Raw genomic sequence first — 54774 nt, 5'->3', positions numbered from 1 at the left:
AAATGTCCCTATCTGGAATTTTGGACGAAAACGTCATTATTTTTTTAAAGACAGAGAAGTAGAAGAAGGAATCGAATGCCTACAATTAACCAGCTCATCCGTATTGGAAGAGAAGACCAAAAGAAAAGAACTAAATCTCCTGCCCTAAAAGCATGCCCGCAAAGACGTGGAGTTTGCACAAGGGTAATGACTTTCACTCCGAAAAAACCGAACTCTGCTCTTCGTAAAGTAGCAAGGGTTCGCCTTACTACGGGAATTGAAGTCACAGCTTACATTCCTGGTGAAGGCCATAACCTCCAAGAACACAACGTGGTTCTGATCCGTGGGGGAAGGGTAAAAGACTTACCAGGGGTTCGTTATCATATCATTCGTGGAACACTGGATACACTCGGTGTGGACAAACGTCGTAAAGGACGTTCTAAATACGGCGCTAAGCGTCCTAAAGCGTAATCGGAGAAAGGTATATGTCTAGAAGAAGAGGAAAAGTTGAACCACGCCATATCGAAGGCGATCCTAAATACAATGACAAGGTGATTTCTAAGTTTATCAACTGCCTAATGGTAGATGGTAAAAAAAGTGTTGCTGAAACTGTGTTCTACGATGCATTAGAAGTCATTGCGAAAAAAACAGGACAAGATCCTTTTGCCGTTTTCCAAGAAGCTTTGGAAAATGCAAAACCACAAGTGGAAGTAAAATCCCGCCGAGTGGGTGGTGTCACTTACCAAGTACCAATCGAAGTTCGTCCAGAAAGACGACTTGCGCTTGGAATCAGATGGCTTATCAAATATAGCCGTGGCAGAAACGAAAAATCTATGAAAAACAAATTGGCCGCAGAATTCATGGAAGCCCAAAAAGGCACAGGATCTGCGATCAAGAAAAAAGAAGACATCAGAAAGATGGCAGACGCCAACAAGGCTTTCTCCCACTACCGCTGGTAATCCCTTTTATTCGATTCCAAACATTAACGAGCCAGGTTTATGCCTGGCTTTTTTATTTTCACGCATTTCCATAAACCATGATTTACCGCACAGTTGGCATTTTTGCACATATTGATTCAGGGAAAACAACCCTCACCGAACGGATCTTATTTGAAGCAGGGAAAATTTCTGCTGTAGGATCTATCGAAGATGGAAATACCGAATCCGATTCTTTACAGGAAGAAATTGATCGCGGGATCTCCATTCGAACTACCTTTCACTCCCTTCCATGGACAACTAAATTCGGTGAATTCCAAATTCAACTCGTAGACACACCGGGTCATATCGACTTTCGTAACCAAGTCACTGATCTTTTGCCTGCCATGGAAACTGCCATTGTTGTTTTAGAAGCAGGGACAGTGGTGCAATCACAAGCCCGCCTTGTCATCGAAGAACTAACAAAGGCCTCGGTTCCTATGATATTTTTTATCAACAAACTGGATAGGTTTGGAGATGAGTATTTGGACACTCTTGTTTCTTTAGAGGAAATTTTAGGTGGAGCTCCTGTGGCTCTCTTTCAAAAAAATGAATCTGACAAATTGGAATTCTATTTCCATCACCCCTCTGTTTTTCCAAAAACAATAAAAGAGGAATTAATTTCATGGAGTGATGATCTGATGATTTCCTCTTGGAATGATCCTTCTGGCCAAACTGATTTTTCGATGATTGGGTTACACACAGGCCCGAAGGCCGGAAAACTTTATCCCGTGTATGGGGGTTCTGCGAAAACAGGGGAAGGTGTTCGGGAACTTTTGGATTTGGTGCTTTGGACGGAACCAAAGGAAACAGAGAACCCATCATCGCAAACACTTCCGCTCCTAGTTCTTTCTAGAAGGACAAACCCAGAGTTCGGTCGTTATGCCGTCATTTATCCTTCCCGTGAGATTCGTTTAGAAGAGATCCATTCCCTTTGGACTGGGCTTGTCACCGAGAGAGGCAAAGATCTAGCTCTTCCTTCTGCGGACCAATCTCCAATGGAAAACCTCTTTCAATTCCTAGATCCAGAATCGGAAGAAACCATAACGAGATTAGAAAAGGGTAAATTGGTATTCTTAAAAAATCACACAAATCTAGTTCTTATGCCGGGTTATCCGGTGAGTCGAACAACGGGCTTTTCCTCTGAAGCAGAGAGTTCCTCGTCGGAACGATCCCTTAGTCCCTTTTCTCTGGTGATCGAACCGGACTTGTCCGAGGAAAAAGAATTTTGGTTATGTCGCTTGGAGGAACTGGTTTGGGAAGATCCAGGATACGTCCTCCAAAACAAGGAAGATACCGGACAAATGGTACTTCTTGGGCGAGGGGAACTCCATTTAGAAATCGGAGTCCGCCGGGTCATGGAAAGGACAGAAAAAAAACTCAGTTTCAGTTCGATAAACATTGCCAAATTAGAGCATCTTAAAAAAATGTCTCATAAGGTTGCCCTAGAGCATCGTGCCTTTGAAGACCAAAAATCAAGCGGCGCGCTCATTGCAGTCCTGGAAGATACTGCCGACTTTTCGAAGCAAATTGCCTTCGAGGTAAGTCTTCCGGAAGAAGTAAAAAATTCGATAGAAACGTCCTTTTTGGAAGCCTGCTTACACGGGTTCTACGGTGAGGAAGTTGTAGGCCTCAGGTTTCGTGTCCTCTCGTATGAGATGCCGAAAGGAGATTTGCAAACCACTTTAACGCTTTTGAAAGTAGCAATACTTGCGGGCGTAAAGGAATTGTTTCCTTCAAACACATACTTGGTCGGACCCCTCACGGAAATAGAAGTGATGGTGGACGCAGACCACTTAGGTGTAGTTCTTTCTGATCTAAGTCGCAGAAATGCTAAGGTGGTCTCCATCTTGGAAGCTGTGGCAGGGAAGAGTCACTTAAAAGCCAATGCACCGGCCCAAAACCTGCTTGGCTTTTCAGGGGCTCTTAGAAACATGACCAAAGGGATTGGCATTTCTTGGGAAAGGACTGCTTTTACCTATGAATTTCATGCAGTTTTAAAGGAGTAAAGAACCGAGGATCGGGTCTTGCACCACGATTGAGGAGTAGATTCTAACAATGGCTAAAGAAAAATTTGACCGTTCAAAACCACACTTAAACATCGGAACTATTGGTCACGTTGACCACGGTAAGACAACCCTAACAGCAGCTATCACAACAACGCTTGCGAAGTTAGTTGGTGGAAAAAATAAAGCGATTGCTTATGACCAAATCGACAACGCGCCCGAAGAAAAGGCTCGTGGGATTACTATTGCAACGTCCCACCAGGAGTATGAAACTCCAAACCGTCACTACGCACACGTAGATTGCCCGGGACACGCGGACTATGTTAAAAACATGATTACTGGTGCTGCTCAGATGGACGCTGCGATTCTCGTAGTATCTGCAACTGACGGTGCTATGCCACAAACTAAAGAACACATCCTTCTGGCTCGCCAAGTAGGGGTTCCTTACATCGTGGTTTATCTAAACAAAGCTGACATGCTTGCTGCTGACGAAAGAGACGATATGGTTGAGATGGTTAAAGAGGAAATCAAAGACCTCCTTAACAAATACAACTTTCCTGGTGATAAAACACCTTTCATCTCTGGTTCTGCATTGAAAGCTCTTGAAGGTGAAGATTCCGACCTAGGAATGAAATCCATTCTTAAACTTATGGAAGCGGTTGATACTTACGTTCCAAACCCTACACGTATTGTTGATAAACCTTTCCTTATGCCAGTTGAGGACGTATTCTCAATCACTGGTCGTGGAACTGTTGCAACTGGTCGTGTGGAGCAAGGGGTTCTTAAGATCAACGACGAGATCGAAATCGTTGGTATCCGTGATACATCTAAATCAGTTGTTACTGGTATTGAGATGTTCCGTAAACTACTCGATCAAGCTGAAGCTGGAGACAACATTGGTGCTCTTCTTCGCGGAACTAAAAAAGAAGACATCGAAAGAGGTCAAGTTCTTGCGAAACCGGGTACTATCACTCCACACAGAAAATTTAAAGCGGAAGTTTACGTTCTTACAAAAGACGAAGGTGGACGTCATACTCCATTCTTTAACAACTACCGTCCTCAATTCTATTTCAGAACTACAGACATCACTGGTGTTTGTAACCTTCCTGGTGGAATGGAGATGGTTATGCCGGGAGATAACGTTACGATGTCAATCGAACTTATCCACCCAATTGCTATGGACCAAGGTTTGAAGTTCGCTATCCGTGAGGGTGGAAGAACAATTGGTTCTGGTGTTGTTGCGGAGATCGTTGAGTAATCGCAATGGCTGGACAAAGAATTCGCGTTAAGTTAAAAGCTTTCGATCATCGGTTGATTGACCAATCAACCTTTGAAATCGTTGCGACTGCGAAGAGGACCGGAGCTACTGTCTCCGGTCCAATCCCGCTTCCAACGAAAAAAGAAATCTACACGGTATTACGTTCTCCGCACGTGAATAAAAAAGCTAGAGAACAATTTGAAATGAGAACTCACAAGAGACTCATCGATATTTTAAATACGAATGAAGATACGGTAGAAGCCCTGATGAAGCTTCAACTCCCTGCTGGAGTTTCCGTAGATATTAAATCCTAAGGATAGGATCCATGGCTAAAGGTTTAATCGGCGAAAAATTGGGCATGGCCCACATATTCAATAACGAAGGTAAGATGGTTACTGTAACTGTTTTACGCGTGGGTCCTTGTTTTGTGTCCCAGGTAAAAACATCTGCGAATGATGGCTACGAAGCCGTTCAATTAGCATTTGGTGATGCCAAAGAAAAACACATGACGAAGGCTGAAGTTGGACACATTAAAAAAGCTAACATTGCCGCTCCTAAAAAAACTCTGATTGAATTCAAAGGTTTTGAAGATGTAGCAGTTGGTGCTGAGGTAAAACTCGCTGATGTGTTTGCTTTGAACGACACGGTGAAAGTAACCGGAACTTCTAAGGGAAAGGGAACACAAGGTGTTGTGAAACGCCACGGTTTTGCCGGTGGTCCTGCTGGACACGGTTCCAGATTCCAAAGACACCCTGGTTCGATTGGTTCTAATACAACTCCTGGACGTGTGTTCAAGGGTTTGAAGATGGGTGGAAGAATGGGTTCTGAACAGAGCACTGTTCGAAACCTGAAAGTAGTAAAAATTGATGCAGACGCCAATTTGGTATTTGTATCCGGTCCGGTTCCAGGAAGGGAACGCGGTATCGTTACGATAGAAAAAATCGGATAAATAGATAGGTAGAACATGAAAGCGCGTAAATACAATAAAGAAGGCGTATTCGTAAGCGAAGTTGAACTTCCGGCAGAATTATTTGCTACCGGCATTTCGCTTGGAGCCATCTATGATGCGGTTAAGGCTGAAAATGCGAACAATAGACAGGGAACACATTCTACTAAGGATCGTTCCGAAGTTCGCGGTGGGGGAATCAAACCATGGGCTCAAAAAGGAACTGGTCGTGCAAGACAAGGATCCATAAGAGCTCCACATTTCGTTGGTGGTGGTATCATTCATGGACCAAAACCAAGAGATTATTCCTCTAACTTGTCACGCAGCGTTAAGAAGAAAGCTGTTCTCTCCATCCTTAACAAAAAGGCAGAAGAAAACAGAATCGCGATCATAGAAGACGTAGAACCTTCTTCTTACTCCACAAAGTCCATCTACAACATTTTGAAGAACATGGACATTGCAGAGAAGGGTAACGTGGGTTTGGTGGTAGCTGGTGAAAACCAATTCCTCAAAAGATCCACTCGCAATATAGAGAACCTCAAATATGTGAACAGCAAACGAGTCGTTTGCCGAGACATCCTCTATAATAACAATTTAGTAATCTCTGAAAGCGCTTTAAAAGAGCTTCAGGCTCAGTATTCTAAGAAAGGATAAGACAGTGAACCTAGAGAATGTAATCTTATCACCAGTTGTTACAGAAAAGTCGCAAGACCTGCAAACAATTGGAGAACGTATGGGAAAAAGAACTGTCAAGTATACGTTCAAAGTCCACCCGGATGCGAACAAAACTTTGATCAAACAAGCCCTGAAACAAATGTACAACGTAGTTCCAACTGCTGTAAACGTAGCCGTTTACCGTGGGAAAATGAAACGTTTTAGAAACATGCCGTCCCCAAGACCTCATTACAAAAAAGCTGTAGTGACGTTTGCTGACGGAGCAAATTTGGATTTTGCTAAGGTTTAATTATGGGAATTAGAAAACTTAAACCCACAACGCAATCTAGCCGGTATTACTCGGTTCTAGATTTCAAAGAAATCACAGAAGTGGTTCCTTACAAACCGCTCACGGCTAACATTTCTTATAAGGCTGGTCGTGACAATAAGGGACGTATCGCTGTTAGACGGAAAGGTGGACGTAACAAAAGAAAGTTCCGGATCATCGATTTCAAACGTAATAAATTTGGAATCCCTGCGACTGTAAAAACAATCGAATACGATCCAAACCGTTCTGCTTTTATTGCGCTTATCTGTTATGCAGATGGTGAATACCGATACATTTTGGCTCCTAACGGCTTAAAAGTTGGGGACAAAATTGAATCTGGTGCAAATGCCGAGATCAAACTAGGGAACACACTTCCTTTAGATAAAATCCCTGCAGGAACTAACGTTCACAACATTGAACTACATATCGGAAAAGGCGGTCAAATCGCTCGCACGGCAGGATCTTTTGCTGTGATCTCCGCTAAAGATGGTGACTATGTATCTCTTAAACTTCCTTCTTCGGAAATCCGAAAGGTTCGTAAAGAGTGCTTAGCAACGATCGGAGAACTTTCCAATAAAGACCATAACTTGGTCATCATTGGAAAAGCGGGACGTAACCGCTGGTTAGGAAAAAGACCGAAAGTAAGAGGGGTCGTTATGAACCCTGTGGACCACCCACTCGGTGGTGGTGAAGGTAGAACTTCCGGAGGTCGTCACCCTGTGACTCCTTGGGGTAAACCTACGAAAGGATTTAAAACACGTAAGACTAGACCGTCTGACCGTTTTATTGTCCAAAGACGTAAGAAAAACAGGAATAGGTAGGATCTAGATACTCATGGCTAGAAGCTTAAAAAAAGGTCCGTTCATTGACGACCACCTCATGAAAAAAATTACGAGCCTAAACTCTGAAGGGAAAAAAACTCCCTTCAAGTCTTGGTCAAGAAGAAGTACCATTTATCCAGATATGATTGGTCATACAGTCATGATTCATAATGGCAAAGCGTTTGTTCCTGTTTATGTAAACGAAAACATGATCGGTCACAAACTCGGTGAATTTGCTCCCACTAGAACCTTTAAAGGCCATGGTGGAGACAAAAAAGTAGCGAAGAAATAGGTAGAGTGATGGAAGCAAAAGCAGTAGGAAAACACCTCAGAATTTCTGCCAGAAAAGCTCGCCTGGTTGCTGATGAAGTTCGTGGATACGATTACAAAGAAGCCATTGATATCTTGCGTTTTACAAACAAAGCAGCAAGTTCAATGATCATCAACCTCTTGAACTCGGCAGTTGCGAACGCAGTGCAAATGAATGAAAGTTTGGATCCAAGTTCACTTTATGTTAAAAAAATCTATGTGGATGACGGCCCAATCATGAAACGTTTCCGCCCAAGAGCACGTGGCCGTGCTTCTCGGATCCGTAAACGCCTTAGCCACATCACAGTTGTCGTATCTGAAATCGAAAAGAAGGTTAGCTAATTTATGGGTCAGAAAGTAAATCCAATCGGACTACGAATCGGAATCACACGTAATTGGGATTCTATTTGGTTTTCCAAACAAGATTACATTAAAAATCTTCACGAAGATATCAAGATCCGTAGATTCCTTCTGAAGAAATTCAAAAACGCCTCCGTTGTGAAAATCGTAATCGAAAGATTCCCTGAAAAAATCAACGTAAACCTCCATACTTCTAAGCCAGGTATGGTGATTGGTCAAAAAGGCCAAAACATTGAAGCGGTAAAACAAGAACTTAAAAAATACGCAGATAAGCCGATTGGGATGAACATCATCGAAGTGAAAAAACCAGAAGTGATTGCACAAGCAATTGCTGAAACGGTTGCCCTTCAAATCGAACAAAGGATGCCATTTCGTCGAGTGATGAAAGCGGAACTTCGTCGTGCGATGCGCGGTGGAGTGGAAGGCGTAAAAATCCAAATCTCCGGACGTTTGAATGGAGCTGATATGGCAAGAACAGAAAAGTATATGGAAGGACGAGTTCCTCTTCATACTCTTCGTGCCAAAATCGACTTTGGATTCAAAGAAGCCCTTACCACTTTCGGACAAATCGGTGTGAAAGTATGGACTTATACAGGTGACTACTTCCCAACTAAGGAAGAGTCCGATGAAGATAAATACGCTGTAAAACGTAGAACGAGTTAAGAAGTACTAAAGAGAAACGATCATGTTAGCACCTAAACGAGTAAAATTTAGAAAACGCCAAAGAGGGCGCTTAAAAGGTAAGGACGAAAGAGGTTCTTACGTTGCGTTCGGTGAGTATGGTCTAAAAGCCATCTCTTCCGGTCGTATCACTGCGCGCCAAATCGAAGCTGCACGGATTACTATCAACCGCCAAGTAAAACGAGGTGGGAAATTGTGGATCAGGATCTTCCCTCATTTACCAATCACTAAGAAACCTGCCGAAACTCGTATGGGTAAAGGTAAAGGTAACCCTGAGTTCTGGATTGCTGAAATCCGACCAGGACGAGTTCTTTTTGAAATGGCTGGTGTTGATGAAGATACAGCAAGAAAAGCTCTTCACCTAGCAGCATTTAAACTGCCAGTAGAAACTTCATTTGTTAAGAGGAACGTTCTATGAAAGACGATTTCAAATCACTTTCTCCAGAAGATTTAAAGAAAGAAATTCTTTCCTCTTCCGAAGAAGTAAGAAAAGCCAGATTTCAGTTTGGAGTCACAAGATCTCTTGAGAACCCAAAACTAATCCGCAATCATAAGAAGAGAATTGCCCAAGCATTGACTGTCCTTCGTGAGAAGGAACTAACAGCAAAAGGCAAACTCAAACAAATCGCACCGAAAGCTGGTTCAGCGCCAAAAGCTGCTAAAACAGGCAAAGGTAAGAAGAAGTAGGTTATGGAAGATAAAAACTCTAAAAAGTCTTTAACCATTCAGGGTGTAGTTGTGAGCGATGCTATGGATAAAACTGTAGTGATCGAAATCATCACAAGAAAAGTGCACCCACGGTTTAAGAAGATTATGACCAGAACTTCACGCGTGAAAATTCACGATGAGAAGAACGAGTGTCAAGTTGGTGATCGAGTCATCGCTGTGGAAACAAGACCACTTTCTAAGCAGAAACACCATAAACTTGTAAAGGTAATTGAGAAGGCGAAATTAGTATGATTCAACAAGAAACTATTTTACAAGTAGCCGATAACTCGGGTGTGAAAAAAGTCATGTGCGTTAAAGTGCTTGGCGGTTCCAAAAAACGCTACGCAACGCTTGGTGACGAAATTATCGTCGCTGTTAAGGAAGCACAACCTGCATACGGTCTTCGTGACGGGCAAGGTAAAAAAGTGCATAACAAAGCGGTTCAAAGAGCAGTTGTTGTTAGAACGAAAAAAGAAGTTCGTCGTCCAGATGGAACTTACATTCGTTTCGATGACAATGCCGTTGCCATCATTGATGACAAAGGGAATCCAAAAGGAACCAGGATCTTCGGACCTGTTGCCCGTGAACTTCGCGATAAAAAATACATGAAAATTATATCTCTCGCTCCGGAGGTTCTCTAGAATGGCAGCTAAATTAGCATATAGAGGCTCCGAGCCCACTAAATTCAAAAAAACGAAAATCAAAAAGGACGACGAAGTTCTTGTGATTTCCGGTAAAGAAAAAGGAAAAAAAGGGAAAGTTCTAGCAATCGACAAACGCAAAGACCGCGTTTATATCGAAGGTGTGAACAAAAGAAAACGATTCGTACGCCCAACTCAAGAGAACCCTCAAGGTGGCGCGATTGAGATCGAATTCCCAATCCATATTTCCAATGTGATGTTTCACGACGCAAAAGCAGAAAACAAAGCGAAGCCAAAGAAGAAAATTAAGGCTGTACGCTTGGGCTTTACCAAGAAGGATGGTAAATCCGTACGAGTGACTCGACCAGAAGGGAAAGAAGTATAGTTATGGTACCTAGGCTTAAATCAAAATATGAAGCGGAAATCCGCCCTACACTCCAAAAGTCACTCGGCTTCCAAAGTGTCATGCGAGTTCCCAAACTAGAAAAAATCGTAATCAACGTTGGTATGGGCGAAGCTCACACGAACCCAAAAGCGATGGAAGCTTGTCTTGTAGAAATTGGTCAAATCACAGGCCAAAGACCGGTGAAAACTTTTGCTAAGAAATCCATTGCGGGTTTCAAAGTGAGAGAGGGAATGGTGCTTGGTTGCAAAGTAACCCTTCGTGGTCATCATATGTATGAGTTCCTTGACAGATTCATTAACGTGGCTCTTCCACGGGTTCGTGACTTTCGCGGTGTAAACCCAAAAGGTTTCGACGGTCGAGGAAATTATAACCTGTCCGTAAAAGAACAGATCATCTTCCCTGAGATTCATTTTGATAAAATCAATACGATCTACGGGATCAATATCACTTTCGTAACGAACACGGAAGTGGACAAAGAAGCGTTCGAATTATTCCAAGCCTTCGGTATGCCTTACCGAACGGCAGGTAAGTAGGAGATTACTCATGGCGAAAAAATCAATGATGGAACGCCACGCCAAAGAGCAAAAATTCAAAGTGAGAGAGTACAATCGTTGCCCTCTTTGTGGTAGATCACGCGCTTATTTGCGCCGCTTTGATATGTGTCGTCTTTGCTTCCGGGACCTTGCTAGCAAGGCTCAGATCCCCGGTGTGAAAAAGTCCTCCTGGTAATTAGGTTAAGGTAAGTATGAGTCTTTCAGATCCAATCGCAGATATGCTAACAAGAATCAGAAACGCACAACAAGCTAAACATGAGCTTTGTGTGATTCCTGGTAGCAAAATCAAAAAGTCCATCCTAGATCTTCTTAAAGAAGAAGGTTTTGTAGATGATGTTCAAACTGTAAAAAATGGAAGTTTTGATGACTTCCAAGTGAAATTAAAATACGACACGGAAAAAAAACCAGTAATTCGTATGATCGAGAGAGTATCCACTCCTGGTCGTCGAGTATACATCCAATCTGGTGAAATCCGCCCGTTCCGAAATAACATCGGAACGCTCATCCTTTCGACTTCGAAAGGTGTGATGACGGGAAAACGCGCTCGTAAACTCAGAGTAGGAGGGGAAGTTCTCTGTAAGGTATTCTAGAGAACGATAACACCATGTCTCGAGTTGGAAAAAGTATTATCAAATTGCCTGCAAAGGTAGAAGTGAAAGCAGATGCAGAAGCCCTTACTATCAAAGGGCCATTAGGGGAATTAAAAACTCCGCTGTATGACGGTGTCAGTGCCAATGTGGAAAACGGCGAACTTGTTTTTACTCGTAAAAGTGAAGACCAAAAGACTGTGGCTTTACATGGTCTTGTTCGTTCCTTGGCAATGAACTGCGTTAAAGGTGTCACCACTGGTTGGGAAAAAAACTTGGAAATTACTGGGGTCGGTTACCGTGCACAAAAGCGTGGTAAAGATCTAGTGATGGCTCTTGGTTATTCTCATGAAGTGGTTTTCCCTGAGCCAAACGGTATCAAAATCGATGTTGCAGATCAGCTAAAAATCAAAGTATCGGGAATTGACCGACAACTGGTTGGACAAGTTGCGGCTGACATTCGTTCAAAAAGACCTCCTGAACCCTATAAAGGCAAAGGAATCAAATATCAGAACGAATACATCCGTAGAAAGGCCGGAAAAACCGGTAAGAAGTAGAACGTCATGATCAACAAGACAGCTAAAAATACGAAAAGATTGAGACGAGCGGAACGAGTTAGATACAAACTCCGCTCTACATCGGAAAGACCTCGGTTGGTTTTCAACAAAACAAACCGTTACCTCACTGCACAAATCATTGATGATGCAAAAGGTGTAACGCTTGTTTATGCAACCACTCTAGAGAAAGATTTTCCGAAACATGAAAATTCTAAGAAGAGTAAATCGGCTGCGACCGAACTCGGTAAAGTAGTCGCTGAGAAAGCGAAAAAAGCAGGAGTTTCCCAAGTGGTTCTCGACAGATCTGGAATGGTTTACCATGGAAAGATCGCTGCTTTTGCTGATTCTGCCCGCGAAGGTGGATTGGAGTTCTAAATGATGTTAGAAGAAGAAACAAAAGAATTTACTGAGAAGGTCGTAAAAATCGACCGAGTTGCCAAAGTAGTGAAGGGGGGACGTCGTTTCTCCTTCAACGCTCTATCCGTTGTTGGTGACTCTAAAGGAAAAGTAGGAATTGGATTTGGAAAAGCAAATGAAGTTCCAGACGCCATCCGAAAGTCCATTGAATCGGCAAAAAAGAATTTAAAATCCATTCACTATATCGGTCATACCGTTCCTCACGATGTTGTGGGACAGTTCAAATCCGCTCGAGTGATTTTGAAGCCAGCTTCTCCGGGAACGGGGATCATTGCAGGAGCTTCTGTTCGTTCCGTATTGGAAAGAGCAGGAATTCAAGATGTTCTTACAAAGTCATGGGGATCTTCAAACCCGATGAACATTGTGAAGGCGACTATGGATGCATTACAACAGTTGGAAACTCCGTCAATGGCGGTAAAACGACGTGGTGTTAGCCTCAAACACTTGTTTGGGCAAGATCTATAAAAGGTAACTGACTATGGAAGAAGTGATCGTAACGCAAGAAAGAAGTTCTATTGGTATCATCCCGATACACAAAAAAACTCTAATTGCACTCGGCCTTAAAAAGAAAGGTCAATCCAAAAAACACAAAATGACTCCCCAATTGAAAGGGATGTTACGACAAGTAGGTTACTTGTTGAAAGTGGAAAAGGTATAATTGTATGGCACAAGATAGAATCGAACAAGGCCGTGGATTTGGTGCAAAACGCCCCAAAAAATCTACATCCCTCGGAAACAAAAACTTGGTTCCCGTTCCGGAAGGTGCAAAAACTTCCCCGAAACGAGTGGGCCAAGGTCCAGGATCAGGGATGGGAAAAACTTCCACTCGTGGTTCCAAAGGACAAAGAGCTCGTGCAGCTTCGATGAGACGTGGATTCGAAGGGGGACAGCTTCCTCTTCACAGACGTTTGCCAAAACGTGGTTTTACCAATATTTTCTCTGTGGAATTCCAACCAGTCAATTTGATCTCTTTAACTAAAGCAGGTCTTTCTGGGGAAGTAACTCCTGCCATTCTCAAAGCCAAATCTTTGATTAAGTCTGAAGTAGGACCAATCAAATTACTCGGAACTGGAGAAGTGACTGTTGCCATCACCATTACGGTAGATGCTTTTTCTGCCTCAGCAAAAGAGAAAATTGAAAAAGCCGGTGGAAAAGTCATCATTAGAGAAAAGAAAAAAGAAGAGAAAAAAAACTAGATAACCTATGTTTCAAACCATCGCTAACATCTTTCGAATCCCGGAATTAAGATCTAAAATCCTATTTACGATAGGTATGTTGTTACTTTTCAGAATGGGAACTCACGTGACCATTCCTGGTATTAACAGTTTGATTGTGACGGGCATTACTGCCGATCCGAGTGAAGGTTTCCTCGGAATGGTAGATTTGTTTGCGGGTGGTGCTCTTTTAAAATTTTCTATTTTTGCACTAGGGATTATGCCTTATATCTCTTCTTCGATCATTATGCAACTTGTGATGGTTCTCATCCCTAGTTTGCAAAAAATGCAAAAAGAAGGGGAAGAAGGTAGAAAGAAGATCCAGCAGTACACTAAGTACGGAACTCTTATCCTTTGTGCAATCCAATCTCTTGCTGTGATCCAACTTGCAAATTCTTGGTCTACTGGATCGGGAACTGCGCAAGCAAAATACCCAGGGCTTATCAACCCATCTGTAGAAGGATATTTTTTACCGATTGCGATGTTATCCATCACTACGGGAACTGTCCTTCTGATTTGGCTTGGGGAACAGATCACAGAACGTGGGATTGGTAATGGAATTTCACTCATTATCTTTGCTGGTATCATTGGTCGTATGCCAGAAGCACTCATCGCAATGTTTACTTCTGATACTTCAGATGCTCTTAGCATCCTTATCCTTATTATCATTTTTATTGTTCTCATTGCCTTAACGGTGATTTTAACCCAAGGCGTACGCCGGGTTCCTTTAAATTACGGAAAACAAATGGTGGGAAGAAAGATGGTTCAGGCACGTAGCCAATCCATTCCTTTCAAAGTGAACAGTGCCAACGTAATGCCAATTATCTTCGCATCTTCTCTCATCCTTTTTCCACAAACGATTGTTCAGTGGTTGTCCTCTAAGGGTGGCCAGTGGGCGGGTTGGGCGGTGATTATGGATTATTTTAATCCATTTTCACAGATTTGGTATCACGCCCTTTTTTACTATGTGATTTATACATCTCTAATCATCTTCTTCGCATATTTTTATACGGCAATTCAGTTCAACCCACAAGAGTTAGCTGATAATCTTAGAAAATATGGTGGGTTTATTCCGGGAGTACGCCCTGGTAACCAAACCAAAGATATGATCGAGAAAATCTTGAATCGAATCACCCTTCCAGGTGCTCTTTTCCTTGCTGGTCTTGCTCTTGCTCCGTATCTTATCATCAAGTTTCTAAACCTCGGTTCTAATACCGGTGGGGGAACTTTGGTGTATACATTCGGAGGAACTTCACTTCTCATTATGGTGGGTGTAGCTCTCGAAACATTGAAACAAATCGAAGCACAACTTCTTATGAGAAATTACGAAGGATTCATGAAGAAGACGAAAATCAAGGGAAGAGTGTAACGAATGAAGAGACTCATATTTATGGGGCCCCCAGGTGCTGGAAAAGGGACCCAAGCTGACATCATCAAAGAGAAATACCAAATTCCACAGATCTCTACTGGAGATATCCTCCGTGCTGCCGTAAAAAACGGAACCCCAATGGGGATAGAAGCAAAAAAATATATGGACGCTGGAGACCTTGTTCCAGATGCTGTCGTTATAGGCATAATTCGCGACCGATTGGTCGAATCTGATTGTGCAAATGGATTCATACTGGATGGATTTCCTAGGACGGTGGAGCAAGCAAAGGCTCTCTCGGAAATCCTCAAAGAGCTTCACATGGAGCTCGACTCCGTTGTCAACCTAGACGTTCCTGACGAAGAACTCGTCAAACGGTTGCTAGGTAGAGCGATCAAAGAAGGACGCTCGGATGACAACGAAGAGACCATCAAAAACCGTCTGCATACTTACAACACCAAGACGTTGCCCCTGATAGACTTTTATAAAGACTCTGGGATCCTTCGGCAAATCAATGGTTTGGGAAGTATGGAAGAAATCACTAACACTATTTTAAAATCGATCTAGTAGGAGATAGACCCTGGCTAAGGAAGAAGCAATCACGATTGACGGAACTGTTCTCGAACCGTTACCGAACGCTATGTTCCGTGTGGAACTAGAAAATGGTCACAAGGTTTTAGCACACATCTCAGGAAAGATGCGTATGCATTACATTCGTATTTTACCTGGAGACAAAGTCACTGTGGAACTTTCACCTTATGACTTAACCAAGGGCCGCATTACTTACAGAAAGAAATAGGGAACTATAATGAAAGTTAGAGCATCAGTTAAAAAAATCTGTCCTGAATGCAAAGTCATTCGCAGAAAAGGTGTAATCCGAGTGATTTGCACGAACCCAAAACACAAACAAAGGCAAAGATAGAAAGATATGGCACGTATCGCGGGTGTTGATTTACCATCAAACAAAAGAATAGTGATCGGTCTTACATACGTATTTGGTATTGGTAAGACTTCCTCTCAAAATATCCTGAAAAAAGCAGGGATTGACGAATCTATCAGGGTGAAGGACCTTTCGGACGAACAAGAAGCCGCGATCCGAAGAGTCATTGAAGAATCATACCAGGTAGAAGGTGATCTTCGTTCCGAAGTCAACCTAAACATCAAACGATTGATGGATGTGGGTTGTTATAGAGGTTTCCGTCATAGACGTGGTCTTCCAGTCAACGGACAAAGAACAAGAACCAATGCAAGAACCCGTAAGGGAGTCAAGAAGACTGTAGCCAATAAGAAAAAGGCTACTAAGTAGAGGACTAATCCATGGCTGAAAAAGACGCAAAGAATAAAAAAGATACCAAAAAGGTTAAGAAAAAAGAAAAGAAAAACGTTCCACGAGGAAAGGTTTATATCCAAGCTTCGTTTAACAATACAATTGTATCGATTACCGATATGGCCGGAAACGTTCTTTCTTGGTCTTCTTCCGGAATGATGGGATTTCGTGGATCCAAAAAATCCACTCCGTATGCAGCACAAGTTGCCGCTACAAATGCAGCTGAAAAAGCAATCGAAGCTGCTGGTCTTTCTGAAGTTGATGTAATGGTTTCAGGTCCAGGAATTGGACGTGAGTCTGCCATTCGTTCTTTAACTACGAAAGGAATTTCAATCAAACTCATTAAAGACGTAACTCCGCTCCCTCACAATGGGTGCCGACCACGCAAAAGAAGAAGGGTGTAGGAATTAGATATGGCACGTTACCGAGGTCCAGTTGTTAAATTGATGAGAAGAGAGGGACTTAACCTCTTTCTCAAAAATAGTCATACTTTACATAAAGAAAAATCTTCCCTAGAAAAGAGAAAGTACCCACCAGGTCTTCCTCCTAAGAAAAAAGGAAAGATTACTGAATACGGAGCTCAGCTTCGTGAAAAACAAAAAGTAAAACGCGCATACGGAGTTTTAGAAAAACAATTCCGTAGATACTTCGAAGAAGCATCTCACACTCCAGGGATTCCTGGTGAGAACTTACTCCAATTCCTCGAAAGAAGATTGGATAACGTTCTTTATCGTATGGGTTTTGCTGTGACTCGAAGACAAGCTCGTAACTTCGTTGCACATAGACACATTCTTGTGAATGGCCACCGAGTGGACATTTGTTCTTATCGTGTGAATGTTGGTGATAAAATCGAAATTCGTGAGAAGTTCCAAAAATCCGCGTTTATCGAAGAAAATATCAAACTAGCTCAAGCAATCAATCGTACTGCTTCTTGGGTCAGTGTGGATTATACCAAGTTCTCAGGAGAAGTGACTTCACTTCCAACAAGAGAACATATTGATATCCCTGTGAAAGAACAGGTAATCGTAGAGTTGTACTCGAAGTAAGAATTTAGAGAAGAAGGATACGACATTGTCTCCAAAGAATTTATTAAAAGGTTTTAAAAGACCCAAAAAAATCGAATTCACTACTGATGTGAATACACCAAATTACGGTAAGTTTGTTGCAGAACCTTTCGAAAGAGGAATAGGTACTACGATCGGTAACTCCCTTCGTCGTACGCTCATGTCATCTATTGAAGGTGCAGCAATTTCCGCGATTCGTATCGAAGGTGTCTCTCACGAGTTTTCCTATATTGAAGGTGTAGCCGAAGACGTAACTCGTATCATTCTTAACTTAAAACAAGTTCGAATCAAATACGAGCCTGAAGACAAAGAAGCAAGTAAAGTAATCCACTTAGAGCTAAAAGGTGCTGGTTACTTCCGTGCTGCTGACTTGGCTGTTGATTCTTCGATTGAAATCATGAATCCAGACCTTCATATTGCTACTCTTAATGAGGATGCAAATTTGATTATGGATTTGGAAATCCAACGGGGACGTGGTTACGTTCCTGCTGAAGATAAAAAGAAAGACATTGAAGTTTTGGGAACAATCCCAATCGATTCTATTTTTTCACCAATCCAAAAGGTATTGTTTGAAGTTTCAGAAACTCGTGTTGCACAAAGATCTGATTACGAAAAACTCACTATGGAAGTTTGGACTGATGGATCTGTTTCTCCAGAAGACGCAGTGGCACAAGCAGCAAAAATCCTAAAAGATCACCTAACTGTTTTCATTAATTTTGAAGAAGAAATTGAAGAAGAAGAAGAAGAGTTGGATGAAGCTGATGAAAAACTAAAAGCTGCTTTATCAAAACACGTAGAAGAATTAGAACTATCGGTTCGTTCTACAAATGTTCTTCGCAGTTTGGAAATCGACTTCATTGGTGAACTCGTTAAGAGATCAGAAGACGAAATGACTAAATCAAAACATTTCAGCGAACAAAGTTTACAAGAGTTAAAAGCAAAACTTTCCTCTATGGGACTTTCGTTCGGTATGAGAGATTTTTAAGATGAATAAACGTAATAAAGTTAAACAACTCAATAGATCCGCAGATCATAGAAAAGCTATGATTCAAAATATGGTAATCTCTTTACTTCGCCACGAAAGAATTGAATCTTCTGTTGCGAAGTTAAAAGTGGCTCGTTCTTATGCAGAACGAATCATTACTAGAGCAAAACGCAATTTAGATGCTAATTTAGCAAATCTTGATGAACAAAAGAAAAATGCTGCGATTTTACATAACACAAGGTATCTTTATAGCCACCTTGGTGACCAAGAAATCGTAACAAAACTTTTGAAAGATCTTGCTAACCGTTATGCGGAAAGAGTGGGTGGATACACACGAATCATTCGTTTGGTAAACCGGCCTTCTGACAACACGGCAATGGGAATTTTGGAACTTGTTGACCGCAAAACTCAAGATGAGTTAAAAGCGGAAACAAAAGCAAAACGCGAAGAAAAGAAACCTGTTAAAAAAGAAGAAAAACCGAAAAAGGCAAAAAAGGAAAAAGTCGCAGCTAAATAGGCGAAGTTTATTTCCTATTTTGGAGAAAGAAGCCTACTCAAGTATGAGTGGGCTTTTTTTTTATTGCATTCGTTTAGTTTTCCTATTAAATTCGACATTCCCAACATGCTTCCTAGTTTATCGACATCTGATTCCATTTGGCACACTGCCTTCAGTGCAAGTCCCATAGGGATGGCACTGACAGATATGCAGACAGGCCTCTATGTTGATGCCAATGAAGTATATTGTACTTGGCTTGGTCGCACTCGGGAAGAGGTGATCGGCAAATCCACTTTGGATTTGGGGATCTATTCCAATGTCAATGACAGAGAATATATTTTAGCCGGATTAAAAAGAGATGGGTATGTATTGAATTTGGAGGTTCCTCTTGTTGCAAAAACAGGGGCAACGGTCACCATTCTTTTTAGCGGTCGTATTGTTGAGAACGGGAAGTATCTTCTTTCCGCAGGTCAGAATATCACAGCGCTCAAGGAAAAGGAATACCTCGCGGCAGTTTTACAAAGTGAGTTGGTCATTACAAAAGAACTATTCGAAAGTGTATTTCGATTAAATCCAGCGGCTGTTAGTTTATCTAATGCGGAAACGGGTAAGTATGATGATGTCAACGAAGCATATTGTAGGCTCATCGGGTTCTCCAGAGAAGAAATCATCGGAAAAACTTCTCACGAATTAAATATATGGATCACAAAACTTGACAGGGCCAGGCTTTTGGAAGAGGTCCAAAAAAAAGGTTGGAGTACTGGGATGGAAGCCAGTGTTCGAACTAGATCAGGCGAAATTCGTCATGTTGTTTCTGGAAACACAATTCTTAATAATCATGGAAGGCCTACTTTACTAGCAATCCTCATTGATATCACAGAGTCCAAACAAAACAAAGAAGCATTGGAATTTGCTGTCAAAGAACGAACAAAAGAATTAAATCGGATTCTGGAAGATTTACAGAAAACACAAGATCAATTGATTTTATCAGAAAAAATGGCTACATTGGGTCAGTTAGTTGCTGGTGTTGCACACGAAATCAATAACCCTCTGGCGGCCATTTCGGCTTTTAGTGAACAAATTTACAATCGGATGGGTAATTTTGGGAATCGACTGTTTCAAATCAAAGAGTGTTTTTCAAAATATTCTGAAAAGGAAATTAATGAAATTATTTCTTGGGTAATTGAGTTATTCACAATCAAACCGAGAACTTACGTATTTGCAGAATCGAGAAAAGCCAAAAAATCTTTAGAAGCAATTTTTATTGAGTTAAAAATTGAACCCGCTTATGACTTAGCAGATAGAATTGTGGATTTAGGTGTATCCGATTTTATATTAGAAAACAAAAACTTATTATCTCATTTCAAATTTTCTCCCTTACTCGAGTTAGTATTATCTGAGTTGAACACACTTAGAAGTGTGGAATCAATTCGACTTGCAGTCGAACGAACTTCCAAAATTGTATATAGCTTAAAGAATTACGGCCGATTTGACCGACATGAAGCCAAGTCAGATATTAACTTAGTCGATACCATTGAAACAGTCCTCACCTTATACCAAAACAAAATGAAAACTGGGGTGGAGTGCATTCGTTTGTACAATGCAAATCCTGTTTTAGCTGGATATCCTGATGAACTCATCCAAATTTGGACCAATTTAATTTACAATGCATTGCAAGCTATGGCTTTTAAAGGAACTCTCACCATCCAAGTAGATGAATTAGAAACAGAAGTGGTTGTTCGAGTTCGGGACAATGGTCCGGGAATTCCCGTTGCTATACAAAAAAGAGTTTTTGAACCATTTTATACGACTAAAGAGAAGGGAGAAGGTACGGGGTTAGGTCTTGGGATTGTGAAACAATCAGTGGAAGAAAGACACCGCGGCCGGATCCAGTTTCAATCCGAACCCGGTCACACAGAGTTTCAAGTGTATCTTCCTAAATCTTAACGAGCCAGTTGCATCTGTAATTTTTCAGCAATCAAATCAAAATCCTCATTTTGGATGACGGTTCGGTAAGCTGCTGCGACAATCGGATGTCTTTTTTCATCTAGTTGTATTAAATTGGGTAATACCTTTAAACCATAAAAACCATTAGTGATTTTTTCTGGCCTAGTTCCATAAGCTAAATCATATCCGTACTTTCTATCTCTTGTGTCAGAACCGAAACATGCCAACATAAAGTCTGTCATCCCAGAAAGACCGTTAAATGTAGTCGGATCCCCACCAAGTAACACACCAATGGATACCATTTCATTAAAGAATCGATTGCTTAAATGAAAGAGGGTATTATCCACGTTCCCACCTAATTCTCGTTTGAAATAACCTTCCACAAGGCCCATCGCTAGTGCATACACAGTTTTTAATGCTCCACCTAATTGAACACCTTTAGTGTCCCGAGAATTGATGGCAGTTCTAGTGAAAACATAGTTGTTTGTAAGAAGTTCCTTTAGTTTGGGAATAAGAGAGTCTTCAAAAGCTGAAATTTCAAATCCTGAAATTTTTCTTTCCATGATTTGGTCGGGGTAACAAGCGCCAGAAACGACTGCTAGGCGGTCTCTTTCGATGAGCAGTAATTCATGTAAATCTTCGAGAATGAGTCCTTTTTTGGAGCCAGTAAATCCTTTGATGACGTTAACCATCGGAGATTTGTTTTTCTGTAAATGGGTTCTGATTTTTGAATAAATTCCATCAAATTCCCATGGGTTGGTTCCTTGGATAAAAAGTGTAGCCGAATCTAATACTTCTGGTTTGTCAGAGAATTCAATATTTGGTGGAAGTTTGTAGATTGGGTAATGGACTACATCACGTTTCTCTTCATTACTTTGTTTTACCATTTCTGAATCAGGACTGTAGATTGTGACTTTTACATTTTTATTTGCCATCACACAAGCAAAAGCCACTGACATATTGGAAGAACCAATGATGACCACATGTTCTTCTGGTTTTTTAGGGATTGAGATGAGTTGGTTGGTTTCCCTGACATCACCCTTGTAAAGGTTACGATAGGTTCCGTGTTTGTGTTTGTTTAGATTGCTCCCAACGAGTAGTGCGAGGTTATCGATGATAAACTGTTTTTTATCTCCTGTTCCCGGAAAAGATATTTGTTCTATATGAGATGGAAAAGATTCCATTTCTCTTTTGGTAAGCTCACCAACAAGCACTGGTTTGCCGATGACAAGTTTTCCAACGGCTTGGTTAAACAGGAGCCCTTCAATTGGTAGAATTTTTTCTGTTCCTTCTAACGAGATAGGAAGAATCACTTTGTTTGCTACATAATGGTACACTGTGTCCACAAATGGCATAAGCCTTCCATCGCGTGAACGTGTGCCCTCAGGAAATATGGATATGACCTTTCCATCAGATTGGAGTTTCTGCGAATTACGAAAGGCTCGCATATTGATTTTGGTCATCACATCAGAAAGAGAAGGGTTATCTGCCATATCCTTTTTGGAACAAACTAGAAGTGTTCCAAACATATAGAGACCAAGGCGAGTGAAGTCGGGTTCGAAAGCGAGGCGCCCGGCAATAAAGACGAGTGACTCTGCAATTTTTCTTCCTTCGGGCCCTGAATTGTAAAGCAAAGTAAAGATCGCAGGTGCATCCAAATGGCTTAAGTGATTTGAAATTAAAGTGACTGGATATTTACCGATCACCCCATCAAGGAGTTTTAGGTTTTCTGTTCCTTCCACCTTGAATTTATTCATGATGGGATCGAGAAATTTCAACATAAAGTCGCGAGGTTCTGGACGAATGTCTGTATACACTCCAATTTCTTCCAAACGTTCAGGTTCCTGGAAGATATCCATAACCTTTGGTTTCGGAGTGCTTTGTGAAAGAACTAAAAACTCTTCTAAAATGGACTTTGCTTCGGACTCGTTAAGTCCCGATTTTACAAATAAGTGGATGTTCTCAAAAAATTCTTTATGCCAGCGTCCCAAAGTGGCTTCTTTTTCTGTCATGTATGCCTCTAAACCGACATTAAATTACTGAAAACTTTCGATTTGTCTATTCGATTTTTACAATTGATTGCGTAAATCCAGGATTTCTCTAAACTGACTTCTTGGGTGATCGAGATCCCGGTATGAATCAAAAAAACAAATCAATTTCCTCGGAACAAAAATGGATTCCGGATGGATTTCATTTTTTAGGCCCCGAAGAAAGCAAAAACCGGCGGATTTTACTACAAACATTTTCAGAGATCTTTGAAAGAGAGGGTTATTCTGAAATTACCCTTCCTTCCTTTGATTATTCGAATTCATTTCGTTCCCACTTAGATCATGGTGTTGAGAGTTTGCTTGTATCAAAGGATTGGGATGGGAATGAAATCTCGCCTGGTGTAGACCTCACTCTACAAGTGGTGAAAGGTATGGCGGCTCGTTCCCATTGGGAAGAGAACCAAAATGTATTTTATATTGCACGTAAGATTCGTGATCACAAAAAACGCAATGCGTCAAGACGTGAGATTTTGCAAGTGGGCGTAGAGTCACTTGGAAAGAGCAATACAAACCATATCATTTCACAGATCCAAATTTTAAATCGACTTTGGAAAGTTTCGGTTCCTAACGAGCCATTTACCATTGTATTTGGTAACTCTTCTTTTTATCGTTCTGTTTTAGAGATTCTTGGTTGGAATGAGGAACAAACTAATGTTCTTCGACAACTATTATATACCAAAAACTTGCCTGAGTTATTTTCTCTTGCTGCAAGAGAAAATACATCTGAGTCTCATATGCAAATGATCCAGTTACTTCTTAGGCCCATTCCTGTTAGCGAAATGCAAATATTTCACAATGCATTACAAAAGATTTTAACACAAAAAGAATGGGAAGTTTTGAAAGGGGATTTGGAATCCATTACTTCTTTTTTTGGCGAGTGGTCAAAGGTCCTTAGCGAAATTCCATGCATTTGGGATCCTTCCCTTGTCAGAGATTTATCGTATTATACTGGGTTTATGTTCCAAGGTTATGTGGAAGGGGATCCAGAACCGGTATTTGCTGGTGGTATTTATAACGAATTGTATGAAAGTTTTACTGGGATTAAGAAAGATGCCTGTGGTTTTGCCCTGCATCTTGATTCCATAGAAGAAATTGTAAATAAGGTGAAATGAGGGAATTATGCCTGCAAATTTAGTTGTCGGAGCACAATGGGGTGATGAAGGAAAGGCAAAGGTAATTGATTACCTTTCTAAAGATACAGATATCATTGTAAGATACCAAGGCGGAGCAAACGCCGGTCATACGGTCGTAGTAGGTGGAAAAAAATATATTTTCCATTTGGTTCCTTCCGGAATTATTTATGACAATACGACCTGTGTGATTGGAAACGGTGTGGTTTTAGATCCGGAGTATTTTTTAAAAGAATGTGCTGATTTAGAATCTCATGGATTCAAAGTAAAAGAAAAAGTTCTTATCAGTGATTCTTGTCATATTCTACTTCCTTACCATCGTTTGATCGATGAAGCAAGGGAAGCAGGTTCTTCTCCAGAAAGAAAAATTGGTACTACTAAGAAAGGGATAGGGATGTGTTACGCAGACAAAATGCTTCGTAACGGAGTCCGTGCGGGTGATCTTTTAGACAAAGAAAATTTAAAAAGGAAACTCACGCATATCTTGGAAGTCAAAAACCAAGAACTAGTAAAATACTATGATTTGGAACCTGTAAATATCAATGAAATGTATGACCATCTATTGGATTTCGCTGATAAAATTGGTAAAAACATTGTCAACACAGTGTACTACCTCAATTCGGAACTAGAAAAAGGAAAACGTGTATTACTCGAAGGTGCACAAGGGACAGGGCTTGATATCGATTTTGGAACTTATCCATATGTGACTAGTTCCAATCCAACCACAGGAGGGGCCTTGGCTGGTTCCGGAGTGAGTTTCCGGTATTTGCAAGACGTAATTGGAATTACAAAAGCATATGCGACTAGGGTAGGAGAAGGTCCATTTCCATCTGAGATTTTAGGGGAAGCAGGTGACGTACTCCGAAAGTTAGGTGGAGAGTATGGTTCCACTACAGGAAGACCAAGACGTTGTGGTTGGTTTGATGTTCAAATGATCAAACATGCTGTGACTGTCAACGGGATCAACTCGCTCGTTCTCACAAAAATAGATGTACTCAGTCATTATGATTCCATTCCTGTTGTTGTTGGATACGAATACAAAGGTAAAAAGTTAGAATTTTTTCCATCGCAAGGATTAGAAGACGTTAAACCGTTGTTTGCTGAGTTCAAAGGTTGGAAAGATGATATCACTGGAGTGAGTTCATTCTCTAAGTTACCAACACTTTGCCAGTCGTACATTAAGTCCTTACAAGACCTAGTGAATACAAAAATTGGAATTGTTTCTACCGGACCTGATCGTGAACACACGATCATTATGGACTAAAAAAATCAGGGCATGTAGATCTTTTTTTTAAGTAGTTGTTGACCGAGAAAGGTGGTTCGATATTCTTGGCTACAGAACGAGTCGTTAGCTCAGCTGGTAGAGCAATTCCCTTTTAAGGAATGGGTCCGGGGTTCGAATCCCCGACGACTCAAAGCAGAGTTCCTTTAACTCTTAAACACGTTCTTGAAACGGTGCCATCGTCTAATGGTTAGGACACAAGGTTTTCATCCTTGCAATCGGGGTTCAATTCCCCGTGGCACTACCAAATACCAAACAAACCTCCTTCAAATAACAAGTTTCGCAAACTTCCGTTTTATAAATAGAAGTGCACTTCTCAATGATTCCTACTCTTGTTAGGTAAAAGTCGTATAACAAAGGATCGGTGGGGTTGAGTTGTTTAAAAAACTCCCGGGTTAGATATGATTCCTTTACTCCAAAACTTTTCCTTGTTGTGATTCCCAAAACTTGGATTAATTTTTGGATATGAACATCCAAAGGAAAAGGGATTTGGTTTGGATGTATTTTTTTGTAGAGACCAAAATCGGGGTATGAGTCTCTTACCATCCATCGTAGGAAAAGGGATAATCTTTTTTTCGGAGACTTGGATGTCGACTTACCGATGAGAAATTGAAGTCCATAGGAGAGAGTTTTTTTACCGCTTGTTTTTTTTAATTCCTCTTCCCAATAGCTTTGGAACCGAGATAAGGAATTGTTTTCCTTAAATTTTCCCTCTAAATCCAAAAACAGAGATTCAAAAAGCGGAGACTTTTTTTTTGCCTCTGAAACCACTCGGGAAAGAGTTTGAAAGAATATTTGGTTGTCCTTTTTGGTTTGAAACCGGTAGACATTCAGACTTTCCAACATAACATGAAACTGAGAGTTTTTGGTTCGTAAGGTTTCGTAGGGAGATGGGCCAAGACTAACCATGATTGGTCGTAAAAAACCTTGTATACTTTTGACATTCCCGTAGGCGAAGAGGCAGGCAATCAAAGACACCACTTCGATATCAAGAGGATCCTTATATTCTTTTGGAAAACAAATGGGGTCAGTTTCTAAATACTTGAGACTTCGGTATTTATTTCTTAAATCTTCTAACTTAGAGTGGAGAAGTTTTAAATCAATCGACATTCTTCATTGCAATATAGGTTCTGGAAGTGAGTTTCCTTCCGATTTTTTCTTCCATAAACCGACTGGCAGAAATGAGTGAATCCAATTGGATTCCGGTTTGGTAACCTTCTCTATGGAGAAAATACACTAAGTCCTCAGTGGCTACATTTCCTGCGGCCCCCTTCGCATAAGGACATCCGCCGAGTCCACCCGCAGAACTATCAAAACTACGAATGCCCATGTTGAGTGCTTGTTTTGTGTTCGCTATGGCCATTCCATAAGTATCATGGAAGTGTCCTGCAAAATAAGTTTTTGGAATCTTTTTCAAAAGGACTTCTAATAGAGTTTCAACTTCCGATGGAACGGCTACACCAATTGTTTCTCCTAAAGAAATTTCGTAAGCGCCTGAATCTAGCAGTCGTTCTGCGATTTCAAGTGTTTTTTCTGGTTTTAATTTTCCTTCATAAGGGCAGGCGATCACTGTAGAGATGTATCCTCTTACTTTGATTCCATCTGATTTTGCTTGGGTGAAGATGGGTTTAAAAAAATTTAAGCTCTCTTCAATGGACATATTGATATTTCTTTTAGTAAACGTTTCTGAGGTTGCTGTAAACACTGCGACTTCAGAAAAACCGGCTTCCTTGGCACCTTCATATCCCTTGGCATTGGGTGTGAGAGAAGAAAATTGCACTTGGTTGTGATATTTGGGAAGGACAAGTTTAGAGAGGTCTATGGCATCTCCCATTTGCGGGATTCGATCTTTACGCACAAAGGACGTGAGTTCCATTTGTTTTACACCGCTTTCTACTAGACGAGATACGAATTCGAATTTATCCTGAGTGGAGAGAATGGTTTTTTCGTTTTGTAATCCGTCTCTTGGTCCCACTTCTGTGATTTTTATATGTTCCAATTCCCAATTCTCCTACTCATTTAACTTCCGAGTAAAAATGAGAAACGCAATGATTTTATGGAGTGAATCTGATGTTTGCTCTTAAAAATATATCTGTAAAAGTGGGTGGCCGTCCTCTTTTAAAGAATATCCATTTAGAAGCAAAACCGAATGAAATCACGGGTTTAATTGGAAAATCAGGATCTGGAAAATCGACCTTGTTTCGATTGGCCTTGGGACTACTTGGTGAAACTGATGGATACCAGTGGAGTGGCAATCTCTTTTGGAAAGAAAAGGAATTACCCAACCGGAAGAATCCAAAACTCCAACCAGTTTTTCAAGACCCACACGGAAGTTTTTCCCATCTAGGTACGATGAAAGAATTACTTCTTGAACCGATACGAATTAAAAACCACTTTTTTTTAAAGGAAGAAACCAAAAGGCAAGAGTGGGATCGGATAAAAACATTTTGTAATCGATTTGAATTGCCAGAAGAATTGTTAGTAAAAACAAAACAAGAGTTAAGTGGTGGTCAACTACAGAGATTTGCAATTTTAAGAGCCTTACTTATGGATCCCGAATATTTGCTTTTGGATGAACCAGTCACTGCTCTCGATGTCCTAGTCCAAAAGAAAATAGCAGAAGAACTCAAACAAATGAACCAAACAGAAAAGTTGGGTATGTTCATTGTCTCTCATGATTTGGGATTTTTATCTTATATGTGTGATCGGATTTTTGTACTTGATGGCGGCGAAATTGTTGAATTTGGTAGAACTAAGGAAATTCTAACAAACCCAAAATCTGAATTATTACAAAGCTTAATGGAAGCAAGAAATCATTCGTTTGGCGGTGTTGTTTCTTCCTCCGAATCATCCAATTGAGTTCGTTTTGCTTCTGCAAATTTTTTCGCAATGTCACGCCTTCTTGCGATTACTTTTGAAGATACAGTGGCAAAAAATGGATCATTGGTAAAACTAAGCATCTTTGTATATTCTTCTTCAGCAGTTTCATAATCTGTAACTTTGGAAGCAGTTTCAGCAAAATAATAATGGAATTTTTTATCGTAAGGTTTTGGTTTTCCTTCTGCTGTTGTAAGAGTAGTGCGATTAAAAATTTTATAAGCAATATGAAAGTTTCCCTTTTCCATTTCAAGTCTAGCAAATCCTAATTTTACATTTGGACTTTCTTCTTCAATCTTCAGGGCTTTGTTTAGATAGAGGAGTGCTCTGTTTTTTAATCCTGTTGCCAAATAATGATCAGCCAAACGAATCAGTGCTTCCGTATCATATGGATTTTTTTCTACTGCTAATTTGTAATTCATGATTGCATAATATACTTGGCGAGTGATTTCGGAAAGAATTGCAATGTGGAGGTAAGTTTTAAAGTAATCGGGCATTTCTGCTTTGGCATATTCAAATTCCACGAGGGCTTTTTCATATTTCATTTCAAGTGAATACAATCTTCCTAAATTGTAACGAAAAGGAAAAAACTGAGGATCAAACCGAATCCCAGCTTCCAAACGTTTGATGGCTTGGAGGCGGGCGTTAGGTTTTCCTGAAAGCAAAAGTTCTATGGTATCGTTATTCCATTTTCCGGAATTAGTTATGGTTTCTGATTCAAAAGTAAAACTTCCATTTGATTTGGGAGGTTCTCCTTGGAATAGTTTTCCCCTGGCAAGAATGAAGTCATCTTTTTGGTGAACAAAAGATCCATTCGGAAAATCAGAGGTATCAAATTCTTGGTCTTTGCCCCAAAGGATTTCTGGATATTCCTGGTTTCCAATCAGTTTTTGTCCCCAAACTAGACTGGGAAATAAAAACAGAAGTGCGAGACTGAAGCTACGGAAGAACATGGTGTAGAATGAACCAAACCCTTTTGGAAACAAAAGCGCTTACTATTACTGTCGGCGAAAAGGTCTTACTGAAAGAGATTTATCTTTCTTTTTTTGAGACAGGACTTGTGGCTGTACTCGGTGAAAATGGGGCCGGTAAATCCACACTCCTAAAAGAAATCTACCACCATTCTCTCTCTTCTCCCAAATGGACTTGGACCCAAGGCAAAAAAAAACTAAGTTATCTTGGTCATGAATTGGGTTTTTATTCTTCCTTAAGTTTAGAGGAAAATTTAGAATATTTTGCTAAGTTAGATGGGCGTCCTTTAGATCTCTCCAAAAAAAAACATCTATTAGAATCCTTCCGTTTACAAAAGCGGATTTGGGATCCCATTCATACATTTTCGCGTGGAATGAAACAAAAAGCAGCCATCCTTCGTGTTTTGCTTTCTTCTGCTGATGTAATTTTGTTTGACGAACCCTATACCGGGTTAGACGCTGATTCTTCGAAAATTCTCAGTGCTCTTTTGAATGAAGAATCAAAATCAAGATTGATATTGGCGGTTCTCCATTCCATTCCCAACGAATTAGAATGTACATCTCAATTACAAATTGAGAAGGGAGGTGTGTTTGTTACTCACCTTACTTAAAAAAGAATTTTACCTGATTGGCCGCTCTCTTGGTGGGGTCGTTTCCCTTTTTACTTTAAGTGTTTCTGTGGTTTTTATATTCTACACTTCCATCGAAGTGAACGAAATGTTATCAGAACGAAGTGTCCGGGGAATCAAATGGGCTATTATCTTTATCCTTAACTTTGTCATTGTAAGTCAAAGCCTTTGGGAAGAGAGAGAATCGATGGGTTGGGAAGCAAGTCTCTCTTTTGTCAGTCCTATCTCCCTATATTTAGCCAAATCCTTTGCTATTTGGTTTTGCACCATCCTTGTGAATGGAGCACTAGTCCTTGTCCTTTCCGTTTTCTTTCAAAACATGAGTATCGACCGGTATTGGGGAGAATGGCTTTTTGCAAACCTAGGCAGTGGCTGTTTGGTCTTTCTTGGAGTGTCACTTGGACTCATTGCTTTTGAGAGTCGTTTGAAGGAAATCATCATTCCCTTATTGCAACTTCCGTTTTCTATTCCGCTCTTTCTTTTTGGGTTGGAGGCGGAACACCGGTACTGGCTGGAACCAGGGTTTTACCTACCTTCAGTGGGCCTTCTTTTGTTTTTTATGATTTTTTATGCAACTCTTGGTTCGGTGATGATTGAGATTCTAAAGAATGAGCACTGAGGATTTGTTTTCTCCTAGAATTTCTTTCCATCTTTGAAAATCTGGAATAAAATGGAACGTAAGATTCGGATATTCCACCCTGTTTTTGACATCGGTTTTTATCTCGTTGTTTCTGCCACGCTTGTCTTTGCCGTTTTCTTTTCGTTAGTGTATCCTAACGTCATTTTGGAGCAAGGTTTAAGCCACAGAATTTTTTATTTACATGTACCTGTCGCCTGGGTTGCGTTATATGGCCCAATTCTTTCTTTTGTTTTTTCCTTAATTTTTCTTTTTACCAGGAACCTAATTTGGGATCGCTTTGCTTTTACAGCAAACCAACTTTCTTTTTTGTTTGCCGTTGGAGTTTTGTTTTCTGGTCCCATTTGGGCCTATAGTGCCTGGGGGGTTCCTTGGGACAAAACGGATGCTAGGTTGCAGTCTTTTTTTATCCTTTGTATTTCCTTGGTTAGTTATTTTATCTTTCGTTATTTAGTTCCTAACAAAACCAAAAAAGCCATACTTTCAGCCTATTTATCTGTCCTTTGTGCGGTCAGTGCGATCCTGACTTGGGGAGCCATTCGTTGGATCGAAAACCCTGGAAACCATCCTGGTAGTGTTCTTGGAAAGGGAGGGATGGATTCTGATATGAAACTCAGTATGTGGCTTGGGGTGATTGCCTTCCACTTTCTATTTCTTTTCCTTTTTCTTGTTTCCAACCGTAGTGAAAAAATCCAAGATATTAGATCCAAACTGAAATCGGAACTGGATTAAACCATGCCAAAAGTAGATTCTACTCATACCATTCTCATCGTAGATGATGTTCCCGAAAATGTGGAACTTTTGAAATACCTTTTACAACAAGAGGGTTTTAAAACTTACACTGCCTATTCTGCAGAAGAGGCACGTTTGGTATTACTAAACACAGCTATCGATACACTTCTGTTAGATGTAAATATGCCCGTTCAGGACGGATTTTCTTTTTGTCGTGAACTACGGACTATGGACCAATTCAAACTTCTTCCAATTCTTTTTATTACTTCTATCGAACGGGATGTGGGATTTCAAGAAGCCATGAAAAATGGTGGAGACGATTTTATCAACAAACCCTTTAATAAAAGGGAACTTGTGGCAAAAATCCATTCTGTCATCAGATTGAAAGATTTACAGGACGAGTTGTACAGACAAAAGAGTAAATACGAAAAAGAATTACAGACCGCAAGGCGAGTCCAAGACCAACTCATTCCTGAAAAAAGTTTTATTTGGAACGGGATCAAAGCCCAAACATTATTTCACCCATATTTACAAATTGGGGGAGACTTTGTCGATTCTTGGATTGAAGAAAAAAAACTTCATATTGTCATTGCTGATTGTTCTGGGCACGGTCCGAGTGCTGCGTTAATCGGAGCAATGTTCAAAATGCAATTATTCAACTTAGTTTCAACTATGGATTTAAGGGAACGAGTGGCTCATCTAAGAAAAAATATGGAGTTAGTTTTACCAGAGGACTACGCCATTACTTTTTGTTATGCGATCATAAATCAGGATTTAAATCTATCATATATCAATGGTGGCCATCCTGCACCCATTGTTTATATGGATGGAGAAACAAAATTTTTAAAAGGGATGAGTCCCATGATTATGGGAATTAATTTTGCAGCTACTGACGAAGTACAATCGGTGCAATTAAAGCCAGGATCTTTGTTCTTTATGTATACCGATGGCGCAAGTGAAGCTATGAATCCGAAGTCCGAATACATTACAGAAGATGGGATGAAGGAAATTTTTCATAAATCAGTTTTGTCGGGAACCGATATTTTACAGACCGTACAAAGTAAAATATTGGATTTTTGTGGTGCCTCCACTCCGAGTGATGATATGGCAATGGTGTGTATTCAATTATGATTCCAGTTCCTAGTTATAAAGGGAAAGTAAGAGACGTATATGATTTGGGAGATTCCCTTCTCCTTGTAGCAACAGATCGAATTTCAGCATTTGATGTAGTTTTCGAAGAACCTGTTCCTGACAAAGGTAAAATACTCACACGAATTTCTACTGCCTGGTTTCGACAGTTCCCAGAAATACCAAATCATTTGATCACTGATGATGTTTCTAAATTTCCAACTCCCTTTCAAAATGAGGAATCTCTAAGGGATCGTTCGGTTCTTGTTAAAAAAGCCAAAAGAATAGATTTTGAATGTGTGGTTCGTGGTTATTTAACAGGTTCTGCATGGAAGGAATACAAAACAGATGGAACCATTGCCCATGTTCCTTATCCCAAAGGCCTTCTCGAATCGCATCAATTTGAAACACCTATCTTTACACCAGCTAGGAAAAATGATTCCGGGCACGATGAAAATGTAAGTGAATCCACCATGGAAAGAGAAGTGGGAGAAGAGCTTTTTTTAAAATTAAAAAACCTTTCTCTTCATTTGTACAAGACAGCCCACAAACAAATGGCAAACAAAGGAATTCTACTTTGTGATACCAAATTTGAATTTGGTTTAATTGATGGAAATCCAATCTTAATCGATGAAATTCTCACCCCGGATTCATCACGGTATTGGGACGGCTCCACTTATGAACTAGGCAAAACTCCTGCCAGTTTTGATAAACAAATTCTCAGGAATTGGCTCGAATCAACAGATTGGGACAAAAATCCTCCACCTCCTGCATTGCCCGAATCCTTGATCCTAGAACTACGTAAAAAATACTTGGAATTGGAAGATAAAATCACGCTATGTTTGTCGCAAAAATAAACGTTACTCTCAAAGAATCGGTTCTTGATCCCCAAGGCCAAACCGTTCTCCGTACCCTTCATGACCAAGGGAAAAACTCTGTTTCCGACCTCCGAGTGGGAAAATACATTGAAATGAAAATAAATGCCGGATCACAGGCCGAGGCAGAAACACTTGCAAAAGAAATTTGTGAATCTGTTCTTGTGAACCAAGTCATTGAAACGTACCGGTTGGTTGTGGAGAAAGTATGAAGGTCCGAGTGGTTACCTTTCCTGGATCCAATTGTGATAAAGATGTGGGAACAGTTCTCGAATCTGAATTTGGAGCCAAGGTAGATTATACTTGGTACAAAGATTCCTTTACCGACCTTCCTGATTTGGTTGTTCTTCCCGGTGGATTCTCTTTTGGTGATTATTTACGTTGCGGGGCTATGGCAAAGTTTTCAAATGCTATGGAATCCGTTGTGAGTTATGCCAACAAAGGGGGAAAGGTTTTAGGAGTTTGTAATGGATTTCAAATCCTTACCGAATCTGGACTCCTTCCTGGGGCACTCCTACATAACAGAACATTAAAATACATTTGTAAAGATGTAGATTTGGTTCCTGTTTGTGAAAACCAAATTGCAAAAGATATCCAAGGTACACTTTCGATTCCTATTGCACATGGGGAAGGAGCTTACTTTGCAGATACCGACACTTTAGAACGATTAGAAAAAAATGGCCAAGTGGTTTTCCGTTACAAACAAAATCCCAATGGTTCCCTACATGATATTGCTGGAATTTGTAATGAAAATGGAAACGTTCTAGGAATGATGCCCCATCCCGAAAGAGCCGTAAATCCATACACGGGAAAGATGGATGGAAAACAAATCTTAGAGGCACTTTTAAAAAAATAGAAATCTTTTTAACCTTTTCTTGCTTTTTCGTCCAATGGAATTACAAGGGAAGGTATGCGATTTCAAGAAGACTCTATTGATTGTGTGGACTTCATTCTCAAAAAAGATGAAGTATTGACCATCATCTTAGGTGGGGGAAAAGGAACTCGTTTATTACCTCTAACAGAAAAAAGATCCAAACCTGCCGTTAGTTTTGGCGGCAAATATAGACTCATTGACATTCCCATTTCTAATTCACTTAACAGTGGTTTTGAAAAGATATTCATCCTTACCCAGTTTAATTCCTATTCACTCAACCGGCATATCAATCGAACTTATGCTACCAATAATATCCACCAAAAGAGTTTTGTCGAAATCATAGCTGCCGAACAAACTGTATCCAGTGCCAATTGGTTTGAAGGAACGGCCGATGCCGTAAGAAAAGTTCTGCCTTATATCAGAGAACAGAAACCGAAATACGTTCTCATTCTCTCAGGTGACCAACTTTACAATATGGATCTTGCTGATTTTATGCAGAGCCATCTGATGGATCCGGAAACAGAAATTTCTGTGGCCACGAACGCCATACCTGAAGACCAAATTTATGGATTAGGGATTGTTAAATCAGGAGTGGGTGGGTTTATCCAAGAATTCATTGAAAAACCACAAGAAATATCCCAAGTAGAAACTTGTCGTACAAAGAATGGTAACTTCCTTGCGAATATGGGGATTTATATTTTTAACACATCCACTCTCATTGATGTATTAGAAGATCGCAATATGGCTGACTTCGGCAAAGAAATTTTACCGAAAGCCATCAGAGAAAGAAAGGTCAAAGCATATACTTACGACGGTTATTGGGAAGACATTGGAACCATCAAAGCCTTTTACGAAGCCAATTTGATGTTAACCGATCATATCCCAAAGTTCAATTTATACTTGGAAAAAACTCCCATTTATACGAGGGCAAGAGCTCTACCTCCTTCCAAAATCATCCAAGCAGTGGTGAACCAGGCCCTTATTTCCGAAGGAACCATCTTAAATCAATGCGAAGTACATAGGTCTATCATCGGAGTCCGTCAGCTCATTGCTTCAGGAACCAAGATCTACGATTCCATCATTATGGGTCTGGACCACTATGGGTATTTTGACCGTAAGTCAGGGAAGATCCCCATTGGAATCGGGCCTAACTGCGAAATACGACGGACAATTGTCGATAAAGATTGCGCTATAGGAGCCAACGTGCGTCTGTTAAATGAGCAAAATCTCCAGGAATACGAAGATGAATACATACGGATTCGAGAGGGGATCATCGTGGTGCCGAGACATACGGCTGTCCCCGATGGCTATTCAATCTAAGTCAATTTGACATATTTTGGTCATTTTAGGGTCAAATTTCCTTAAACTTGTCTTAAATTTGGGGATTTTGACTTGTCAGTTTTGAACTTAGTTCTAATCTGGACGAAAGGGAACCATGTTCACAACGGAATCAACGGAAGGAAACCAGTTTTGGAACGAGACATACTTTGTCCCTCATTTCCAACCCATCGTCAATGCGATCAATCGCTCCATTTCAGCATACGAGGTGCTTGGCCGCCAATTCAATCCTGAGGAAAACACCTACCATTCTTTAGGTGGACTTTTCCACAACCGGGACCAAGACCCAGTACCAGTTTACAATATTGACCGAATTCTTAGGGAAAAGGCAGTTCAGACTTTAAAAGAGAGCAACCTTCGCACTAAACTCTTTTTCAATATGATGCCGAACTTTCTTTCTCGTGTCCATCATACAGACCTCTTTGCTGAAAACTTTCATATCATCCAACTCATTGAAAAATATGGAATTGATCGCAACCAAGTGGTAATTGAAATCACTGAAGATGAGTTTGATGGATCGATTGACCGCCTCATCCAGATTGTACAAATCTTTCGGGACTACGGTCTGAAAATCGCTATTGATGATTTAGGTACTGGCTTTTCCAATTTAGAGCGAATTGGGTATTTACATCCCGACATTATGAAAGTCGACATTCGTATTATGCGAGAGAGTTTGAATAAAAATTCATTCAAACAAGTCCTTGGTGCCATTTCGGAAATGTCACAAAAACTCGGAAGCCAACTTCTATTTGAAGGAATTGAAACTGAGGAAGAGGTGAATCTTGCCCTTTCCATGGGTGCCAATCTTTTGCAAGGTTTCTACTTCTCAACTCCCAACCCTCATTTTCTAAACCGCAATACTTTCTCAGATAAAATGAAAACCGTACTCGAAAACTTTTCTAGCGTTCGTTCTAAGGAACTTCGGGAAAAGGGAGTCCGGGAACAACGGATCATCGACCAACTCCAAGATTTGTTCTATGAACTTTCTGATGTCAAAGAGGATGACTTTTCTTATCGATTTGGACAAATTCTCAGTTCTTTGCCAAGAGAGATTTTGAAAGTTTTTGTTTGTGACGGTGAAGGTTACCAAATCACTCCCACTTACGATTTGGATCGATTGAATGGTGGGTATTTGGAAAGATCGCGCCAGATTGGGAACAATTATGCTTGGAAACCCTACTTTTTAAAGCACAAGGAAGAGTCGGAACGGTTTCGCAAAAAATGGGGGGTCACTTACCCTTTGTATGATATCTCAAACCAAAACCAATATGTGATTTTTACCTTCTCCCTAATGGATGGGAAGATCCTGATTGCGCAGGTGGGTTGGTCGGAATAGAATCTTGTTTTTTTTGAGTGGTGCTTTTTCCTGGTAGAAGGGATTCGTCTAAATTATAGAATCATTCTAAATATATACAAAACAGGATACCACCTTGTCCGCTATTCTCGAAATTAAATCTCTACACGCTAATGTAGGGGACAAAACGATCCTCCGGGGAGTCAATCTCACCATCGGACCCGGAGAGGTTCATGCCATTATGGGGCCCAATGGGTCAGGAAAGAGCACACTTTCCAATGTCATTCTAGGACATCCGAAATATACAATCACTTCCGGAGATATCCTCTTTAAGGGAGAGTCCATTTTAAATAAAACAACCGATGAAAGGGCAAGGCTTGGATTATTTTTGTCCTTCCAATACCCAACTTCTCTTCCTGGTGTTACCATTGGAAATTTTCTAAAATCAATTCTCAAAGCACATAGGGGAAAAGAAGTTCCTGTCAAAGAATTCAAACAAGAATTAAAACAATCCATGGATCTTTTGGAAGTGCCTCAATCATTTATCGGGCGTTATGTGAATGATGGGTTTTCTGGTGGTGAAAAAAAACGGGCCGAAATTTTACAGATGAGTTTGTTAAAACCAATTTTGTCCATTTTGGATGAAACGGATTCTGGTTTGGATATTGATGCATTACGAATTGTTTCAGAAGGAATCAATTCTAATAGAAATCCGGAACGTTCCATTCTCCTCATCACTCACTACCAAAGGATGTTGAATTATATAGTTCCTGATTTTGTACATGTGTTTGCAGATGGACGAATTTTAGAAACAGGTGGCAAAGACCTTTCTTTAAAATTAGAGGAAGTCGGATATGATTGGATTTTGGAGAGAGAAGGGGTCAAATGAATTCCTCACTCACAAAAAATCGATTGGTTCTTACAAAAGAAAGATACACTCAATTTAATACTTCTCTTTTAGAAATTTGGAATCAGTTAGAAATTCCCAAAGATTCGGAAGAGTCTTGGAGAAAGTTTCCGATTGGTTCTGTGGATTGGAAAGAGTTACAATTTGATCCAAAAGAAGTAAATCCTGGATCTATTGTATCGGAAGAAAATACTGTAGAACAGTCGTTATCTGAAGAAACGGTGCAATCTTTACTTGCGGATATTTTGAAATACACTCCTAAAGATTATTTTGCTTACCTTAATTTGGTAGTAGCTCCTTATTATGAAATTATTTTGTTAGAGGAAGGAGAATCAGAATTTGATTTTGAAGAAGAAGGTGATAAACCAAAACATTCTGTAAGAATATTTTATCTCACTAAAGGAAAAACTTCCAAAACTCAAATTAGATTCCAAAATCATCATTTATCCGAAGACTTACATTTATCATCCTCATTAGATTTCTACATTGCCGGCGATTCTTCCTATTTGGAAATTTTAGACCGTGAGTCAAGTGACCTAGACCTCTACCGGTTTCGGAATGTTTGTATTCTCGGCCATAATGATTCACAAGTGAAATACCACCATTACCCAATGGGTGGATTTCGTTCTAAATTATTTTTACATGCTCATTTACTTGGGAAAGGTACAGAAGTAACTGTGGACGGAGTGTCAGCGCTTGGGGGTAGAAATTTAAAAGATTTAGATATGGAAATGTTTCACCATGCCGATTTTACTACGAGTAAAATCAGTTATAAAGCCATTGTGACTGACAAGGCCCATCATATTTTTACAGGAAATTTGATCATCCCACCTAATTTGAAAAAGGTGACTGCTCACCAAGAATCGTTTAACTTATCTTTGAATAAAAAGGCAAGGGCAGAAGCCAATCCGAAACTAGAGGTTTTGGCAGAAGATGTATCTTGTACACATGGTGCCACAGTTGGCGATATAGACGAAGAACAGTATTTTTATCTTTTGTCACGTGGTCTCACACCAGAAGAATCTAAGTCCTTACTCGTGACTGCCTTTTACGGAGAAACCATTCAGTCCATTGGATTTTCTGATGAAGTAAAGTTATCTTTGGAATCTGAGATCAAAGAGATTCTCGTGGGAGGCAAATGATGGCCTTTAAAAAAATAATCTCTGTTTCAGAAGTCACTGAGGGCAGTTTGGTAGTTGTAAAAACTCGCCATTTTAATGTGGTTCTGACAAAAGTGGAAGGGGAATACTTTGCTTTTGAAGATTCTTGCACTCATGACGGGGAAGAAATTTCCTGTGGGAAATTAGAAGGATGTGTCATTACCTGTCCTAGACATTTTGCAAAATTTGATGTTCGAACCGGTAATGTTTTGGCCTTACCTGCGACAGAACCACTTGTGATTTTTCCTGTTCGTGTGAATGGGACAGATTTGGAAGTTGATTTGGAGGCGGTATGAGTTTAGATCCTTACCAAGTCCGAAAGGATTTTCCTATTTTGTCTCGCACTTTACCAAATGGCAAACCTCTTGTTTACTTAGACAATGGTGCCTCTTCACAAAAACCACAGTCGGTGATTGATGCAACGAATCACTATTATACAAACGACAATGCCAACATCCATCGGGGTGTGTATTATTTATCCCAACATGCAACCGAACTCTTTGAACGCACCCGGATCAAAACTTCCCATTTTTTCCAGGCTCAATGTGCTAAGGCAATTATTTTCACTCGTGGGACAACGGATGCCATCAACTTAGTGGCACAGACCTGGGGTCGAACCAATATCACTGAGGGAGATGAGATTGTTTTGTCCGTCCAGGAACACCATTCGAATTTGGTTCCTTGGCAGATGTTGGCCTTAGAAAAAAAAGCCTTTTTAAAATTCATTCCCATTAACGAAGATACGACTTACAATTTATCTAATTTAAACGAAATCATTAACAAACGCACAAAGTTAGTCGCCATAAGCCAGATGTCCAATGTAACTGGAACGATTCATGACCTAACGAGGATTATTGATCGGGTTCGCCAAGTCGGTGCAAAAGTTCTAGTCGATGGAGCACAAGCAGCATGTCATATGCCCATCCATTTGGTGGATATGGATGTAGACTTTTATGCATTTTCGGCCCATAAGATGCTTGGACCCACTGGTGTGGGAGTTCTTTTCGGAAAAGAAGAAATTCTAGAAGCTATGCCCCCTTGGCTTGGTGGCGGGGATATGATAGAATCGGTAGAGCTAGAAAGTTCTACTTATGCGGCCCTCCCTGCAAAATTAGAAGCAGGAACTCCGAATATTGCCGGAGTCATTGGTTTTAGCCATGCATTAGATTACCTTCAAAAAGTAGGAATGAAAAACATCAAAGAACACGAACGGATGTTAACTGAATATGCATTGGAAAAACTCAACCGAATTGGTGGCCTTCATATTTATGGAACAGAAGATTTAGACAAAAGAGGCGGGGTTGTATCCTTTACAATGGAAGGAATCCACCCTCATGATGTTGGATCCATATTAGATGAAGAGGGTGTTGCCATTCGTGTGGGCCACCACTGTTGCCAACCACTCATGAAACAATTATCAATTCCAGGAACTTGTCGTGCATCGTTCTATTTATACAATACAAAGGAAGATATCGATGCTCTCTTACATTCCATTGACAAAGTGAAATCGATATTTGGTCGTGTCGCAAGAAAGTAAGTTCAAAGATTTCCTAAGATGGAAATCTTACGGGTTATGGGAAAAACCATCTGTCCCTTACCAAACTTTGAAAGGACTAAATCCCCTTTGTGGCGATGAAATTTATATTTATTACAATATAGAAAAAAATCATTCCATTCAAATTCTCGGACTTGGTGGTGAATCTTGTTCCATTTGTTCTGCTGCGGCCGGATTTCTTTTTAAAAATAAATCCAAACTAGATCCGAACCAATTCCAGTCTTACTTACAGAACCGGAAAAAATTTTTGGATGGTGAGGATTCTTGTTTGATTGAAGACAAGGAAGAGTTATCCTTTTTTTCAGTCCTTCGTAATCATCCTGGTCGTTATCGTTGTGGCCTGCTTCCTTGGCAGACCTTATTAAAATTCAAAGAGGGTATTTATGATTCGTGATCCAGAAACAGAAAAAGAATGGGAAGTATTCCACAGTGTTCGTATGGTAGAAGACCCAGAAATAGGCATTTCTCTGATTGAACTTGGTTTGATTTATGATATCAAAGTGGAAGGGGAAAAGGCGGACATTACCATGACCTATACCTCTCTTGCCTGTCCGGCCGGACCACAAATGAAACAAGATATCGAAAACCACGCACTCCGTGTGGATGGAATTAGTGAAGCTGTTGTCCATGTGGTATGGAATCCGAAATGGGAACCTCGTGCCATGGCCAGTGAAGAAGCCAAAATGCAAATGGGGATTTTCGATTGAATTTTCGATTTCCCTTTCTTATCCTCTTTTTAGTTGTCTTTTTATTTAACAGTTGTGAGACGATACCTTTCTTAAAGGAATCTTTTTCTGAAAAGGAAGAGGTTTCTCTTCACATCCCTCAAATTGAAGGATCGGCAGAAAAACGGTCTCGTTATGAATTTTCTGGAAAAGAAATCATCATATCTTCCGACCATCCTTTGGCCTCACAAGCGGGAATGGAGGTTTGGAAACAAGGGGGAAATGTGGTGGATGTATTTGCTGCCGCAAGTTTTGCCATCTCTGTCCTTCGTCCTCATTCCACGGGTTTATTTGGTGGTGGTTTTGCCGTCATTCATTTACCACAAAAAGGGAAATGGGCTTACGACTTTAGAGAACGTTCACCAAAAAAAGGAACTTCTTCCTTTTACTTAAATCCTGATGGTTCTGTGATTGCAGGTAAAACCTTAAAAGGTGCCTATAGTGCTGGAGTGCCTGGAACGGTGCAAGGGATTTTAGCAATCCAAAAACAACATGGAAAGTTACCACTGAATGTCGTGATTGCACCTGCTATTCGTTATGCGAAAAATGGGTTTTCTGTCTATGGAGATTTGGCAAATGCCATTTCTAAAACTTGGCCGGATATGAATTTAGCCATGAAAAAAGTTTTTGGGATTGATAACAGAGCCATTCGGGAAGGAGAACTCCTCCAGCAGGAGGACCTTGCCAAAACATTGGAACGGATTGTTGAAAATTCTGAAAAGGAATTTCTGGATGGAGAGACCATCCAACTTGTATCTCAGTATTATTCAGAATATGAAAATTTTATTACTAGTGATGATTTTAAAAACTACCAAGTAAAGGTAAGTGATCCTTTAGTTTCTTCTACTTGGGGACATACGATTCTTACCATGCCTCCTCCCAGTTCGGGGGTTCATCTTGTGACTATGATGAACCTGTATTCGGAAATGCAAAAACGAAATACTTTTCCTAAGGGAAATGTTGGTGAGATAATTCGTATTACGGAAGCTATGCGAGTGGCCTACCGTGACCGGGCGGAACTAGGCGGAGATCCGGGTTTTACAACGGTTCCGGTGTCTAAACTAGTATCTGCAAGTTATGCCAAAGAAGAAACAAATGAGATCGAAAAAAAAGTGGTTTCAGGGAGTTGGCCCGAATCCAAAGAGGAAAAACAAAAACAAGAATCTTATAATACCACTCATATCTCCATTATGGATAAAGATGGGAATGCGGTATCCACAACCCAATCAGTAAATGGAATTTTTGGAGCAGTCCAGATGGTTCCAGGAACTGGCCTTGTTCTAAACAATACCATGGATGATTTTGCAGTGGCTCCAGGTGTTCCTAATCTGTATGGACTTGTGGGTTCCAAGGCCAATGCCATTGAGCCAGGAAAAACTCCTCTATCCAGTATGAGCCCAACCATCCTTCTCGACGGGACAGGCAAAACCAAAATGGTGATCGGAGCCCCGGGTGGTTCGCAAATCCCAACCTCAATTTTTAATACGCTATATCGATATTTGGTCCAAAAGGAAAGTTTGTATGAAAGTGTATCCTATCCTAGGATCCACCACCAATTCCAACCGGATCGGATTTTTTTAGATCCTGAAATAAAAGACAGTTTTCCGCAAACGGAATTACCATTTTATCAAGTCCAATATATTAGGCATCGTGCGAAAGTATTTGCCATCACTAGGGAGGGAGACCGTCTCATTGGCGTCTCAGATCCCAAAGGGGAAGGAGTCCCTTTAGGTTTTTAAACCATGAAATCAAAGTTATTAACATCGACTAAAAAAAATTCAACACGTAATTTATTATCAGAAGAATACCGAACTTGTTTACTTAGCGCCAAACACGGGTTAGAGAGGGAAAGTGTCAGGGTGGATGGAAAATCTCAGCTGGCATCCACTCCTCATCCCAAATCACTCGGATCAAGTCTCACCCATCCATTGATCAAAACAGATTTTGCCGAAGCACAAATTGAATATGCAACGAATGTGCACAAATCCATTCCTGATGCTCTACGAGAACTCACAGAGTTACATGCCTTTACTGTCAGTCGATTGGGTTCCGAATACTTATGGCCTTTTAGTATCCCTCCTGTTTTACCAACAGAAAACAAAATTGAAGTAGGGAACTATGGGACTTCCATAGAAGGTAGAAAAAAAACCATCTATCGGAATGGACTAGGCCATCGTTATGGAAAGAAGATGCAAACCATTTCGGGAGTGCATTACAATATTTCCTTCGATACTTGTATGTTGTCGGTAGTCTCAGAAAAACGTTTTAAAAAACCTTTAACACCAACAACTAAATCGCAGATTTATTTTGATACGATACGTAACTTTTATAGAATTTCGCCAGCCTTATTGTATTTATTTGGGTCATCTAGCTTAACGGACGTTACGTTTACGGAAGAATCCAAACAAATCAAAAAACGAGATTCTAAAACTTTAAAATCAGATTTTGCTACAACCCTTCGCCTTTCTAGTATTGGTTATACAAGTAAAGTACAAGGAAAATATCCTATCTCCGTAAATTCGCTGGAAGAGTATGCTTCAGATATGTGTCAGGTAGTTTCTAAATCCTACACTCCATACAAACAGTTCAATGGAAAACCTACCAACCAGTTGAATGACCATATTTTACAATTGGAAAATGAATACTATTCTCTTGTCCGTCCAAAACAAGTTCCGAAAGGTGATGAACGTGTAGTGGATGCCCTTTTGGAACGTGGTGTGGAGTATTTGGAAATTAGACTTCTTGATTTGGATCCATTTTCTGCGATCGGTGTCGAAGAAAACAGACTCTATTTTTTGCATATGGTTCTTCTCTATTGTATGTTGAATGAATCACCTAAATCTGATTTGGTGGAGATGGCGGATTGGAGAAAAAACCAAGAACTGACTACTTGGTTTGGTCGAAAGGAAGAAACTAAAATTAAATTTCTTGGGGAAGAGATGAGTCTTCGGGATTTGACTTACCAACTCTTTGTAGAAATCCAACCTATCGCTGATCTTTTAGATGAAAATGATGCAAATGGCGCCTATAGTAAAGCTTGGGAAAGTCTTTGGGAAAAATGGAATGATCCTAGCCAACTTGGTTCTACTATGTCTGAACTTGATTTAGAAATTCATAAATCTAGTTTTCGAGAGTTTGGGTTGACTCTTGCTAAATTGCATAAAGAGGAACTTCTGAATTACCCACTTCCACCGAATCTTGTGAAGTATTATGAAGATTTAAGTGTTCAGTCCATTTATGAACAACAAAAGATAGAAAACTTAGAAGGCAGCCATTTAAAGAAAAATCAAAAACCCATTCAAATCAAACCCTTAAAACTTTGTAGTGGGGTTTGAAGTGACGGATACAAAACCATTACCTTCTGGCTTTGAAGATTTAGAAATTTCGACACAAATCATCATTCGAGATGCCTTAACTCGTGGAATCCAAATCGAGATGGTGGATCGTAAGGAAAATTTCCTTCGTCTCGTACAAGGAAATCATTCCGAGTTTGTCAAAGAGGCAAGTAAAACAAGGCTCGATAGTTTGATGACCTACCTTGTGATGGAGAACAAAATTGCCTCCAAACTTGTGTTAGAGGAAAATGGGATTCGTGTTCCTGTTGGCAGAAATTATTCAAATTTGGAAACAGCCCTTGCCGACTATACTTTCTTTTTTGATAAGAAAAAAGTGATCAAACCCGTAACCACCAACTTTGGACTGGGGATTGGAATCTCCGAACCGGGAGATAGTATAGATAAGTTTACATCATTTGTCAACATTGCCCTTGGACTTTCAAATTCTATCATCATTGAAGAATTTATCGAAGGGCCTGAGTATCGATTTTTAGTTCTTGGGGATAAAGTGATCGCCGTTTGTAACCGAGTGCCAGCAAACGTTATAGGGGATGGGAAAAGTTCCATTCGGGATTTGATTTTAAAAAAGAACGAAGACCCAAGACGGGGGGAAGGTCATAAAACTGCTTTAGAAAAAATTCAGATGTCCGAAGTCGAATTACAAATTCTAAAAGACCAAGGTCTTGGTTTTGATTCTGTTCCTGATTTCGGAAAAAAGGTTTTCCTAAGAAAGAACTCCAATATATCTACCGGCGGGGATTCATTAGATGTGACAGACAATGTACACCCGGATTTTAAGGCCATTGCAGTCTCTGCGGCCAAAGCGGCTGGGGCTATGATTTGTGGGATCGATATCATCTCTTCTCGGATTGAATTGAAACCTGATCCCAAGACTTATGCCATCTTAGAAATCAATTTCAATCCGGTGCTTTATATCCATGAATTTCCCTATTCTGGCAAACCGAGGTTTGTTGGGGATAAAATTTTGGATTTACTGGGTTTCCATTGATCGATTGATTCGTTTATCAATGGTTTTATTCTAAAAATATGATACTAGATTTGTTGTGAGATGTGCGTATCGAAGGCTTCGTTCGAAACGTAAGTAATTTACTTCGAACTGATACGCAAAGAAAAGATTTTTTAAGAATATTTGGATCTTAAATAAGCAATGATGTCAGCAGATTCATACATCTGGATATTGCCATCCACAAGGAACGGAACTTGGGATTGTCCTCCAAGCCTTACTACTTCTGCTCGGCCAGGAGTTCCTTGAAAAGCCTCTACGTATTCTATGTCTTTTCCCACCACAAGTCCAAGTGATTCCGCAGTGCGAATCACTCTTTGGCAGTAGGGACAAGTATCATATTGGTAGAGGCGAATCATTCGAGTTTATCCCGCTTTTTTTGTCAGTTCACCGGACTGAGCCATTTGGATGGTGATGTCATGACCGCCCACAAATTCACCCTTGATATAGAGTTGCGGAATGGTTGGCCAGTTTGTGAATTCTTTGATTCCTTCTCTGATTTTCATATCAGAAAGAACATTAAATGATCCAAAAGGGATTCCGAGTTGTTTGAGTGTGGTGACTACTCCAGCAGAAAATCCACATTGTGGCATTTCCGGTGTTCCTTTCATAAATAGAAACACGTTTTCTGATTTGATTAAGGATTCAATTTTATCCTTTAACTCTTGTTCCATGGTTATTCGCTCCTAGTTTCCAATGCCAATGCATGGATTTCTTCTTTTAATTCATCTTTCAAAGTAGCATACACCATACGGTGTTGTTCAATGAGACCTTTGCCGGAAAAACCGGAAAAGGTTACCACTGCCTTGATATGGACTCCGTCCCGATAGGGATCAAGAATTTCCACTTTAGAGCCGGGTAGCCCATCTTCAATTTTCTTTTGGATTTCTGGGATTGTCATCCTATAGTATTCCTCCCATCCACGAATGGTGGGCTTTGATAAATTCAAGATATTCTTTAGGCACTTCTGGTAAAACAGAATTCTTTACCGATGGCAATGAAAGTAGAGTTTCACTCCATTTCGTAATTTTAGGAAAATCTTTTAGTAAGTAAAGTTCTGGTTTGTGATCTGCCAAAAATTGTAACCTCATAAAAAATGGGGCAAAAGCAGTGTCCACCAAATGCATTTTGGAACCAGCAAAATAAAGTGTGTCCCCAGTTGGAGAAGGCAGTCCAGCTTCTAAAATTTTGAATTTGGAAAGTAGGTCTTCTTTCTTTTTATCGGAATCGGTTTTTTCCTTTGCCATCGTCCATCCGTATTGGTCGACAAGGAGGGCACTTGCAAACTCGATCCAGGATCTATGTTTTGCTTTTTGGATGGGGTCTTTGGGATGAAGGGCCGGTGTGCTTGTTTCATCCAGATACTCATTGATGACAGCGGATTCGAAAATCACATCGTCTCCTACTTGTAAGACGGGAACTTTTCCAAAAGGAGATATCTTTAAAAACCAATCGGGTTTGTTTGCGAGGTCAATGTATTTGATATCGTAATCAACTTTTTTTTCGAGTAGGTTGATGACAGATCGTTGTACATAGGGACAAAGTTTAAAGCTGATAAGAACTGGTTTGGTCATATCTATTAGACTGGGTTATGGGGCAGAAAGGTCCATTTCCAAAGCATGGAGTCCTTTCTTAAATTCTTCTCCGAGTTCCGCGTAGACCAATCGGTGGTTTTCGACAGTGGATTTTCCGGAAAATAACGAGGAAACCATTTGCAAACGGAAATGAGTTTCTTTCGAATCCTTGGTCATTCCGGGGTGACCCGCATGTTCCAGAGAAACGTCTCGAAGGGAAAGGGAGCTTGGTTGGAATTTTTGCGAAAGGATTTTTTCCATCCGACTGAGTCTTGATTCTTTAGTTTCTGATGCCATAACCAATTTTCATTAACCTCACATTGATGATAAAAAGAATTCCAGAGAGTAAAGTGATAAAACCAAAGGAAAAATATAAATTCACATCGGTTACTCCGATAAATCCATACCGAAATAAGTTCACCATATAAAGGATGGGATTACAATAAGAAACCGTTTGCCAAAAACCAGGAAGGTTTTTCACCGAATAAAAAACTCCACCAAGGTATGTGAGAGGAGTTAAAATAAAAGTGGGAATGATTGTTACATCATCAAATTTTTTTGCAAACAGTGCATTGAAAAATCCACCTAGAGAAAATAAAATTGATGTCATAAGAACTGTAAATAGAATCACAAATGGATTATGGAAACGGAGGTTTGTAAAAAATAAAGAAGTGAGAGTCACAAGAATCCCTACAAAAATACCTCTTACAATTCCACCAAATGTATATCCAATGACAATTGTATAAGGTGAAGTTGGTGAAACGAGTAACTCTTCTATATTTTTTTGAAACTTACTAGAGAAAAAAGAAGAAACCACATTGTTATAAGAATTTGTGATGACACTCATCATAATGAGACCAGGAACTATAAATTCAATATAAGTAAAATCTCCAATTTTTCCAATTTGGCGGCCAACGAGTTCACCAAAAATTAGAAAATATAGGGCCATCGTAATGACCGGTGGGATGAGTGTTTGTATCCAAATACGAATGATTCTTATCCATTCTCGTCTGACAATGGTTTGTAATGCGGTAAAATTCTGTTTCCACATAGTTAGTTTTTTCCTGTTAATGATAAAAAAAGTTCTTCTAAACGATTTGATTTGTTTCTAAGACTTAATACTTCTAATTTTAGTTTTGTGAGTTCGGTAAACAATTGGTTTACAGATTCATTTTTATCCAATTGTACTTCTAAACTATGATCATCTAACCATTCCCAGGTGAATTTTTTGGACATTGGTTTTGATTTGATGGATTTTTTTAAGTCGATAATAAAAGTTTCTTTGTCCAAACGGTGCAGGAGTTTTTTCATCGAGGTGTTCTCTACAATTTCACCCTTGTCGATGATTGCGATGTTTTTACAAAGAGATTCTGCTTCTTCTAAATAATGAGTGGTGAGAATGATAGTTTTTCCTGCTTGGTTTAGTTCTTTTAAAAATTCCCACATAGAACGGCGAATTTCAATATCCACACCTGCTGTTGGTTCATCTAAAATCAGAAGTTTTGGATCGTGAACTAGCGCCCTTGCGATCATAAGCCTACGTTTCATCCCTCCACTGAGTTGGCCGGCGGCTGACTTTCGTTTGTCGATGAGAGACAACTTTTCTAAATAATATTCTACTTTTCCTTTGGCTTCCTTGTAAGGGATCCCATAAAAACCGGCCTGGTTGATTAGGATTTGTTCTACAGCTTCAAAAATTCCAAAATTAAACTCTTGGGGAACAATTCCGAGATAGGTTTTGGCAAGGTCGGGATTTGTGTCGATATCGGTTCCGAAGATTTTGACTTTCCCTCCTGTTTTACCTATGAGAGAACTTAAAATTCCAATGGTTGTGGATTTCCCTGCACCGTTTGGACCAAGTAAGGCAAAAAAATCTCCCGATTCTACCTTGAGGTTAATCGAGCGAAGGGCCTTCACTCCACTCCCATATGTTTTTTCTAATCCTTCTAATTCGATGGCGTATTTTTGCATTTATTTTCCTACTAGTTTCCTTGTTAGGTGGTGTGTCGGGTATTTTTTGTTTTTGATGTTTTCTTTTCTTAGGTTTTTTTGTGTTTCTTCGGGAAGTAGTATGATACTTTTACATTCTTCAGAACAACATCCTAGAAGTTCTTTGGAACAATCTTCACATTGGACAAGAAGTACATGGCAACCGAGGTTAGCACAATTGGTATGGCGGTCACTTGGTTTTCCACAAACATAACAAACGGTGAGGACATCATCGGTCACTCGTTCTCCTAACCGGTCATCAAATACAAAATTTTTGCCTTTGAATTTGGAAGGTAAACCTGCATCTTGGACAGCCTTTGCATAGTTGATGATCCCGCCTCGAAGTTGGTGTACCTTCGAAAATCCTTTATACTTTAAATAGGCACTCGCTTTTTCGCAGCGAATTCCTCCCGTGCAGTAGAGTAGAATTTTTTTGTCTTTGTTATCCTTTAAAATATCTTCCACAAGTGGTAGTTCTTCTCTAAAGGTTCCTACATCTGGCAAAATGGCATTTTCAAAATGTCCCACTTCTGATTCATAATTGTTTCGAAGGTCTACAACGATAACCCCGGGTTCTTCTAAGGTTTTATGAAACTCGAGTGGCGTTAGGTGGGTTCCCACATCTGAGGGATCAAATTTTGAATCATCGAGTCCGTCCGCCACGATTTTTTTACGAACCTTGATGGCGAGTTTGATAAAACTTTCTTTTTTATCTTCCACAGCATCGTTAAAATAGATTTGGTTTAGTTCGGGAATAGAATCCACTGTGGTTCGAAGTAAATCATAGTTTTCCGCCGGAATGGAAAATTGTGCGTTGATCCCTTCTTTTGCTAAATAAATCCTACCAAGGATTCCTAAATCTTCGAAGGCATCATACAGTTTGTCCCGAAATAAAAGTGGATCTTCTAGTTTTACATATCTGTAAAAGGAAATGACACGGCGTTCCCTTGTGTCTTTTTCTACCCGTTTTTTTAGGGTTTCTTTATCAAAACGATTGAATAAAAACTTTTTCACCTGACACCTTTTAGTTTTTCTTCTTTTACTTTTCTAAATGCATTTCTAGTAATTTCGGAAATTGCTGGGTGGATATAGATCATTCCCAAATAATCATCAAGTTTTGCTTTTAAATACATTCCAAGTAGAATTTGGTGAATGAGGTTTGCCGCTTCGTCACCTATAATATGAGCACCTATCACTTGTTCGGTTTCTTTAGAAACAAGAACTTTTACAAATCCAGAATCGGACATTCTTGCCATTCCGGTTGCACTGGAAGAATAGGGGTTGACTCCCTTATAATAAGGAATTTGTTTTTGAATGAGTTCTTCTTCCGTATAACCTACACTGGCAATTTGTGGATGAGTGAACACTGCTTCTGGCATCGGTGGATACTGGATGGGAAGATTTTCCTTGGTTCCATACAAGTGATCAAAGAGATATTCTCCTTCGAAGTTGGCACTGTGTCTGAAGAAAAAACGACCGATCACATCACCGAACGCATAAATTCCTGGTTCCGTGGTTTCTAAGTGGTCACTCACTTGGATGTAGCCATTATCGTTTGTTTGGATCTTTGTATGTTCTAAGCCTAAGTCATCGGTATTTGGTCGAATTCCTGTGGCCACAAGAAGCCGTTCTGCTGAATGAATGGTAGATTTCCCATCAGGCGTTTTTCCTGTGACCGTAAAAAGGCCATTTTTGAATTCTACCGTTTCAATTTGGTAATGTGATTCGATAGGAAAGGGTAGATGTTTGTTTAATTCTTTTTTGATCTCTCCATCGGCTGTTCGAAGAACATCTGTTCTCGTGAGTCCAGTCACCTCACAACCATAAGCTTTGTAGGCTGCACCCAGTTCCAAAGAAATAAATCCAGCTCCAATAATGAGAAGTGATTTTGGAAATTTGTCTGGAGACAAAGCCTCTCTGGAAGTCCAAAAGGGAGTTCCCTTTAATCCAGGAATTTCTGGGATATTGGGTCTTGTTCCAGTCACAATAAATATATGTTTGGCGGTATAGGTTTCCTCTCCGTCGGAAAGAATGCGTTTGTCGATAAATCGAACTTGTTTGGGATTATAGTCTATATTCGGATTTTTTTCGTAAGCAAGCGGAATGGAATCGGAATCTAATTTTACCGTCGCATTCACCCGTTTGAAAATTTCTGCCACATCAGCCACTGGTTTTTCTTTAAAAAAAACAGGAAACTTTTCCGTGTCTTCTGTCATACGAATGAGTTCGGATGGATAAATGACCATTTTAGATGGGATACAACCTCTGTTGAGGCAAGTCCCTCCGGGAGTCTCTTTTTCAAACACGGCAACTCGTTTCCCGATTTTGGAAGGTGGGGTCACAAGTTTTGTACCTGCACCCGCACCAATGACAATGATGTCATATTCTTTCATACAAGTTCCAGCTTGGAAATCGGGCAGTTTTCTGTAAATGAAGCAAAATCTCTTTTCCCAAATTTAGAGAGAACTGCCATTCCTCTTTTTTTCAAATCGATTTATAAACTCCACCGTCCGCTCTGACAGAGGAACCGTTGATCATGGAGGCAAGGTCACTTGCTAAAAAAACAATGACATTGGCGATTTCTTCCGGTTTGGCGAACCTCCCCACAAGGGATGAGGGTCTATTTTCCCGAATGAAATCGGTTGCCATCTCTTCCTTCGATTTTCCCTTTTCTTTTGCAAGGGCTTCAATGAATTCTTCCACTCCTTCGGAGAGTGTAGGCCCCGGTAAAACCGAATTCACCGTGACCTTCGTTCCCTTACAAACTTCGGCACTTCCTCGTGCGATGGAAAGTTGAGCTGTTTTACTCATACCGTAGTGCACCATCTCTACAGGAATGTTTAGTGCTGATTCACTCGAAACAAAAATAATCCGACCTGAATTTCTTTTTAACATTCCTTTCAAATAATTTTGTGTGAGTTCAGCTCCGCTTAAGACATTGGTTTCATACATTTGTTTCCAATCTTCTCTCTTAATTTCAAAAAAGGGTTTGGGTTCAAAATAACCAGCATTGTTGACTAACACGTCAAGTTCAGGAATTTGTTTGGTTAATTTTTGAATTCCTTCTTCAAAAGCTAAATCCGCTGACACTCCACCTAACTTTGCATTAGGTAAGATGGATTTGATTTCTGTGATGGCAGCTTCTACCGCTTTGTCCGACCGACCATGGATAAAAACTTCCGCCCCTTCTTTTGCGAAACTAAGAGCGGTTTGGAATCCGATCCCTTTTGTGGATCCTGTCACTAAAACTTTTTTATCTTTAAGACCTGTATTCATTTTCTCATTCCTCCGAGTACAATTTTACCGATTGTTTTTCCTGTTTGTAAAAGTTCGTGTGCTTTGTTTAGACTTTCTACACTCATCTCACCCAAATCTAATTTGTCCGTTGGGATGATTTTTTTCTTCTCTACGAACCCAGCAATTTCCTCTAATAAATGTTTTTGTTTGATTCGGTCTTCTGTTTGATACATAGATCTCGTAAACATAAACTCATTCAAATATCCATTACTTTTTGATTTAAGGAGATTCATGTTGAGAGGAGAATCTGATTCGACAATAGAACAAATATTTCCAAAAGGAAGGAGCACCTTAGCCAAATTTTCGAAATGATCCTTCGGATCACTAAAGAGAAGTGCTTCATTCACTCCATTGAGTCCAAAAGTTTGGATTTGTTCCTGGTAATCTTTGTTTGGATTCACTACCAAATCAGCACCGAGTGATTTGACCCAAGAAATCGATTCTTCACGCGATGCAGTCACAATGACCTTTGCCTTTGTTTTTTGTTTTAAAATTTGGATGGCGATACTTCCCACACCTCCCGCACCTGCAACAACAAGAACTGTTTTATTTGTGAATGAATCCATTTTTAATTTATCAAAAATAGATTCATAAGCAGTAATCGTTGTTAAAGGAAGTGAAGCCGCTTCTTTAAAATTTAAGTTTTTTGGTTTTTTACCAACGATCCACTCGTCAACTAGTTGAAATTCTGCATTACTTCCTGGTCGTTTGATATCACCTGCGTAGAAGACCTCGTCTCCCAATTCTAAGGTGGAAACTTTAGCTCCAAGTTCTGTCACCACACCTGCAGCGTCCCATCCTAAAATTCTAGGACCTGGATTTTCCTTTGTGATCGAATTTCTGATTTTATAATCGACAGGATTGACAGAAATCGCTTTGACTTCTACTCGAACATCGTGGGGGCCAATTGGTTCGATCGGAACATCTAACGTTCGCAATACAGAATTTTTCTCATTGGTATCATAAACGGCGGCAATTGCTTTCATAAATTCCTCATTTTTAAAAATGAGTCAACCGATAGGATTTGGTTATCAACCGAATTCAAAGCAAAAAAATAACAGACCATATAAATCATTTGGATTCCAACGATCTCCCATTTTTCAAGTAAACACATTCCAAATATGAGTGAACACATGAGTAAACTAGCCAATACCAAACTCCATTTTGTATTCCATCCTAAAATAATGAGGACACCTAATAGTAGTTCCATGGGAGGTATGATATACCCCATTGCACTCAACAGAACGGAAGGGAGAGGAGTATCAGAAAAAAGGGTTTTGATCCATTCCCGAAAAACTTCATATTTGTTTCCCATGCGAACAATGCCATGACCTAATAGGTTGGCTCCGATAGCGATTCGTAACACTAGACTAGCTAATGTGATTCCGTTGGTTTCTATTGCATTCATAGCACCCGGTCTTTCTGGGATCCTAATTTTGTAAATAAAAAATATTCAATAGTGTATTTGATTGACTGATTGTATATTAATGGTTTACAATAAACAAATGATTCCACCCATTCGAGACCTAGATGACCTAAAAACCTTTGTTTTCGTTGTCCAGGACCGTAGTTTTACCCAAGTTGCCGCCCGCCTGGGGGTAACAAAGGCAGCGGTTGCCAAAAGGATCCAGGGTTTAGAAAAACTTTGGAATACACAGTTGTTTTATCGAAACACAAGAAAGGTGATTCCCACAAGAGAGGCTGACTTAATTTTTCAAAAAGTGATCGCTGTCATTGAAAGTGTGAAGGAGCTAGAAAATTCATTAACCAGCAAAGATGAGTTAGAGGGAACACTTCGGGTAACTTGTGTAAGTTCCATGTCCAAGAATTTTGTATCAGAAATCATAGAAAAGTTCCAAGAACAAAACCCAAGAATTACCATCCAACTCATTGTTACAGATAGTTTGCTCGATCTTATGGAAGAGTCGATTGATATTGGGATACGTGTTGGAACAGATGTTCCGTCGGGACTTGTTGGAACAGAGTTATTTAAAAATAGAATATCCATTGTTGCAAGTCCATTGTATTTAGAAACGAAAGGAAAAATACTTACTCCAAAAGATTTAGAAAAACATAATCTTTTGTATTTGGATTTACATAAAACAATTCAATTTACTGGAACAAATTTGTCTTTAAGTGATGTGACAAAGAAAAGAACCTTTTTGTCGAATGATGCTGCAAGCCTTGTTCAAATGGGACTGAAAGGAAAAGGTGTTCTCATTCGTTCCTTTTGGGACATTGAAGAATATCTCCAAGAAGGAAAACTGGTTTCCATACTTACTGACAAAACTTTAGAAAACTTTGGAAGTGTTTGGGTGATCCATCCGAGTAACCGAACTCCCTCCAGAAGGATGATGGTCTTTCGTAATTTTTTAGAATCCGAATGTAGTTTGCGATTCAATCAATAAAGGGATTTTTGACTTTCTGGATTCTTTCTATGATTTCATTTTTTCTGATTTCAAAAGTATCAGGAGGATCTTGTTTATCCCAAGATTCATAAAGTTTTCGTCTATTTTCTGGAACCGGAATTCCATACTTCCATTCCATATAAAAGTAGGTTCGAGCAATGTCTCCGCGAATATTGGGTTTGGGTTCCGCTGTTTGTTCTTTGAAATTGATTTCAAAATCACATAACCCATAGTTTCTTTCTTCACCTTCAATTTCGCCATACGAGAAGGTTCCACGGTCTGCATTGATTTCACCGGGAACAGGAACAATATTGTGCATATCCGCTTCCATTCGATTAAATTCAGGATCGGTGGCCCTGCAACATTTTCGTCCCCGCACCGGTTTTCCATTGACCTCACA

At 40.0% G+C, this 54774-nt stretch carries 74 protein-coding genes and 2 tRNA genes (1 of these 76 running past the window's edge); 59 read left to right on the top strand and 17 right to left on the bottom strand.

The window, feature by feature from the left end:
* Positions 1-75 precede the first annotated feature (75 nt).
* The 35 genes from rpsL to CH364_RS08590 all read left to right on the top strand — a co-directional run bounded on the left by rpsL (position 76) and on the right by CH364_RS08590 (position 20585).
* Positions 76-450: a 30S ribosomal protein S12 gene (gene rpsL, locus CH364_RS08760; RefSeq protein ID WP_004783543.1), complete on the top strand. Its 375-nt coding sequence runs from the start codon at positions 76-78 to the stop codon at positions 448-450.
* 14 nt (positions 451-464) lie between these two features.
* Entirely contained in the window at positions 465-938 is a 474-nt protein-coding gene (gene rpsG / locus CH364_RS08755; RefSeq protein ID WP_100743128.1) for a 30S ribosomal protein S7, read from the top strand.
* 77 nt (positions 939-1015) lie between these two features.
* On the top strand, positions 1016-2962 hold the full coding sequence (locus CH364_RS08750) for an elongation factor G-like protein (RefSeq protein WP_100743127.1): 1947 nt from the start codon (positions 1016-1018) through the stop codon (positions 2960-2962).
* A 49-nt stretch (positions 2963-3011) separates the two neighbouring features.
* Positions 3012-4217, top strand: coding sequence for an elongation factor Tu (gene tuf, locus CH364_RS08745; protein WP_002974170.1), 1206 nt, complete (start codon positions 3012-3014; stop codon positions 4215-4217).
* Between the two features lie 5 nt (positions 4218-4222).
* A complete protein-coding gene (gene rpsJ, locus CH364_RS08740) occupies positions 4223-4531 on the top strand; it encodes a 30S ribosomal protein S10 (protein WP_002974412.1) in 309 nt (102 codons plus the stop codon).
* Between the two features lie 11 nt (positions 4532-4542).
* The gene (rplC, locus tag CH364_RS08735) at positions 4543-5166 is read left to right on the top strand and encodes a 50S ribosomal protein L3 (RefSeq protein WP_002974191.1); all 624 of its coding nucleotides are present in this window, start codon (positions 4543-4545) and stop codon (positions 5164-5166) included.
* A gap of 15 nt (positions 5167-5181) precedes the next feature.
* Positions 5182-5817, top strand: coding sequence for a 50S ribosomal protein L4 (rplD, locus tag CH364_RS08730; RefSeq protein WP_100743126.1), 636 nt, complete (start codon positions 5182-5184; stop codon positions 5815-5817).
* Between the two features lie 4 nt (positions 5818-5821).
* Positions 5822-6127 carry a 50S ribosomal protein L23 gene (locus CH364_RS08725; RefSeq protein ID WP_002973792.1) on the top strand — a complete coding sequence of 102 codons (306 nt, stop codon included), beginning with the start codon at positions 5822-5824 and terminating at the stop codon, positions 6125-6127.
* A gap of 2 nt (positions 6128-6129) precedes the next feature.
* Positions 6130-6966 carry a 50S ribosomal protein L2 gene (rplB, locus tag CH364_RS08720; protein ID WP_100721553.1) on the top strand — a complete coding sequence of 279 codons (837 nt, stop codon included), beginning with the start codon at positions 6130-6132 and terminating at the stop codon, positions 6964-6966.
* Positions 6967-6979: 13 nt separating this feature from the next.
* Entirely contained in the window at positions 6980-7258 is a 279-nt protein-coding gene (gene rpsS / locus CH364_RS08715; RefSeq protein ID WP_100743125.1) for a 30S ribosomal protein S19, read from the top strand.
* 8 nt (positions 7259-7266) lie between these two features.
* Positions 7267-7617 (top strand): 50S ribosomal protein L22, encoded by a 351-nt coding sequence (gene rplV, locus CH364_RS08710; RefSeq protein ID WP_004783773.1) that lies wholly within the window; start codon positions 7267-7269, stop codon positions 7615-7617.
* A gap of 3 nt (positions 7618-7620) precedes the next feature.
* The gene (gene rpsC, locus CH364_RS08705) at positions 7621-8298 is read left to right on the top strand and encodes a 30S ribosomal protein S3 (protein WP_100743124.1); all 678 of its coding nucleotides are present in this window, start codon (positions 7621-7623) and stop codon (positions 8296-8298) included.
* Positions 8299-8320: 22 nt separating this feature from the next.
* Complete coding sequence (gene rplP / locus CH364_RS08700) at positions 8321-8734, top strand: 50S ribosomal protein L16 (RefSeq protein WP_100743123.1); 414 nt, start codon at positions 8321-8323, stop codon at positions 8732-8734.
* Positions 8731-9003 (top strand): 50S ribosomal protein L29, encoded by a 273-nt coding sequence (gene rpmC / locus CH364_RS08695; RefSeq protein ID WP_100743122.1) that lies wholly within the window; start codon positions 8731-8733, stop codon positions 9001-9003. The genes rplP and rpmC overlap by 4 nt, the downstream gene beginning before the upstream one ends.
* Positions 9004-9006: 3 nt before the next feature.
* Positions 9007-9276 (top strand): 30S ribosomal protein S17, encoded by a 270-nt coding sequence (gene rpsQ / locus CH364_RS08690; protein WP_012388932.1) that lies wholly within the window; start codon positions 9007-9009, stop codon positions 9274-9276.
* A complete protein-coding gene (gene rplN, locus CH364_RS08685; protein ID WP_002974152.1) occupies positions 9273-9665 on the top strand; it encodes a 50S ribosomal protein L14 in 393 nt (130 codons plus the stop codon). The genes rpsQ and rplN overlap by 4 nt, the downstream gene beginning before the upstream one ends.
* Before the next feature lies 1 nt (position 9666).
* Positions 9667-10050 (top strand): 50S ribosomal protein L24, encoded by a 384-nt coding sequence (rplX, locus tag CH364_RS08680; RefSeq protein WP_100743121.1) that lies wholly within the window; start codon positions 9667-9669, stop codon positions 10048-10050.
* Positions 10051-10052: 2 nt separating this feature from the next.
* Positions 10053-10604 carry a 50S ribosomal protein L5 gene (gene rplE / locus CH364_RS08675; RefSeq protein ID WP_100743120.1) on the top strand — a complete coding sequence of 184 codons (552 nt, stop codon included), beginning with the start codon at positions 10053-10055 and terminating at the stop codon, positions 10602-10604.
* A 10-nt stretch (positions 10605-10614) separates the two neighbouring features.
* On the top strand, positions 10615-10800 hold the full coding sequence (locus tag CH364_RS08670; protein ID WP_012476296.1) for a type Z 30S ribosomal protein S14: 186 nt from the start codon (positions 10615-10617) through the stop codon (positions 10798-10800).
* Positions 10801-10816: 16 nt separating this feature from the next.
* Positions 10817-11215, top strand: coding sequence for a 30S ribosomal protein S8 (gene rpsH / locus CH364_RS08665; protein WP_002973604.1), 399 nt, complete (start codon positions 10817-10819; stop codon positions 11213-11215).
* A gap of 14 nt (positions 11216-11229) precedes the next feature.
* Entirely contained in the window at positions 11230-11769 is a 540-nt protein-coding gene (gene rplF, locus CH364_RS08660; RefSeq protein WP_100743119.1) for a 50S ribosomal protein L6, read from the top strand.
* 6 nt (positions 11770-11775) lie between these two features.
* On the top strand, positions 11776-12144 hold the full coding sequence (gene rplR, locus CH364_RS08655) for a 50S ribosomal protein L18 (RefSeq protein ID WP_100743118.1): 369 nt from the start codon (positions 11776-11778) through the stop codon (positions 12142-12144).
* Positions 12145-12147: 3 nt separating this feature from the next.
* Positions 12148-12651 (top strand): 30S ribosomal protein S5, encoded by a 504-nt coding sequence (rpsE, locus tag CH364_RS08650; RefSeq protein ID WP_002973816.1) that lies wholly within the window; start codon positions 12148-12150, stop codon positions 12649-12651.
* A gap of 13 nt (positions 12652-12664) precedes the next feature.
* Positions 12665-12844 (top strand): 50S ribosomal protein L30, encoded by a 180-nt coding sequence (gene rpmD / locus CH364_RS08645; protein ID WP_100743117.1) that lies wholly within the window; start codon positions 12665-12667, stop codon positions 12842-12844.
* 4 nt (positions 12845-12848) lie between these two features.
* Positions 12849-13382: a 50S ribosomal protein L15 gene (gene rplO / locus CH364_RS08640; RefSeq protein WP_100743116.1), complete on the top strand. Its 534-nt coding sequence runs from the start codon at positions 12849-12851 to the stop codon at positions 13380-13382.
* 7 nt (positions 13383-13389) lie between these two features.
* Complete coding sequence (gene secY / locus CH364_RS08635) at positions 13390-14769, top strand: preprotein translocase subunit SecY (protein WP_100743115.1); 1380 nt, start codon at positions 13390-13392, stop codon at positions 14767-14769.
* 3 nt (positions 14770-14772) lie between these two features.
* Positions 14773-15333 carry an adenylate kinase gene (locus tag CH364_RS08630; RefSeq protein ID WP_100743114.1) on the top strand — a complete coding sequence of 187 codons (561 nt, stop codon included), beginning with the start codon at positions 14773-14775 and terminating at the stop codon, positions 15331-15333.
* A gap of 13 nt (positions 15334-15346) precedes the next feature.
* Positions 15347-15565 (top strand): translation initiation factor IF-1, encoded by a 219-nt coding sequence (gene infA, locus CH364_RS08625; RefSeq protein ID WP_012476295.1) that lies wholly within the window; start codon positions 15347-15349, stop codon positions 15563-15565.
* A 9-nt stretch (positions 15566-15574) separates the two neighbouring features.
* The gene (gene rpmJ, locus CH364_RS08620) at positions 15575-15688 is read left to right on the top strand and encodes a 50S ribosomal protein L36 (protein ID WP_002974084.1); all 114 of its coding nucleotides are present in this window, start codon (positions 15575-15577) and stop codon (positions 15686-15688) included.
* A gap of 6 nt (positions 15689-15694) precedes the next feature.
* Positions 15695-16072 (top strand): 30S ribosomal protein S13, encoded by a 378-nt coding sequence (rpsM, locus tag CH364_RS08615; RefSeq protein ID WP_035983662.1) that lies wholly within the window; start codon positions 15695-15697, stop codon positions 16070-16072.
* Between the two features lie 11 nt (positions 16073-16083).
* The gene (gene rpsK, locus CH364_RS08610) at positions 16084-16497 is read left to right on the top strand and encodes a 30S ribosomal protein S11 (RefSeq protein ID WP_100743113.1); all 414 of its coding nucleotides are present in this window, start codon (positions 16084-16086) and stop codon (positions 16495-16497) included.
* A gap of 9 nt (positions 16498-16506) precedes the next feature.
* The gene (gene rpsD / locus CH364_RS08605) at positions 16507-17139 is read left to right on the top strand and encodes a 30S ribosomal protein S4 (RefSeq protein WP_100743112.1); all 633 of its coding nucleotides are present in this window, start codon (positions 16507-16509) and stop codon (positions 17137-17139) included.
* Positions 17140-17164: 25 nt separating this feature from the next.
* Entirely contained in the window at positions 17165-18142 is a 978-nt protein-coding gene (locus CH364_RS08600) for a DNA-directed RNA polymerase subunit alpha (RefSeq protein ID WP_002974165.1), read from the top strand.
* Position 18143: 1 nt separating this feature from the next.
* Complete coding sequence (gene rplQ / locus CH364_RS08595; protein ID WP_100743111.1) at positions 18144-18659, top strand: 50S ribosomal protein L17; 516 nt, start codon at positions 18144-18146, stop codon at positions 18657-18659.
* Between the two features lie 105 nt (positions 18660-18764).
* A complete protein-coding gene (locus CH364_RS08590; RefSeq protein ID WP_100743110.1) occupies positions 18765-20585 on the top strand; it encodes a PAS domain-containing sensor histidine kinase in 1821 nt (606 codons plus the stop codon).
* On the opposite strand, the gene CH364_RS08585 is transcribed toward CH364_RS08590, so the two are convergent.
* On the bottom strand, positions 20582-22597 hold the full coding sequence (locus tag CH364_RS08585) for a 1-acyl-sn-glycerol-3-phosphate acyltransferase (protein WP_100743109.1): 2016 nt from the start codon (positions 22595-22597) through the stop codon (positions 20582-20584). The genes CH364_RS08590 and CH364_RS08585 overlap by 4 nt on opposite strands.
* A 122-nt stretch (positions 22598-22719) precedes the next feature.
* On the opposite strand from CH364_RS08585, the gene CH364_RS08580 reads away from it, so the two are divergent.
* The 4 genes from CH364_RS08580 to CH364_RS08565 all read left to right on the top strand — a co-directional run bounded on the left by CH364_RS08580 (position 22720) and on the right by CH364_RS08565 (position 25292).
* Entirely contained in the window at positions 22720-23745 is a 1026-nt protein-coding gene (locus tag CH364_RS08580; RefSeq protein ID WP_100743108.1) for an ATP phosphoribosyltransferase regulatory subunit, read from the top strand.
* 7 nt (positions 23746-23752) lie between these two features.
* Positions 23753-25027, top strand: coding sequence for an adenylosuccinate synthase (locus CH364_RS08575; RefSeq protein ID WP_100743107.1), 1275 nt, complete (start codon positions 23753-23755; stop codon positions 25025-25027).
* A gap of 78 nt (positions 25028-25105) precedes the next feature.
* Positions 25106-25178 (top strand) — tRNA-Lys (locus CH364_RS08570).
* 39 nt (positions 25179-25217) lie between these two features.
* A tRNA-Glu gene (locus tag CH364_RS08565) sits at positions 25218-25292 on the top strand.
* Here the strand turns inward: CH364_RS08565 and CH364_RS08560 are convergent.
* Together CH364_RS08560 and CH364_RS08555 are read right to left on the bottom strand one after the other, a co-directional pair.
* Positions 25271-26155, bottom strand: a complete 885-nt coding sequence (locus tag CH364_RS08560) for a TIGR02757 family protein (protein ID WP_243401295.1) — start codon at positions 26153-26155, stop codon at positions 25271-25273. The two genes, CH364_RS08565 and CH364_RS08560, sit on opposite strands and share 22 nt — an antisense overlap.
* Positions 26145-27044, bottom strand: a complete 900-nt coding sequence (locus tag CH364_RS08555; RefSeq protein ID WP_100743106.1) for a hydroxymethylglutaryl-CoA lyase — start codon at positions 27042-27044, stop codon at positions 26145-26147. Before CH364_RS08555 ends, CH364_RS08560 begins: the two co-directional genes overlap by 11 nt.
* A gap of 71 nt (positions 27045-27115) precedes the next feature.
* On the opposite strand from CH364_RS08555, the gene CH364_RS08550 reads away from it, so the two are divergent.
* Positions 27116-27904, top strand: coding sequence for an ABC transporter ATP-binding protein (locus tag CH364_RS08550; protein WP_100743105.1), 789 nt, complete (start codon positions 27116-27118; stop codon positions 27902-27904).
* On the opposite strand, the gene CH364_RS08545 is transcribed toward CH364_RS08550, so the two are convergent.
* Entirely contained in the window at positions 27859-28875 is a 1017-nt protein-coding gene (locus tag CH364_RS08545; protein ID WP_100743104.1) for a tetratricopeptide repeat protein, read from the bottom strand. The two genes, CH364_RS08550 and CH364_RS08545, sit on opposite strands and share 46 nt — an antisense overlap.
* An 8-nt stretch (positions 28876-28883) precedes the next feature.
* Here CH364_RS08545 and CH364_RS08540 point away from each other — a divergent pair, with 8 nt between their 5' ends.
* The 18 genes from CH364_RS08540 (at position 28884) to gshAB (ending at position 45091) form a co-directional block, all read left to right on the top strand.
* Positions 28884-29504, top strand: a complete 621-nt coding sequence (locus tag CH364_RS08540; protein WP_100743103.1) for an ABC transporter ATP-binding protein — start codon at positions 28884-28886, stop codon at positions 29502-29504.
* Positions 29485-30141, top strand: coding sequence for a heme exporter protein CcmB (locus CH364_RS08535; RefSeq protein ID WP_100743102.1), 657 nt, complete (start codon positions 29485-29487; stop codon positions 30139-30141). The genes CH364_RS08540 and CH364_RS08535 overlap by 20 nt, the downstream gene beginning before the upstream one ends.
* A gap of 51 nt (positions 30142-30192) precedes the next feature.
* Positions 30193-30891 carry a cytochrome c biogenesis protein CcsA gene (ccsA, locus tag CH364_RS08530; protein WP_100743101.1) on the top strand — a complete coding sequence of 233 codons (699 nt, stop codon included), beginning with the start codon at positions 30193-30195 and terminating at the stop codon, positions 30889-30891.
* 3 nt (positions 30892-30894) lie between these two features.
* Positions 30895-32022, top strand: coding sequence for a PP2C family protein-serine/threonine phosphatase (locus tag CH364_RS08525; protein ID WP_100743100.1), 1128 nt, complete (start codon positions 30895-30897; stop codon positions 32020-32022).
* Positions 32019-32876 (top strand): phosphoribosylaminoimidazolesuccinocarboxamide synthase, encoded by an 858-nt coding sequence (locus CH364_RS08520; protein WP_100743099.1) that lies wholly within the window; start codon positions 32019-32021, stop codon positions 32874-32876. Before CH364_RS08525 ends, CH364_RS08520 begins: the two co-directional genes overlap by 4 nt.
* The gene (gene purS / locus CH364_RS08515; RefSeq protein WP_100743098.1) at positions 32858-33106 is read left to right on the top strand and encodes a phosphoribosylformylglycinamidine synthase subunit PurS; all 249 of its coding nucleotides are present in this window, start codon (positions 32858-32860) and stop codon (positions 33104-33106) included. Before CH364_RS08520 ends, purS begins: the two co-directional genes overlap by 19 nt.
* On the top strand, positions 33103-33750 hold the full coding sequence (gene purQ, locus CH364_RS08510) for a phosphoribosylformylglycinamidine synthase subunit PurQ (RefSeq protein ID WP_100743097.1): 648 nt from the start codon (positions 33103-33105) through the stop codon (positions 33748-33750). The genes purS and purQ overlap by 4 nt, the downstream gene beginning before the upstream one ends.
* Positions 33751-33804: 54 nt before the next feature.
* Positions 33805-35088, top strand: coding sequence for a sugar phosphate nucleotidyltransferase (locus CH364_RS08505; protein WP_100743096.1), 1284 nt, complete (start codon positions 33805-33807; stop codon positions 35086-35088).
* Positions 35089-35203: 115 nt separating this feature from the next.
* Positions 35204-36442, top strand: a complete 1239-nt coding sequence (locus CH364_RS08500) for an EAL domain-containing protein (protein ID WP_100743095.1) — start codon at positions 35204-35206, stop codon at positions 36440-36442.
* Between the two features lie 94 nt (positions 36443-36536).
* The gene (gene sufC / locus CH364_RS08495) at positions 36537-37289 is read left to right on the top strand and encodes a Fe-S cluster assembly ATPase SufC (RefSeq protein ID WP_100743094.1); all 753 of its coding nucleotides are present in this window, start codon (positions 36537-36539) and stop codon (positions 37287-37289) included.
* Positions 37286-38449 carry a SufB/SufD family protein gene (locus CH364_RS08490; protein ID WP_100743093.1) on the top strand — a complete coding sequence of 388 codons (1164 nt, stop codon included), beginning with the start codon at positions 37286-37288 and terminating at the stop codon, positions 38447-38449. The genes sufC and CH364_RS08490 overlap by 4 nt, the downstream gene beginning before the upstream one ends.
* Positions 38449-38763, top strand: coding sequence for a Rieske (2Fe-2S) protein (locus CH364_RS08485; protein ID WP_100743482.1), 315 nt, complete (start codon positions 38449-38451; stop codon positions 38761-38763). Before CH364_RS08490 ends, CH364_RS08485 begins: the two co-directional genes overlap by 1 nt.
* Positions 38760-40004, top strand: a complete 1245-nt coding sequence (locus CH364_RS08480) for a cysteine desulfurase (protein ID WP_100743092.1) — start codon at positions 38760-38762, stop codon at positions 40002-40004. Before CH364_RS08485 ends, CH364_RS08480 begins: the two co-directional genes overlap by 4 nt.
* Positions 39988-40416 (top strand): iron-sulfur cluster assembly scaffold protein, encoded by a 429-nt coding sequence (locus CH364_RS08475; RefSeq protein WP_100743091.1) that lies wholly within the window; start codon positions 39988-39990, stop codon positions 40414-40416. Before CH364_RS08480 ends, CH364_RS08475 begins: the two co-directional genes overlap by 17 nt.
* Positions 40406-40729: a metal-sulfur cluster assembly factor gene (locus CH364_RS08470; RefSeq protein WP_015679894.1), complete on the top strand. Its 324-nt coding sequence runs from the start codon at positions 40406-40408 to the stop codon at positions 40727-40729. The genes CH364_RS08475 and CH364_RS08470 overlap by 11 nt, the downstream gene beginning before the upstream one ends.
* On the top strand, positions 40726-42486 hold the full coding sequence (gene ggt / locus CH364_RS08465; RefSeq protein ID WP_100743090.1) for a gamma-glutamyltransferase: 1761 nt from the start codon (positions 40726-40728) through the stop codon (positions 42484-42486). Before CH364_RS08470 ends, ggt begins: the two co-directional genes overlap by 4 nt.
* Positions 42487-42489: 3 nt before the next feature.
* Complete coding sequence (gene gshA, locus CH364_RS08460; protein WP_100743089.1) at positions 42490-44082, top strand: glutamate--cysteine ligase; 1593 nt, start codon at positions 42490-42492, stop codon at positions 44080-44082.
* A 1-nt stretch (position 44083) separates the two neighbouring features.
* On the top strand, positions 44084-45091 hold the full coding sequence (gene gshAB / locus CH364_RS08455) for a bifunctional glutamate--cysteine ligase GshA/glutathione synthetase GshB (protein WP_100743481.1): 1008 nt from the start codon (positions 44084-44086) through the stop codon (positions 45089-45091).
* A 131-nt stretch (positions 45092-45222) separates the two neighbouring features.
* Here gshAB and CH364_RS08450 read toward each other — a convergent pair whose 3' ends face one another.
* The 12 genes from CH364_RS08450 to CH364_RS08395 all read right to left on the bottom strand — a co-directional run bounded on the left by CH364_RS08450 (position 45223) and on the right by CH364_RS08395 (position 53374).
* On the bottom strand, positions 45223-45465 hold the full coding sequence (locus CH364_RS08450; protein ID WP_100743088.1) for a glutathione S-transferase N-terminal domain-containing protein: 243 nt from the start codon (positions 45463-45465) through the stop codon (positions 45223-45225).
* 6 nt (positions 45466-45471) lie between these two features.
* Positions 45472-45780 (bottom strand): Grx4 family monothiol glutaredoxin, encoded by a 309-nt coding sequence (grxD, locus tag CH364_RS08445; RefSeq protein WP_002982746.1) that lies wholly within the window; start codon positions 45778-45780, stop codon positions 45472-45474.
* 2 nt (positions 45781-45782) lie between these two features.
* The gene (locus CH364_RS08440; RefSeq protein ID WP_100743087.1) at positions 45783-46007 is read right to left on the bottom strand and encodes a BolA/IbaG family iron-sulfur metabolism protein; all 225 of its coding nucleotides are present in this window, start codon (positions 46005-46007) and stop codon (positions 45783-45785) included.
* Between the two features lies 1 nt (position 46008).
* Entirely contained in the window at positions 46009-46680 is a 672-nt protein-coding gene (locus tag CH364_RS08435) for a glutathione S-transferase family protein (RefSeq protein WP_100743086.1), read from the bottom strand.
* A 15-nt stretch (positions 46681-46695) separates the two neighbouring features.
* Entirely contained in the window at positions 46696-46977 is a 282-nt protein-coding gene (locus CH364_RS08430; protein ID WP_100743085.1) for a BolA family protein, read from the bottom strand.
* Positions 46961-47731: an ABC transporter permease gene (locus CH364_RS08425; RefSeq protein ID WP_100743084.1), complete on the bottom strand. Its 771-nt coding sequence runs from the start codon at positions 47729-47731 to the stop codon at positions 46961-46963. Before CH364_RS08425 ends, CH364_RS08430 begins: the two co-directional genes overlap by 17 nt.
* 2 nt (positions 47732-47733) lie before the next feature.
* Positions 47734-48651, bottom strand: a complete 918-nt coding sequence (locus CH364_RS08420) for an ABC transporter ATP-binding protein (protein WP_100743083.1) — start codon at positions 48649-48651, stop codon at positions 47734-47736.
* Complete coding sequence (trhO, locus tag CH364_RS08415; RefSeq protein ID WP_100743082.1) at positions 48652-49683, bottom strand: oxygen-dependent tRNA uridine(34) hydroxylase TrhO; 1032 nt, start codon at positions 49681-49683, stop codon at positions 48652-48654.
* Positions 49680-51062, bottom strand: a complete 1383-nt coding sequence (locus CH364_RS08410; protein WP_100743081.1) for a dihydrolipoyl dehydrogenase — start codon at positions 51060-51062, stop codon at positions 49680-49682. Before CH364_RS08410 ends, trhO begins: the two co-directional genes overlap by 4 nt.
* A 91-nt stretch (positions 51063-51153) precedes the next feature.
* Positions 51154-51945, bottom strand: coding sequence for an SDR family NAD(P)-dependent oxidoreductase (locus CH364_RS08405; protein WP_100743080.1), 792 nt, complete (start codon positions 51943-51945; stop codon positions 51154-51156).
* A complete protein-coding gene (locus tag CH364_RS08400; protein ID WP_100743079.1) occupies positions 51942-52952 on the bottom strand; it encodes a zinc-binding alcohol dehydrogenase family protein in 1011 nt (336 codons plus the stop codon). The genes CH364_RS08405 and CH364_RS08400 overlap by 4 nt, the downstream gene beginning before the upstream one ends.
* Positions 52949-53374, bottom strand: a complete 426-nt coding sequence (locus tag CH364_RS08395) for a MauE/DoxX family redox-associated membrane protein (protein ID WP_100743078.1) — start codon at positions 53372-53374, stop codon at positions 52949-52951. Before CH364_RS08395 ends, CH364_RS08400 begins: the two co-directional genes overlap by 4 nt.
* Positions 53375-53471: 97 nt before the next feature.
* On the opposite strand from CH364_RS08395, the gene CH364_RS08390 reads away from it, so the two are divergent.
* Positions 53472-54374: a LysR family transcriptional regulator gene (locus tag CH364_RS08390; protein ID WP_100743077.1), complete on the top strand. Its 903-nt coding sequence runs from the start codon at positions 53472-53474 to the stop codon at positions 54372-54374.
* Here CH364_RS08390 and CH364_RS08385 read toward each other — a convergent pair.
* A protein-coding gene (locus CH364_RS08385) for an endonuclease (RefSeq protein ID WP_243401293.1) crosses the window boundary here: on the bottom strand, positions 54364-54774 show its 3' portion. Its footprint extends 354 nt past the window's final position; the window shows 411 of its 765 coding nt (coding positions 355-765); its start codon lies beyond the right edge, outside the window — the gene reads right to left on this strand; its stop codon occupies positions 54364-54366. The genes CH364_RS08390 and CH364_RS08385 overlap by 11 nt on opposite strands.

It is taken from the genome of Leptospira harrisiae (assembly GCF_002811945.1).
Taxonomy (GTDB): Bacteria; Spirochaetota; Leptospiria; order Leptospirales; family Leptospiraceae; genus Leptospira_A; species Leptospira_A harrisiae.
The sequence above is the reverse complement of the archived record's forward strand: the minus strand, read 5'-3'. Positions and strand labels throughout refer to the sequence as shown.

Bases quoted from the DNA above. Each gene is read 5' to 3' on its own strand.
- rpsL (WP_004783543.1), top strand. From the start codon at position 76: ATGCCTACAATTAACCAGCTCATCCGTATTGGAAGAGAAGACCAAAAG.
- rpsG (WP_100743128.1), top strand. From the start codon at position 465: ATGTCTAGAAGAAGAGGAAAAGTTGAACCACGCCATATCGAAGGCGAT.
- CH364_RS08750 (WP_100743127.1), top strand. From the start codon at position 1,016: ATGATTTACCGCACAGTTGGCATTTTTGCACATATTGATTCAGGGAAA.
- tuf (WP_002974170.1), top strand. From the start codon at position 3,012: ATGGCTAAAGAAAAATTTGACCGTTCAAAACCACACTTAAACATCGGA.
- rpsJ (WP_002974412.1), top strand. From the start codon at position 4,223: ATGGCTGGACAAAGAATTCGCGTTAAGTTAAAAGCTTTCGATCATCGG.
- rplC (WP_002974191.1), top strand. From the start codon at position 4,543: ATGGCTAAAGGTTTAATCGGCGAAAAATTGGGCATGGCCCACATATTC.
- rplD (WP_100743126.1), top strand. From the start codon at position 5,182: ATGAAAGCGCGTAAATACAATAAAGAAGGCGTATTCGTAAGCGAAGTT.
- rplB (WP_100721553.1), top strand. From the start codon at position 6,130: ATGGGAATTAGAAAACTTAAACCCACAACGCAATCTAGCCGGTATTAC.
- rpsS (WP_100743125.1), top strand. From the start codon at position 6,980: ATGGCTAGAAGCTTAAAAAAAGGTCCGTTCATTGACGACCACCTCATG.
- rplV (WP_004783773.1), top strand. From the start codon at position 7,267: ATGGAAGCAAAAGCAGTAGGAAAACACCTCAGAATTTCTGCCAGAAAA.
- rpsC (WP_100743124.1), top strand. From the start codon at position 7,621: ATGGGTCAGAAAGTAAATCCAATCGGACTACGAATCGGAATCACACGT.
- rplP (WP_100743123.1), top strand. From the start codon at position 8,321: ATGTTAGCACCTAAACGAGTAAAATTTAGAAAACGCCAAAGAGGGCGC.
- rpmC (WP_100743122.1), top strand. From the start codon at position 8,731: ATGAAAGACGATTTCAAATCACTTTCTCCAGAAGATTTAAAGAAAGAA.
- rpsQ (WP_012388932.1), top strand. From the start codon at position 9,007: ATGGAAGATAAAAACTCTAAAAAGTCTTTAACCATTCAGGGTGTAGTT.
- rplN (WP_002974152.1), top strand. From the start codon at position 9,273: ATGATTCAACAAGAAACTATTTTACAAGTAGCCGATAACTCGGGTGTG.
- rplX (WP_100743121.1), top strand. From the start codon at position 9,667: ATGGCAGCTAAATTAGCATATAGAGGCTCCGAGCCCACTAAATTCAAA.
- rplE (WP_100743120.1), top strand. From the start codon at position 10,053: ATGGTACCTAGGCTTAAATCAAAATATGAAGCGGAAATCCGCCCTACA.
- CH364_RS08670 (WP_012476296.1), top strand. From the start codon at position 10,615: ATGGCGAAAAAATCAATGATGGAACGCCACGCCAAAGAGCAAAAATTC.
- rpsH (WP_002973604.1), top strand. From the start codon at position 10,817: ATGAGTCTTTCAGATCCAATCGCAGATATGCTAACAAGAATCAGAAAC.
- rplF (WP_100743119.1), top strand. From the start codon at position 11,230: ATGTCTCGAGTTGGAAAAAGTATTATCAAATTGCCTGCAAAGGTAGAA.
- rplR (WP_100743118.1), top strand. From the start codon at position 11,776: ATGATCAACAAGACAGCTAAAAATACGAAAAGATTGAGACGAGCGGAA.
- rpsE (WP_002973816.1), top strand. From the start codon at position 12,148: ATGTTAGAAGAAGAAACAAAAGAATTTACTGAGAAGGTCGTAAAAATC.
- rpmD (WP_100743117.1), top strand. From the start codon at position 12,665: ATGGAAGAAGTGATCGTAACGCAAGAAAGAAGTTCTATTGGTATCATC.
- rplO (WP_100743116.1), top strand. From the start codon at position 12,849: ATGGCACAAGATAGAATCGAACAAGGCCGTGGATTTGGTGCAAAACGC.
- secY (WP_100743115.1), top strand. From the start codon at position 13,390: ATGTTTCAAACCATCGCTAACATCTTTCGAATCCCGGAATTAAGATCT.
- CH364_RS08630 (WP_100743114.1), top strand. From the start codon at position 14,773: ATGAAGAGACTCATATTTATGGGGCCCCCAGGTGCTGGAAAAGGGACC.
- rpmJ (WP_002974084.1), top strand. From the start codon at position 15,575: ATGAAAGTTAGAGCATCAGTTAAAAAAATCTGTCCTGAATGCAAAGTC.
- rpsM (WP_035983662.1), top strand. From the start codon at position 15,695: ATGGCACGTATCGCGGGTGTTGATTTACCATCAAACAAAAGAATAGTG.
- rpsK (WP_100743113.1), top strand. From the start codon at position 16,084: ATGGCTGAAAAAGACGCAAAGAATAAAAAAGATACCAAAAAGGTTAAG.
- rpsD (WP_100743112.1), top strand. From the start codon at position 16,507: ATGGCACGTTACCGAGGTCCAGTTGTTAAATTGATGAGAAGAGAGGGA.
- rplQ (WP_100743111.1), top strand. From the start codon at position 18,144: ATGAATAAACGTAATAAAGTTAAACAACTCAATAGATCCGCAGATCAT.
- CH364_RS08590 (WP_100743110.1), top strand. From the start codon at position 18,765: ATGCTTCCTAGTTTATCGACATCTGATTCCATTTGGCACACTGCCTTC.
- CH364_RS08585 (WP_100743109.1), bottom strand. From the start codon at position 22,597: ATGACAGAAAAAGAAGCCACTTTGGGACGCTGGCATAAAGAATTTTTT.
- CH364_RS08580 (WP_100743108.1), top strand. From the start codon at position 22,720: ATGAATCAAAAAAACAAATCAATTTCCTCGGAACAAAAATGGATTCCG.
- CH364_RS08575 (WP_100743107.1), top strand. From the start codon at position 23,753: ATGCCTGCAAATTTAGTTGTCGGAGCACAATGGGGTGATGAAGGAAAG.
- CH364_RS08560 (WP_243401295.1), bottom strand. From the start codon at position 26,155: ATGTCGATTGATTTAAAACTTCTCCACTCTAAGTTAGAAGATTTAAGA.
- CH364_RS08550 (WP_100743105.1), top strand. From the start codon at position 27,116: ATGTTTGCTCTTAAAAATATATCTGTAAAAGTGGGTGGCCGTCCTCTT.
- CH364_RS08545 (WP_100743104.1), bottom strand. From the start codon at position 28,875: ATGTTCTTCCGTAGCTTCAGTCTCGCACTTCTGTTTTTATTTCCCAGT.
- CH364_RS08540 (WP_100743103.1), top strand. From the start codon at position 28,884: ATGAACCAAACCCTTTTGGAAACAAAAGCGCTTACTATTACTGTCGGC.
- ccsA (WP_100743101.1), top strand. From the start codon at position 30,193: ATGGAACGTAAGATTCGGATATTCCACCCTGTTTTTGACATCGGTTTT.
- CH364_RS08525 (WP_100743100.1), top strand. From the start codon at position 30,895: ATGCCAAAAGTAGATTCTACTCATACCATTCTCATCGTAGATGATGTT.
- CH364_RS08520 (WP_100743099.1), top strand. From the start codon at position 32,019: ATGATTCCAGTTCCTAGTTATAAAGGGAAAGTAAGAGACGTATATGAT.
- purS (WP_100743098.1), top strand. From the start codon at position 32,858: ATGTTTGTCGCAAAAATAAACGTTACTCTCAAAGAATCGGTTCTTGAT.
- purQ (WP_100743097.1), top strand. From the start codon at position 33,103: ATGAAGGTCCGAGTGGTTACCTTTCCTGGATCCAATTGTGATAAAGAT.
- CH364_RS08505 (WP_100743096.1), top strand. From the start codon at position 33,805: ATGCGATTTCAAGAAGACTCTATTGATTGTGTGGACTTCATTCTCAAA.
- CH364_RS08500 (WP_100743095.1), top strand. From the start codon at position 35,204: ATGTTCACAACGGAATCAACGGAAGGAAACCAGTTTTGGAACGAGACA.
- CH364_RS08490 (WP_100743093.1), top strand. From the start codon at position 37,286: ATGAATTCCTCACTCACAAAAAATCGATTGGTTCTTACAAAAGAAAGA.
- CH364_RS08485 (WP_100743482.1), top strand. From the start codon at position 38,449: ATGGCCTTTAAAAAAATAATCTCTGTTTCAGAAGTCACTGAGGGCAGT.
- CH364_RS08480 (WP_100743092.1), top strand. From the start codon at position 38,760: ATGAGTTTAGATCCTTACCAAGTCCGAAAGGATTTTCCTATTTTGTCT.
- CH364_RS08470 (WP_015679894.1), top strand. From the start codon at position 40,406: ATGATTCGTGATCCAGAAACAGAAAAAGAATGGGAAGTATTCCACAGT.
- gshA (WP_100743089.1), top strand. From the start codon at position 42,490: ATGAAATCAAAGTTATTAACATCGACTAAAAAAAATTCAACACGTAAT.
- CH364_RS08450 (WP_100743088.1), bottom strand. From the start codon at position 45,465: ATGATTCGCCTCTACCAATATGATACTTGTCCCTACTGCCAAAGAGTG.
- grxD (WP_002982746.1), bottom strand. From the start codon at position 45,780: ATGGAACAAGAGTTAAAGGATAAAATTGAATCCTTAATCAAATCAGAA.
- CH364_RS08440 (WP_100743087.1), bottom strand. From the start codon at position 46,007: ATGACAATCCCAGAAATCCAAAAGAAAATTGAAGATGGGCTACCCGGC.
- CH364_RS08435 (WP_100743086.1), bottom strand. From the start codon at position 46,680: ATGACCAAACCAGTTCTTATCAGCTTTAAACTTTGTCCCTATGTACAA.
- CH364_RS08430 (WP_100743085.1), bottom strand. From the start codon at position 46,977: ATGGCATCAGAAACTAAAGAATCAAGACTCAGTCGGATGGAAAAAATC.
- CH364_RS08425 (WP_100743084.1), bottom strand. From the start codon at position 47,731: ATGTGGAAACAGAATTTTACCGCATTACAAACCATTGTCAGACGAGAA.
- CH364_RS08420 (WP_100743083.1), bottom strand. From the start codon at position 48,651: ATGCAAAAATACGCCATCGAATTAGAAGGATTAGAAAAAACATATGGG.
- CH364_RS08410 (WP_100743081.1), bottom strand. From the start codon at position 51,062: ATGAAAGAATATGACATCATTGTCATTGGTGCGGGTGCAGGTACAAAA.
- CH364_RS08405 (WP_100743080.1), bottom strand. From the start codon at position 51,945: ATGAATACAGGTCTTAAAGATAAAAAAGTTTTAGTGACAGGATCCACA.
- CH364_RS08400 (WP_100743079.1), bottom strand. From the start codon at position 52,952: ATGAAAGCAATTGCCGCCGTTTATGATACCAATGAGAAAAATTCTGTA.
- CH364_RS08395 (WP_100743078.1), bottom strand. From the start codon at position 53,374: ATGAATGCAATAGAAACCAACGGAATCACATTAGCTAGTCTAGTGTTA.
- CH364_RS08390 (WP_100743077.1), top strand. From the start codon at position 53,472: ATGATTCCACCCATTCGAGACCTAGATGACCTAAAAACCTTTGTTTTC.